A 57,671-nucleotide genomic window follows, 5' to 3' on the forward strand; every position below is an offset into this window, starting at 1 on the left:
GCGCACGTGAAATCCCGTACTTCCTGATTCCGATTTTTGCACCGATTGTCGGTGCCTGCCTCGGCGCTGCCGGGTATCGCGGGCTGATTGCCCGTCACCTGACCGGCGCCACACCTGCTACAAAGGATGCAGAACCGGCCATTGACGGCAAACCAAGAACTTCTTGAAACAGTCGGCGCGGGCTCCTGCCCTCATAGAGCCCGCGCCACGGCCCACTCTCCCTTATTTCGTCCAAGGCAATCGACATGACCGACATTCAGAACAAGAACTACATCATTGCCCTCGATCAGGGTACGACCAGCTCCCGCGCGATCATTTTCGACCGCGACGCGAACGTGGTCTGCACCGCACAACGCGAATTCGCCCAGCATTACCCGCAAGCCGGCTGGGTCGAACACGACCCGATGGAAATCTTCGCCACCCAGAGCGCGGTGATGGTCGAAGCCCTGGCCCAGGCCGGTCTGCACCATGACCAGGTCGCCGCCATCGGCATCACCAACCAGCGTGAAACCACCGTGGTCTGGGACAAGACCACCGGCCGCCCGGTGTACAACGCGATCGTCTGGCAATGCCGCCGTAGCACCGAGATCTGCCAGCAGCTCAAGCGCGACGGTCATGAAGATTACATCCGCGATACCACTGGCCTGGTCACCGACCCGTACTTCTCCGGCACCAAGCTGAAGTGGATCCTCGACAACGTCGAAGGCAGCCGCGAGCGCGCGCGCAACGGCGAATTGCTGTTCGGCACTGTCGACAGCTGGCTGATCTGGAAATTTACCGGCGGCAAGGTCCACGTCACCGACTACACCAACGCCTCGCGCACCATGCTCTTCAACATCCACACGCTGGAGTGGGACGCGAAGATGCTGGAAATCCTCGACATCCCGCGCGAGATGCTGCCGGAAGTCAAAGCGTCGTCGGAAATCTACGGCCGCACCAAAAGCGGTATCGCCATTGGCGGTATTGCCGGCGACCAGCAGGCTGCGCTGTTCGGCCAGATGTGCGTCGAGCCGGGCCAGGCGAAAAACACCTACGGCACCGGTTGCTTCCTGCTGATGAACACCGGCGACAAAGCCGTGAAATCCCGGCACGGCATGCTCACCACCATCGCTTGCGGCCCGCGCGGCGAAGTGGCTTACGCCCTGGAAGGCGCGGTGTTCAACGGCGGTTCGACCGTACAGTGGCTGCGCGATGAACTGAAAATCGTCAACGACGCCCTCGACACCGAATACTTCGCCAATAAAGTGAAGGACAGCAACGGCGTCTATCTGGTGCCGGCCTTCACCGGCCTCGGCGCTCCCTATTGGGACCCGTATGCCCGTGGCGCCCTGTTCGGCCTGACCCGTGGCGTACGTGTGGATCACATCATCCGCGCCGCACTGGAGTCGATCGCCTACCAGACCCGCGACGTTCTCGACGCCATGCAACAGGACTCCGGCGAACGCCTCAAGGCCCTGCGCGTGGATGGCGGTGCAGTGGCGAACAACTTCCTCATGCAGTTCCAGGCCGACATCCTCGGCACTCAGGTCGAGCGTCCGAAAATGCGCGAAACCACGGCGCTGGGCGCAGCTTATCTGGCCGGTCTGGCGTGCGGTTTCTGGGGCAGCCTGGAAGAACTGCGCGGCAAGGCAGTGATCGAGCGCGAGTTCGAACCAAGCCTGGACGAAGCGGCAAAAGAGAAGCTGTACAAAGGCTGGAAAAAAGCCGTCAGCCGTACCCGCGACTGGGAACGTGAGGACGCTGAATAAGCCAGTCTGAGGACTGGTAACGGCATGTAACTGGTCGGGAGCGGATTCCTGCGGCATCATGGGCAAATTTTGCACGGCAGCCCAAAGGAAGCCCCATGAATCTGCCTCCCCGTCAGCAGCAAATCCTCGAACTGGTCCGCGAACGCGGCTATGTGAGCATCGAGGAAATGGCCACGCTGTTCGTTGTTACCCCGCAAACCATCCGCCGCGATATCAATCAACTGGCGGAAGCCAATCTGCTGCGCCGCTACCATGGCGGCGCCGCCTATGATTCCAGCGTCGAAAACACCGCCTATGCGATGCGCGCCGATCAGATGCGCGATGAAAAGCAACGCATCGGTGAAGCCATCGCCGCGCAAATTCCCGATCACGCCTCGCTGTTCATCAACATCGGCACCACCACCGAATCCATCGCCCGCGCCCTGCTCAATCACAGTCATCTGAAAATCATCACCAACAACCTGCACGTCGCTTCGATGCTCAGCGCCAAGGATGATTTCGATGTGCTGCTGACTGGCGGCAATGTCCGTCGCGATGGCGGCGTGGTCGGTCAGGCGAGTGTGGATTTCATCAATCAGTTCAAGGTCGACTTTGCGCTGGTGGGCATCAGCGGTATCGATGAGGACGGCAGCCTGCTCGACTTCGATTACCAGGAAGTGCGGGTGTCCCAGGCGATCATCGCCAATGCCCGACAGGTGATCCTGGCGGCGGACTCCAGCAAGTTCGGCCGTAACGCGATGATCCGCCTCGGCCCGATCAGCCTGATCGATTGCCTGGTCACCGATCAGCAACCGGTGCCGGCCCTGGCGCAACTGCTGAGTCAGCACAAGATTCGTCTGGAAGTCGTTTAACCCCCCTTTGTTTCTCGTTCCCACGCTCTGCGTGGGAACGCAGCCCGGGACGCTCCGCGTCCCATTCAGAAGATGACGCAGAGCGTCAATGTATGCGTTCCCACGCGGACGGTTCGACGCCTCGACATGGGAACGATCACTCCTGCTCCGGCGCCTTACGCGCATCTAATGTTCGAAAATTTTCTTTTAACCGTCCTTCGATGAGTTTTTTCAATCGAAGTCGACTGGCTGCGCGCGTCTTTATGGGCTACCATTTTCGCAAATGAACATTTATGTTCGATTTCCAAGACAGAAAATCAAAAGAGCCCGAGGCCAGCCGATGTCCACCTCTACCTTGCGTACGCCCCCCATCTCCGAGATCTACGACCTCGCCGTCATCGGCGGCGGGATCAATGGCGTGGGGATCGCAGCGGATGCCGCCGGTCGCGGTCTTTCGGTGTTCCTTTGCGAAAAGGACGATCTGGCCAGCCACACCTCGTCGGCCAGCAGCAAGCTGATCCACGGTGGACTGCGCTATCTCGAACATTATGAATTCCGTCTGGTGCGCGAAGCCCTGGCCGAACGCGAAGTGCTGCTGGCCAAGGCCCCGCACATCGTCAAGCCAATGCGTTTCGTCCTGCCGCACCGCCCGCATCTGCGTCCGGCGTGGATGATCCGCGCAGGTCTGTTCCTGTATGACCACCTCGGCAAGCGCGAAAAACTCGCAGGCTCCAAAAGCCTGAAGTTCGGTGCCGACAGCGCGCTGAAAAGCGAAATCAGCAAAGGCTTCGAATACTCCGACTGCTGGGTCGACGACGCCCGCCTCGTGGTTCTGAACGCGATGGCCGCCCGTGAAAAAGGTGCGCACATTCACACCCAGACCCGTTGCGTCAGCGCTCGTCGCGCCAAGGGCCTGTGGCACCTGAACCTGGAACGCGCCGACGGCAGCCTGTTTTCGATCACTGCCAGAGCGCTGGTGAACGCCGCCGGCCCATGGGTCGCCAAGTTCATCCGTGACGACCTGAAGATGGAATCGCCGTACGGCATCCGTCTGATCCAGGGCAGCCACATCATCGTGCCGAAGCTGTACGAAGGCGATCACGCGCACATCCTGCAAAACGAAGATCAGCGCATCGTTTTCACCATTCCGTACCTGAACAACCTGACCCTGATCGGCACCACCGACCGCGAGTACACCGGGGATCCGGCCAAAGTGGCAATCACCGACGGCGAAACCGATTACCTGCTCAAAGTGGTCAACGCCCACTTCAAGAAGCAGATCAGCCGTGACGACATCCTGCACACCTACTCGGGCGTGCGTCCGTTGTGCAACGACGAATCTGACAACCCGTCCGCCGTGACCCGCGACTACACCCTCGCGCTGTCCGGCAGCACCGAAGAAGCGCCGCTGCTGTCGGTGTTTGGCGGCAAGCTGACCACCTATCGCAAACTCGCCGAGTCGGCGATGGCGCAGTTGATGCCGTACTTCACCCAGATGCGCCCGAGCTGGACGGCCACCGCCACCCTGCCGGGTGGTGAAGACATGACCACGCCACAGGCCCTGAGCGCGCTGATCCGCGACAGGTTCGACTGGGTTCCGACCGAAATCGCCCGCCGCTGGGCCACCACCTACGGCAGCCGTACCTGGCGCATGCTCGAAGGCGTGGACAGCCTGGCCGACATGGGCGAACACATCGGCGGCGGTCTCTACACCCGTGAAGTCGATTATCTGTGCGCCGAAGAGTGGGCCACCACCGCTCACGACATTCTGTGGCGCCGCAGCAAGCTGGGCCTGTTCACCACCCCGGCCGAACAGGAAAAACTGGCGGCCTACCTGAACCAGGTCGAGCAGAACCGCAACAAGATCGAAGCAGCCTGATCTTCAAGCCGCTCAAACGAAAGCCCCTGAATCGCGAGATTCAGGGGCTTTCGCGTTACTGCGCCAGATGCAGCAGGAGGAAATCGATGAACGCCCGGGATTTGTGCGGCAGATGCGCGGTGTTGGGGAAGACGACGTTGATCGACTGCGATGGCAACGCATAGGCCGGCAACAGGCGAATCAGTCGTCCGCTGGCGATATCATCCTCGACCACCCAGCCCGGCAGCACCGAGACACCGAGCGACGACAAGGTCATCGAACGAATCGCCGTCGAGGAATTGGATTCGAAATGGCTGATGCCATTGACCTCCACCGCCCGCCCCTGATCATCGCGCAAAACCCATTGCGTAGGCGCCTGCAGATTGCTGTTGGCAATCCATGGCACACCGTTCAGATCCTGCGGCAATGCCACCGGATGACGTTCGAGAAATGCCGGAGTCGCCACCAGCACGATCTGATAATCCGCCAGCTTGCGACTCTTGAAGGCCGAATCCGCCAGATTGCCAAGACGCACTACCAGATCCAGTTTTTCCGCCACCAGATCATTCAACGACGAGTTGAAGTTGTAGCTCAGGCGGATTTCCGGATAACGCTCGTTGAACAATGGAATCAACGGAAGAATGAACTTCTCGCCGTACTCGCTGGTTGAACTAATTCGTAACTTTCCGGAAACCCGGTTATTACCCTTGAGCACATTATCAAAGGCATTATCGATATCCGCGACAATGCCCTTGAACTCCTCATAGAAGTCCTGACCTATTTCAGTCAGCGATATGTTTCGGGTATTGCGGATCAGCAGTGTCGCCGAAAGAACTTCTTCCAGCGCCTTGACATGCAGGCTGGCCATGGCTTTGCTGATACTCAGATAGTTCGCGGCCTTGGTGTAAGAGCCAAAGTCGACCACGGCGAGAAATGTCTGAACCCGATTCAGATGAGCATGCATGGCGGTAGCGTTCACTGTTTAATTCCTTCAAACATTGTTTCAAGGATAGTCGTATCGACACTCCAAGTCCATCGCCCCTATGCTTTGCGACAAAGAGGAAACAACAATGAACTATCGCTACAAGATCGCGCTGATCTTTCTGATCGGCTTTTTTATTGACTGCATAAACATATTCATGTCTGCCGTGGCATTGCCAAGTATCTCGGCAACATTGCAAGTAAGCAGTTCTTCGGTGGCCTGGGTGGCCAATGCCTACATTCTCGGTCTGACGCTGATCATTCCTGTCAGCACCTGGCTGGCCGGGCGCTTCGGCAGCCGCGAGATTCTCACCGCCTCGATGCTGGTGTTTACCGGGGCCGTGTGGATGTGCGGCCTGGCCGACAGCTTCCATGAGCTGGTGATCTGGCGATTCGTCCAGGGCATCGGCGGCGGTTTGCTGATTCCGGTGGGCCAGGCGTTGACCTTCAACCTGTTCCAGGGTGAGCAACGGGCGAAAATCTCCACGCTGGTGATGGCCGTGGCCCTGATCGCCCCGGCGATTTCGCCGACCGTCGGTGGCATCATCGTCGACAACAGTTCGTGGCGCTGGGTGTTTTACAGCAACATTCCGTTTTCGCTGATTGCCGCAGGACTATCGTGGTTCTGGATCCGCGAAGCCCGCCCCACCAGCCTGCCACGCCCGGACATCCTCGGTCTGCTATTGGTCAGCGCCGCCCTGGGCAGCCTGCTGATGGGCATGTCGCTGTACGGCGGCGACTATCCTGCCATCGAAGCCATCGCCTGTGTCGCGGCAGGCCTGATGTTCGTGGCGCTGTACCTGCTGCACTACCGTCGCAAAGGCGACGCGATCATTGACCTGAGTCTGCTCAAGAGCAAAAAACTCAGCACCTCGATCTTCATCTATTACGCGATTCCCGGCGTGTTCACCGGGGTCAACCTGATGAGCATCTTCTTTCTACAGAACACCCTGCACTTCAGCGCACGCCTGACCGGCATGTTCATGATCCTCTACGCCATCGGCGCATTCATCGCGATGCTGATCTGCGGCCGGGTCTACAACAGAATCGGCGCCCGACGCCTGTTCACCCTCGGCATGCTGCTGCACAGCGCCGGCATCGCCACCCTGATGCTGGTGGATGCACCGACCGATATCGGGGTGATCGTGATCGCCTACAGCCTGATGGGCATCGGCGGCGGAATCGGCGCCAACACCGCGCAAACCACCTCGCTAATGGACTTCAAGGGCGGCGAGACCCACAAGGCCAGCGTGATCTGGAACATCAACCGACAGATGTCGTTCAGCGTCGGCGCGGCCCTGTTTCTGATGATCTACAACCTGCTGCTCAAACAATTCGACTCGACCCCGGCCTATCACGCCACGTTCGCGATTGCCGCGCTGGTCGGACTGTTCCCGCTGTTTCAAATGAGTCAACTGAACCCTCCAAAGGAATGCCATGAACAACAACCCGGTTGAACAAGCACGCCACAGCATCCACCACGTGCATGAGCTGATTCATCGTGTTTTCACCAATGCCGACGGTGCCGGCGAATCCGCCATCGCGCCGCTGATGGATGTCTTCAGCGAAGACTTCAGCATGGTCACCACCTCGGCCGCCGTCGTCGGCCGAGCGCAGGTCGAGCAACTGTTCAAAGGTGCGGTCGGTGCCCGACCCGGCCTTGAGATCGACATCAGCGACCTGCACACGATCTGGCACGAAGGCCCGACCGTCGCCCTGCGCTACAAGGAAACCCATCGCCAGAACCAGCGCGAGAGCTCGCGCATTTCCGTCGCGATCCTGCGCGTGCATCAGCACAGCACCCGCTGGCTGTACCTGCACGAAACGCCGCTGCCCCAGGAAAACCCGGCATGAATTACACCGTTACCCATTGCCGGATGCTGTCGGCATCGATCAAGGAAATCACCGTCAGCGGCGCACCCGCCGCCACGGAGTCGGCCCACGCCGGGGCGCACTTCAAATGGCTGATAGCGCCTTCGGGCGAATGGCGCCATTACTCAACCGTAGAGCTGGGCGACAGCGCCGAAGGCCAATTCACCTTCGCCATCCGTCTCAGTGACGAATCCGCCAGCAGCCACTACCTGCGCTCATTGGTGGCCGGTGATCGGGTGCAGCTCGAAGGCCCGTTCAACACCTTCAACTACCCGCTCGACACCCGGACCGGCCGCGACATCGCCATCGCAGGCGGCATCGGCATCACTCCGTTGACCGGCATCCTGCGCCATCTGACAGCGCTGAAGCGTTCGGCACACCTGCATTACTTTGCCCGCAGCGCTGACGATGCGGCTTATGCCGAAGAGCTGCGCGCACTGCTGCAGGAACGGATGAGCCTGCACCTGTCCGGTCAACGCCCGGCGATTCATCAGGTGCTCGCCGACCTTAGCCCCGCAGACCGGCTCTACGTCTGCGGCCCGGCAGCGATGCTCAACGACATCCTGAGCCATGCCGAATCCGCCGGACTGGCCCGTGATCGCATCCATCTGGAGGTGTTCAACGTTGCCAGGGACGAAGGTGCCCAGGGCTTCACGGTCGAGGCGGCGGATTCCGGCGTGAGCATCGAGGTCGGCCCCGACCAGAGCTTGCTCGAAGCCCTGGAAGCCGCCGGCCTCGACCCGATCTCCGACTGTCGTCGCGGCGAGTGCGGTGTCTGCGCGCTGGACGTGCTGGAAGGCGACGTCGAGCACCGGGATTTCATCATGAGCGAACAAGAAGCGGCCTGCAGCGCACGGATCTATCCCTGCGTTTCCCGGGCGAAAAGCCAGCGCCTGAAGCTGGCGATCTGAAGAGGACTCCCCCGTTGGACAACTATTTCAATGGCAGAGAAGTGCACAAATCTCTGTTCCTTGATCAACAACTGTTCGAACAGGAGCAGCAGCGTGTCTTTGCCGCCAGCTGGTGCTATCTGGGCCACGACAGCCTGATCCCCGAGACCGGCGACTATTTCACCGCGACCCTCGCCGGCCGACCGCTGGCAATGGTGCGTCAGAAGAACGGTGACATCGTGGTGCTGCACAACCGCTGCCCGCACAAAGGTGTGAAAGTGCTGGCCGAAGCGCGTGGCAATGTGGGTCGCTTCATGCGTTGCCCCTATCACGCCTGGACGTTCAAGACCGACGGCGAGCTGCTGAGCATCCCGGTGAAAAAGGAATACGACGACTGCGACCTGAGCAGTTGCTCGGCCCACAAGGGTATGCACCCCGTCGCGGCGGTGCACAACTATCGCGGCTTCGTGTTCGTGCGCCTGAGTGAAACCGGTATGGGTTTCGACGAGTTTTTCGGCGAGTCGCTGTCGACACTGGACAACATGGTCATGCGTTCTCCGCAAGGTCAGCTGCGTGTGGTCGGTCAACCGCTGCTGCACAGGCATCGCTGCAACTGGAAGATGGTGGTCGACAACCAGACCGACACCTGCCACCCGATGATTGCCCACGAATCCTCGGCGGGCGAAGCCATCCGCCTGTGGAAGGAAACCGACGACCAGAGCCGGCCTGCACCGATGGCCGTGGAGTTGTTCTCGCCGTTCATGGGCTCGTACGAATTCTTCGCCGGCATGGGCATCCGCGTCTGGCCTAACGGCCACGGACACACCGGGGTCAGCAACTCGATCCACAAGGCCTACACGAGCATTCCCGGTTATTGGGAACTGATGGTGGAAAGCTACGGCGAAGACCAGGCCCGGGCCATTCTCGACGACACCCGTCACAACACCGTGTATTTCCCCAACCTGATGGTCAAGGGCCCGATCCAGACCCTGCGAGTGATCCGCCCGGTGAGTGCACAGGAAACCATCGTCGAATCGTGGATCTTCGAACTGCAAGGCGCCCCGGTGCAGTTGCTGGAGCGGACCGTGCAGTACAACAACCTGATCAACTCGCCGTGCTCGATGGTCGCCCATGACGACGTGGAGATGTACGAGCGGGCCACGGAAGGTCTGCACAGCGACGCCAACGAATGGGTCAACGTCGCCCGCCTGTTCGAACCGGGCGAAACCCACGACCAGACGCGCGTGGTGTCCGGCACCAGTGAACTGGCGATGCGCAACTTCTACGACACCTGGCAAAACCTGATGCGGAACGACCATGCACCACGATCAAACTGAACGGGCCATCGAGCGTTTGCTCGAGACCGAAATGCACCTGCTCGACCAACAGGATTTTGAAGCCTGGCAACAATTGCTGAGCGACGACTACACCTACTGGATTCCGATGACCCGCGAACAGCGCAGCCCGCTGCACGAATCCTCGCTGGTGTATGAAGACCGCTTCCTGACCACCCTGCGCATCAACCGTCTGGCCAATGCCCGCAACTTTTCCCAGCAGCCGAAAAGCCGCTGCCTGCACATTGCCCAGCGACCACGGATCACGATTGAAGAGCCAACGTACAGCGCCGTCGCCAGCAGCAACCTGCTGTATTGCGAAGCCCGTGGCGACCGCGAATGGCATTACCCGGCCACCGTCGAACATCGTCTGATCAACCTCGACGGCGAGTGGAAAATCCAGGGCAAGAAAATTCTCTTGCTCAATCCCGACCGCGCGCTCGAAAGCCTGCAGCTCATCATCTGACCGACCGAGAATTACCCCTGTGAACTCCATGAACAATCCTGCCAGCCAGGCTACCGCGTGCCTGTCTTTCCCCTATGTCGACCTGCTTTACGATTACGGTCAGTTCCTGCGCAACGCCGACCAGGCCATCGGCTGCCTGCCGGCGCACACTGCGCAAAAACACATCGGCATCGTCGGCGCCGGTCTGACCGGACTGGTGGCGGCCTATGAACTGTTGCGTGCCGGTGCCCGTCGCGTGACGCTGTTCGAGGCTGAAGAAAGCCATATTGGCGGTCGCTTGCTGACCCAGTGCTTCGATGCAGAACAACCGCAGTTCATCGCGGAAATGGGCGCCATGCGCTTTCCGCCGAGCGAGGTCGGACTGTTCCACTACCTCGACAAATTCGGCATCCAGACCACCGAAGCCTTTCCCGATCCGGGGGTGGTCGATACCGAACTGCATTACCGTGGCGAGACCCACCACTGGCCGGCGATGCAGCCGCCGCCGGCGTTGTTCAGTACCGTGCACCAGGGCTGGAATGCCTTTCTGCGCGAAGGCGCCGAGCTGGACGACGGCACCCGCCTTGCCCCGCCGCTGCTGCTGACCGACTTGCTCAAGCAACACAACTTCAGTGAAGTTCAGCCGGAGTGGCAACGCTATCTGGATTGCTTCGGCGACAGCTCGTTCTACTCGGCCATGGTGCGCATCTTCACCAGCCAGAAACCGCCGGGCGGCAAGGTCTGGCGCAAACCGGAAGACTTCCACCTGTTCGGCTCGCTGGGCATCGGTTCCGGGGGTTTCCAGTCAGTCTATCGCGCCTCGTTCACCGAAATCCTGCGGCTGGTGGTCAATGCGCTGGAGGTCAATCAGCGACTGGTGCCGAACGGTATTTCTTCGCTGGCAGAACTGATCGCCGACACCCGCTTCAACGGCATGCAACTGCGCGACATGATTTGCCGCACGCGCATCGAATCGATCAACAAGGGCACCGACGGGCAAATCCTGCTGGCCGGCAGCAACGGCGAAACCTATGCCTGCGACCGGGTGATCACCACCACTACGACCCGCGCCTTGCAAGTCAATCTCAAGCTGACGCAGAACCAGGCATTCGTGAACCGTGACGTGGCCCGTGCGATCAACGAAACCCACATGGTCGGCTCGTCCAAGCTGTTCATCCTGACCAAAGACAAGTTCTGGCTCAAACACGGCCTGGCGCAGAACATCCAGACCGACACCCTGGTCAAGGGCGTGTACTGCCTGGATTACGCCCCGCAGGATCCAGACTCCTGGGGCGTGGTGCTGATCAGTTACACCTGGGAAGACGACTCGCACAAGATGGTCTCCATGACCGACAAAGTGCAGCGCTGCCTGCGGCTGGTGGATGAGCTGGCGATGAGCGCGCCGGAATTCGCCCGCCACCTGGTTCCGCTCGACGGCGATTATCAGCGCTACGTGCTCGAATACGACTGGCTGACCGACAAGCACGCCCTCGGCGCCTTCAAACTGAACTTCCCCGGCGATGACATCTATTCCGAGCGGCTGTTCTATCAGTTCCGCACCGCCCTCGACCCGCACCAGGACACCGGTCTTTATCTGGCGGGCTGCGGCGCATCGTTCACCGGCGGCTGGGCCGAAGGCTCGATCCAGACGGCCCTGAACGCAGCGTGTTCGGTCATCAGCAGCCTGGGTGGCGACCTGATCGACGGCAATCCGCTCGACGGTCTGGTCCCGCAATACCGCTACTGCTGATGGCGCCCTCCTCTTTTCGCCGAGACCTTCCATGTACAGTCAGTTTTCCATCGAACAGCTCGTCAACGGATTGCGCCGTGGCGAGCTTTGCCTCGACACCTGGCAGCAAGCCCTGCGCGAGCGCCACAAAAAAGCGCAGCATCTGAACAGTTTCATCACCTTCGATCCGACGGCGCCGGGCTCTGCCCCGGATGCCGATCGCCTGGCGCCGCTGTACGGGCTGCCGGTGTCCTTCAAGGACAACATCAATGTGCGCGGCATGCCGACCACCGCCGGCACGCCTGGCCTGGCCGATTACCGGCCGCAGAACGATGCCGGCATCGTGGCGCGCTTCAAGCAATTGGGCGCGCGCGTGGTGGGCAAGAACAACATGCACGAACTGTCGTTCGGCGTGACCTCGGCCAACCACAGCCACGGCAGGGTCATCAACCCGGCGAACGAACGTCACAGCGCCGGGGGCAGCAGCGGTGGCTGTGCCGCCGCCGTCGCCGCCGGGCTGGTGCCGTGCGCGGTGGGCACCGACACCGGCGGTTCGGTGCGCATTCCGGCGGCCTTCTGTGGGATCGTCGGCCTGCGCCCGACCACCGGCGAGTATCCGGCCGACGGCATTGTCCCGGTCTCGCAGACCAAGGATACCCCGGGCCTGCTGACACGCACGGTGGAAGACTGTCGGTTCGTCCACGGCCACCTCAGCGGCCAGCACATCGCGCCGCTGCCCGAGGATCGTCCGCTGCGCATCGGCCTGCCCGAACGCTTTCTCTGGGCCGATCTGGACGACAACGTCAGCCGTGACTGCCGCGTCGCCATCGATGCACTCGCCAGCAACGGTGTGGAGATCGTACCGATCGACGACGCAGTGATCGGTGAGATCAACGAATACATCCAGTTCCCGCTGCCGATCTATGAATTCTTCATTGATTTCCCACGCTTCCTGATGAAAGAAGGCCGTGGCGGGGATTTTCTCGACGTCCTGGCGCAAATCGCAGACCCCGGCATCAAGAAAATCCTCACCACACAACTGGAAAGCCCGGCAATTTCCTACACCGATTATGTGCAGGCATTGATGAGCAAAGTCCGGCTGGAGCAGGAGTACCGGCAACTGTTCGAGCATCACCAACTGGACTTGACGGCCTACCCGACGGTCAGTTGTAGCGCGCCACTGCTGACTGATTGCGCGGATGAAAGCCATTTCGAGCGGTTCGTGCGCAATACCGACCCGGCCAGCAACCTGGCAGCGCCGAGCATCACCGTACCGGTAGCGGCCTCGGGTGCTCTGCCGGTGGGCCTGTCGTTCGATGCACTGCCGGGACAGGACCGTTTCCTGTTGCAGGCCGTGAGCCGGCTGTCAGCACTGTTGAACATCCGATGAGCGCCGCTCGCTCCGAGAGGGGCGAGCTGGATCGAATCCTTCATAACAATATCTATGCAGGCCCTGCCATGCGTGCCACCTCACTCGATTCACCCGCTTCATCCTCCGTCCTCGAACGGCCGCCCTCGATCCTGGGCGGCGCCATGATCATCGGCGGCACCATCGTCGGCGCGGGAATGTTTTCCCTGCCGGTCATCATGTCCGGGCTGTGGTTCTACGGTTCGGTCGCGGTGCTGGTGTTTGCCTGGTTCTGCACCCTGCATTCGGGCCTGATGATTCTCGAGGCCAACCTCAACTACCACGAAGGGGCGAGTTTCTCGACCATCACCCGTGATCTGCTGGGGCATGCCTGGAGCCGGATCAACGGTCTGAGTATCGTCTTCGTGCTCTATACCCTGACCTACGCCTACATTTCCGCCAGTGGTTCAGTGATCCATCACACCGTGCAATCCATGGGCATCTCGCTGTCGCCGCGCCTCGGCGGGCTGGGATTCACCGTACTGGTGGCGTTCATCGTCTGGCTCAGCACCTCGGCGGTGAGCCGGATGACCACTGTGGTGTTTGGCGCGAAGATTCTGGCGTTTTTCCTGACCTTCGGCGGTCTGCTCGGCCATGTACAACCGGCCACGCTGCTCGACCTCAACGGTGGCGACAGCCGTTACTGGCCCTACCTGCTGGTGACCCTGCCCTTCTGCCTGACCTCGTTCGGTTTCCACGGCAATGTGCCGAGCCTGATGAAGCATTTCGGCAAGGACCCTCGGCGAATCCGCGCCTGCCTGCTGGGCGGGACGCTGATCGCGCTGGGCCTGTATCTGGTGTGGATGCTGTGCAGCATGGGCAATATTCCCCGCGAAGCCTTCAAGGACATCGCCCGGCGCGGCGGCAACATTGATGTGCTGATCAGCGCTCTCGGTTCGCGCCTGGACAGCGCCCATGTCGACCTGTTGCTGACCTTCTTCTCCAACTTCGCCGTGGCCTGCTCGTTTCTCGGCGTGACCCTGGGCCTGTTCGATTATCTGGCCGACGTACTCGGCTTCGACGATCAGCCCATGGGCCGCCTGCGAACGGCTGCCGCCACCTTTCTGCCACCGATGATCTGCGGGTTCCTCTGGCCGGAAGGCTTCATTCATGCCATCGGGTTTGCCGGGCTGGCCGCCACGCTCTGGGCCGTGATCACCCCGGCGTTGCTGGCGCGGGCCTCGCGCACTCGCTTTGGCAGCCCGCATTACCGGGTCTGGGGCGGCACGCCCATGATCGCACTGGTGCTGTTTTTCGGGGTGATCTGCGCGCTCTCGCACCTGCTGTTCACCCTGGACCTGCTGCCCGTCTGGCGCTGAACCATTGGCATTCGGTTTTCCGAACGCGACCTGTCGGTCGGTTCGGATTACCGGATCAGAAAGGATGAAAAACGCCATCACAAAACTTTAATCACCAGCAAAATCAACCAGTTAACCTGTCGCAACTGGTCTGGCACGACTCATGCTCTACACTCCTTCGACGAATGCCTGTTGCGCCAACACAACAGGAGCCGTCAGGCATTCGAAGTACAAAGGGCCCGCTCAACCGGCTCCATAAAAAAAACAATGTCGAGGAAAATTTGATGCGCATCGTTCCCCATATCCTGGGCGCAGCCATTGCTGCCGCTCTGATCAGCACACCAGTTTTCGCTGCCGAGCTCACCGGCACCCTTAAGAAAATCAACGACTCGGGCACCATCACCCTCGGGCATCGTGACAGCTCCATTCCCTTCTCCTACATCGCCGATGCTTCGGGTAAACCCGTGGGCTACTCCCACGACATTCAGGTCGCTATCGTCGAAGCCCTGAAAAAAGACCTGAACAAGCCTGACCTGAACACCAAGTACAACCTGGTCACCTCGCAAACCCGTATTCCTCTGGTGCAGAACGGCACCGTGGACATCGAGTGCGGCTCCACCACCAACAACGCCGAACGCGCCCAGCAAGTCGACTTCACCGTCAACATCTTCGAAATCGGCACCCGCCTGCTGGTCAAGAAAGACAAGGAAGGCAAGCCGTCCTACGCTGACTTCGCCGACCTGAAAGGCAAGAACGTCGTGACCACCGCCGGCACCACGTCCGAGCGCATCATCAAGGCGATGAACGCCGACAAGCAGATGGGCATGAACGTCATCTCCGCCAAGGACCACGGCGAATCCTTCCAGATGCTGGAGAGCGGCCGCGCCGTCGCCTTCATGATGGACGACGCCCTGCTGGCCGGCGAAGAAGCCAAGGCCAAGAAGCCGGACGATTGGGTCATCACCGGTACTCCACAGTCCTTTGAAGCCTACGCGTGCATGGTTCGCAAAGACGATCCGGCCTTCAAGAAGGCTGTAGACGACGCCATCGTCGCGCTCTACAAGTCCGGCGAGATCAACAAGATCTACAGCAAATGGTTCGAAAGCCCGATCCCGCCGAAGGGTCTGAACCTGAACTTCCCGATGAGCGAAAAGGTTAAAGAGCTGATCGCCAACCCGAGCGACAAGCCTGCACCAGACGTAAAAATCTGACGCTGATCTAACCTTGTCACCTGAGGGAGCCCATCCTTCCTCGGGTGACAGTTAATACCTGCTGGTTTCAACTGGAACACTCGACCTGGTGGTTTTCGAGCCGATCGCGTGTGCCTGACGTTCAACGTCAGACGGGAAAGGATCTTCCCCAGGCGGGCACTTGTACATCGATCGAATCGAGGGGAGACCCTAATGAATTACAACTGGGACTGGGGCGTGTTCTTCAAGTCCACCGGCGTGGGCAGCGAGACCTATCTCGACTGGTTCATCTCCGGCCTGGGCTGGACCATCGCCATCGCCATCGTGGCCTGGATCATTGCCCTGTTGCTGGGCTCGCTGCTGGGCATCATGCGCACCGTGCCGAACCGCATCGTGGCGGGCATCGCGACCTGCTACGTCGAACTGTTCCGTAACGTGCCGCTGCTGGTTCAGCTGTTCATCTGGTACTTCCTGGTGCCCGACATGCTGCCGCAGAACCTGCAGGACTGGTACAAGCAGGACCTGAACCCGACCACCTCGGCCTACCTGAGCGTTGTCGTCTGCCTGGGCCTGTTCACCGCCGCCCGGGTCTGCGAACAGGTTCGCACCGGTATCCAGGCGCTGCCGCGTGGCCAGGAATCCGCCGCCCGCGCGATGGGTTTCAAACTGCCGCAGATCTACTGGAACGTGCTGCTGCCCCAGGCCTACCGGATCATCATTCCGCCGCTCACCTCGGAATTCCTGAACGTGTTCAAGAACTCCTCCGTGGCCTCGCTGATCGGTCTGATGGAGCTTCTGGCGCAAACCAAACAGACCGCCGAGTTCTCGGCCAACCTGTTTGAAGCCTTCACCCTGGCGACCCTGATCTACTTCACCCTGAACATGAGCCTGATGCTGCTGATGCGCATGGTCGAGAAGAAAGTCGCCGTGCCCGGCCTGATCTCCGTGGGGGGTAAATAATGGAATTCGATTTCAGTGGCATCGTTCCGGCCATCCCCGGCCTGTGGAACGGCATGCTGATGACCCTCAAGCTGATGGCGCTGGGCGTGATCGGCGGGATCATCCTCGGCACCCTCCTCGCGCTGATGCGTCTGTCCCACAGCAAACTGCTGTCGAGCATCGCCGGCGCCTACGTCAACTATTTCCGCTCGATCCCGCTGCTGCTGGTGATCACCTGGTTCTACCTGGCAGTGCCGTTCGTGCTGCGCTGGATCACCGGCGAAGACACCCCGATCGGCGCGTTCACCTCGTGCATCGTGGCGTTCATGATGTTCGAAGCGGCGTATTTCTGCGAAATCGTCCGGGCCGGCGTGCAGTCGATTCCCAAGGGCCAGATGGGTGCCGCCCAGGCACTGGGCATGACCTACGGCCAGATGATGCGCCTGATCATCCTGCCCCAGGCGTTCCGCAAGATGACCCCGCTGCTGCTGCAGCAGAGCATCATCCTGTTCCAGGACACCTCGCTGGTCTACACCGTGGGCCTGGTGGACTTCCTCAACGCCTCGCGCGCCAGTGGCGACATCATTGGCCGCTCGAATGAGTTCCTGATCTTCGCAGGTCTCGTGTACTTCACCATCAGCTTTGCCGCCTCGCAGCTGGTCAAGCGTCTGCAAAAAAGGTTCGCCGTATGATCTCTATCAAGAACATCAACAAGTGGTATGGGGACTTCCAGGTGCTGACCGATTGCAGCACCGAGGTCAAAAAGGGTGAAGTGATCGTGGTTTGCGGCCCGTCCGGTTCGGGCAAGTCGACCCTGATCAAGTGCGTCAACGCGCTGGAGCCGTTCCAGAAAGGCGACATCGTGGTCGACGGCACGTCGATTGCCGATCCGAAGACCAACCTGCCGAAACTGCGCTCGCGCGTCGGCATGGTGTTCCAGCATTTCGAACTGTTCCCGCACCTGACCATCACCGAAAACCTGACCATCGCGCAGATCAAGGTGCTGGGCCGCAGCAAGGAAGAAGCGACCAAGAAAGGCCTGCAACTGCTTGAGCGCGTCGGCCTGTCGGCTCACGCCCACAAGCACCCCGGCCAACTGTCCGGCGGTCAGCAACAGCGTGTGGCGATCGCCCGTGCACTGGCGATGGACCCGATCGTCATGCTGTTCGACGAGCCGACCTCGGCGCTGGACCCGGAAATGGTCAACGAAGTGCTCGACGTGATGGTGCAACTGGCCCACGAAGGCATGACCATGATGTGCGTGACCCACGAAATGGGCTTCGCCCGCAAAGTGGCCGACCGCGTGATCTTCATGGACGCCGGCAAGATAATCGAAGACTGCCCGAAAGAGGAATTCTTCGGCGACATCAATGCCCGCTCCGAACGCGCGCAGCATTTCCTCGAGAAAATCCTGCAGCACTAAAAAACTGCCGGATTCCCCGACAGCAACTGTCGGGGAATCCGGGTGGTTGACCCAAGGCATCTGTGATGAAATGCGACCCCACTCTCTATCGCGCCACGCCGCCATCACTTGCCGTGAAACCCCGTCTGATCCGCCACCTGTTCCTGCCGCCGCTGGTCATCGCCCTGATGATCGGACTGGGCTACATCGGCTTCTGGACCAGTGAACACTTCGGCATTCGCAGCCTCGGCGAAAACGGCCAGCGCCAGCTGGAACTGCACGCCCGCGCGGTCGAAAGCGAGATCAGCAAATACACCTACCTGCCCAGCCTGCTGGAACTCGAATCGAGCGTTTCGCAGTTGCTCGGCGACCCGACCCCGGAACACCGGCAAACGGTCAACGATTACCTTGAAGGCCTGAACCGGCGCAGCCGCAGTCGGGCCATCTACGTCATGGACACCACCGGTCGCGTCATGGCCACCAGCAACTGGCGCGACGTCGACAGCTACCTCGGTGAAGACCTGTCGTTCCGCGCCTACTTCCAGAATGCCATCCGCGGCCAGCCCGGACGTTTCTACGGGATCGGCAGCACCAACGGCGAACCCGGCTATTACCTGGCCCACGGCCTCGAAGAACACGGCAAGATCATCGGCGTCGCGGTGGTCAAGGTGCGCCTGGAAGCCATGGAAGAACGCTGGCAGCGAGCGCGCCTGGAAGCATTCGTCAGCGATGAAAACGGCATCATCATTCTGTCCAGCGACCCGGCGCGGCGCTTGAAATCGGTGATTGCGCTGAGCGACGAGACCAAGGAAAAACTCGCCCGCAGCCTGCAGTACTACTGGTTCCCGCTGAACGAGCTGCAACCGCTGGCCCGGGAAACCCTGTCCGAAGGCGTGGAAAAACTCACCTTCCCGGCCAACAGCGAAGTGCCGAGCCAACAGGACCGCCATGAAGAAAACATCAGCTATCTGGCGCAAACCCGGCCGCTGAGCGACACCCCGTGGAATTTCACTCTGCTCACCCCGTTGCAGGACCTGCGGCGCGAGGCGATCAATCAAGGGATTCTGGTGGCCGTGGCATTTGCCTTGGTGGCGTTCCTGCTGATCGCCTGGAACGAACGGCGCAAGGTCATCGCCACCCGCCTCGCCGCCCGTGAAGCCTTGCAGGAAGCCAACAATCAGCTGGAGCGTCGGATTACCGAACGCACCGCCGACCTGCGCGCCAGCAACGACCGGCTCAAGAGTCAGATCCGCGAACGGCGTCAGGCCGAAGAAACCTTGCGCCGCGCCCAGGACGAACTGGTGCAGGCCGGCAAACTCGCGGCCATCGGCCAGATGTCGACCAGCATCGCCCACGAACTGAACCAGCCGCTGGCGGCGATGCGCACGCTGTCGGGCAACACCATTCGCTTCCTTGAGCGCGGCCAGCTGGATGTCGCGAGCACCAACCTTAAGACCATCAACGACCTGATCGACCGCATGGGCCGGATCACCGCCAGCCTGCGCTCCTTCGCCCGACGCGGCGACGACAAGGGCCGCGCCAGCCTCGGCAAAGCGGTGGATGCCGCGCTGCAAGTGCTCGGCGCCCGTGTCGAAAAAGCCGCCCTGCAACAGCATCGCCAGTTCGACGATGTGCAGTTGCAGATCGACCAGACACGACTTGAACAGATTCTGGTCAACCTGATCGGCAACGCCCTTGACGCCATGCAGGCGCAACCGCTGCCGGAACTGTGGCTGGAAGGCGAAGAATTCAACGGCAAATATCGCCTGCGGGTACGCGACAACGGTCACGGCATCGACGCCGAAGCGCGCAAGCATCTGTTCGAACCGTTCTTCACCACCAAACCCGGCGAACAGGGTCTGGGCCTCGGCCTGACCCTGTCGGCCAGCCTCGCCGCCGCCACCGGCGGGCATCTGGGTGTCGAACACCCGGCCAGCGGTGGCACCACCTTCGTCCTCAGTTTACCGTTGGTAAGCCCTACTCCTGCCGAGCCAATATGAACAACGACCTTAGTGTGCTGATCGTCGAAGACGATCCCCATGTGCTGCTCGGCTGCCAGCAGGCGCTGACCCTCGAAGACATTCCCTGCATCGGCGTGGGCAGTGCCGAAGAGGCGCTGGAGCAGGTCGGCGACAACTTCGCCGGCATCGTCATCAGCGACATTCGCCTGCCGGGCATCGACGGCCTGGAACTGCTGACCCGCCTCAAGCAACGTGATCGCAGCCTGCCGGTGGTGCTGATCACCGGGCATGGCGACATCTCCATGGCCGTCGGTGCGATGCAGAAAGGCGCCTACGATTTCATGGAAAAACCGTTCTCCCCCGAGCGTCTGGTCGATGTGGCCCGTCGCGCGCTGGAGCAACGCAGCCTGAATCGCGAAGTCTCGTCCCTGCGCCGGCAACTGGCCGAACGCGATTCCCTTGAAGGTCGGATCATCGGCCGTTCGCCGGCCATGCAGAACCTGCGGGAGCTGATCGCCAATGTCGCCGACACCTCGGCCAACGTGCTGATCGAAGGGGAAACCGGTACCGGCAAGGAACTGGTCGCCCGTTGCCTGCACGACTTCAGCCGCCGCCACACCAAACAGTTCGTGGCGCTGAACTGCGGCGGTCTGCCGGAAAACCTGTTCGAAAGCGAAATATTCGGCCACGAAGCCAACGCCTTCACCGGCGCCGGCAAGCGGCGGATCGGCAAGATCGAACACGCCGATGGCGGCACGCTATTCCTCGATGAAGTCGAAAGCATGCCACTGCCGTTGCAGATCAAACTGCTGCGGGTGTTACAGGAGCGCACCCTTGAACGCCTCGGCTCGAACCAGAGTGTGGCGGTGGATTGCCGGGTAATTGCGGCCACCAAGTCCGACCTCGACGAATCGAGCAAGGTCGGTGAATTCCGCAGCGACTTGTACTACCGCCTCAACGTGGTGACGCTGGAACTGCCGCCTCTGCGCGAACGCCGCGAAGACATCCTGCAACTGTTCGAACACTTCACCCAGCAATCGGCCCTGCGCTTCGACCGCGCACTGCCGGAGCTGGACAACCAGACGCTGTCGAGCCTGATGAGCCACGACTGGCCGGGCAACGTGCGCGAACTGCGCAACGTCGCCGAGCGTTTTGCCCTCGGTCTGCCGGCGTTCAAGAAAACCGGCGCGGGCAGTACAGGCCAAGGCCTGGCGTTCGCCGAAGCGGTGGAAGCGTTCGAACGCAACCTGCTCAGTGACGCCCTGCAACGCAGCGGCGGCAACCTGACCCAGGCCAGCCTGGAACTGGGGATGGCCAAGACCACGCTGTTCGACAAAGTGAAAAAGTACGGCCTGAGCCATTAAGCGAGAACGACGTGGATCTGATTTTCAAGGCAACGCTCGGCGCGGCAGTGGTGGTGATCCTCGCCATGCTGGCCAAGACCAAAAACTACTACATCGCCGGGCTGGTGCCGCTGTTCCCGACCTTCGCCCTGATCGCCCACTACATCGTCGGCAAGGGCCGTTCGATCGACGACCTGAAGACCACCATCGTCTTCGGTATGTGGTCGATCATCCCGTACTTCGTGTATCTGGCGACGCTGTACGTGATGGTCGACCGCATGCGCCTCGAAGCTTCGCTGGCGGTCGCGGCGGTGGCGTGGCTGATGGCGGCGACGGTGCTGGTGTCGGTGTGGGTACGGCTTCACGCCTGAGTCAAAGCAGGTTGTGCTCTGCCACCGGTTCGATCTGCGCCCAGTGCGACGTGTCTTCGCGATGCTCGCGCAGATACGGCAACACCGCCGCCAGCAACGGCTCCTTGAACGCTTCCTGAAAGCGGTGCGCCAGCCCCGGAATCAAGCGCAACTGACTGCCGCGAATGTGCGCCGCCAGATGCACGCCGTGCATCACCGGCAGCAGCGGATCCGCCGTGCCATGCACCACCAGCGTCGGGACCCGCAGTTGATTGAGCAACGCCACCCGGCTCGGTTCGGCGAGGATCGCCATGATCTGGCGCTTCACGCCTTCAGGGTTGAACGCCCGGTCATAGGACAGCGCCGCCTGATGCAGCAACGCCTGGCGATCATCACTGACTGAAGGGCTGCCCAGCGCCGCCAGCAGATCCGCCTGTTGCTCCAGTGCGATCTGGCGATTGGGAGCACCACGTCGAGCCAGCAATTGCACCAGTGCCGCGCTCGGCGCCGGCAGCCCTTCGGCACCGGAGCTGGTCATGATCAGCGTCAGGCTCTCGACCCGTTGCGGTGCCATCGCCGCCATGTGCTGGGCGATCATCCCGCCCATGCTCGCGCCGAGCACATGGAATTGCTCGACGTGCAACGCGTCCATCAGCCCCAGCGCATCGTCGGCCATGTCGGTCAGGCTGTAAGGCGCCGCCACCGGCAACCCGAGTTTGTAGCGCAGCACTTCAAAGGTCAGGTTGGCGTCGGCCGGCGCCTGGCGCCAGGTCGAAAGACCAACATCGCGGTTGTCATAACGGATCACCCGAAAGCCCTGCTGACACAGCGCAACCACCACTTCATCCGGCCAGTGGATCAACTGCCCGCCCAGCCCCATCACCAGCAGCAGCGCCGGATCCGACCCACGGCCGATGCTCTGGTACGCCAGACTCACCTGCTCCAGATCGACCCGCTCGGTCGGTACATTGACGTTGCAACGCGACGCCGCAGAAGACGCCGGAACGAAAAAAACCGCGGCCAACAACGCCGCGATTGCAAAAATTCCCTTGAACATGAAAAACACCGAAACGCAGAACCCCAGTAGAGCGCGAGTCTGATGAAGTTTGTTCAAGCGCGCTGCCACAGTTCGATGACAGTTTGATGAAGAGTGCCGAGCGGTCGCCACTCTTCAGTCGGTGTTGCGTTACGCCAACTGACTGCGCAACTGTCGCGCCGCCGCGACCATGTTGACCAGCGCCGCCTCGGTCTCAGGCCAGGCGCGGGTCTTCAGCCCGCAATCGGGGTTGACCCACAACCGCGCTGCCGGAATCCGTTTCACGGCCTTGCTCATCAGCTTGACCATTTCCGCTGTGTCCGGCACTCGCGGCGAGTGGATGTCATAGACGCCCGGGCCGATGTCGTTCGGGTAGTCGAACGCTTCAAAGGCCTCAAGCAATTCCATGTCCGAGCGCGAGGTTTCGATGGTGATCACGTCGGCGTCCATGTCGGCAATCGCCTTGATCACGTCGTTGAATTCGCTGTAGCACATGTGGGTGTGAATCTGGGTTTCGTCCTTCACGCCCGAGGCGGTCAGACGGAACGCTTCCACCGCCCAGTCGAGGTATTCCTGCCACTGTGCGCGGCGCAGCGGCAAGCCCTCGCGGAACGCGGCTTCGTCGATCTGCACGATCCTGATCCCGGCGTTTTCCAGATCCACCACCTCGTCACGCAGGGCCAGCGCCAGTTGTTGCGCCTGGACCTTGCGCGACACATCTTCGCGGGGGAACGACCACATCAGCATGGTCACAGGGCCGGTCAGCATGCCTTTCATGACCTTGTCGGTCAGGCTCTGGGCGTAGGTGATCCAGTCCACGGTCATGGGGTTCGGACGGGACAGATCGCCATAAATCACCGCTGGTTTGACGCAACGGGAGCCGTAGCTCTGGACCCAGCCGAAACGGGTGATCAGATAGCCGTCCAGTTGCTCGGCAAAGTACTCGACCATGTCATTGCGCTCGGCCTCACCGTGCACCAGCACATCGAGGCCCAGACGTTCCTGCACCTGCACCGCGTGGCGGATTTCGCTGCGCATCGCATCGTGGTAATCGTTGGCCGACAGTTTGCCCTGCTTGAACGCCTGACGGGCCAGACGAATCGACCCGGTCTGCGGGAACGAACCGATGGTGGTGGTCGGGAACGCCGGCAATTTCAGACGCGCCTGTTGCGCGGCGATGCGTTTGGCGAACGGCGAATGACGCTGGCTGTCGCTGGCGATGATCGCTTCGATCCGCGCCTGCACGGCGGGTTTATGAATACGCGGCGAGCGGGCGCGACGCTCTTGAATCGCGCGGCTTTCGGCCAGCGCGCTTTGCACTTTCGGCGCTTGCGGATCGTTCAGCGCATCACGTAACACAGAGATTTCGCTGCACTTCTGCACGGCGAATGCCAGCCAGCTTTTCAGTTCCGGGTCGAGCTTGTCTTCGCGCTCGACATCCACCGGGCTGTGCAGCAACGAACAGGAACTGCTGACCCACAGGTTGTCGCCAAAGCGCTCCTGCGCCGGTTGCAACTGCGCCAGTGCCTGCTCCAGTTCGCAGCGCCAGACGTTGCGGCCGTTGACCAGGCCTACCGAAAGAATCTTGTAGGTCGGCAGGCGATCCAGCACCTGACCGAGCTGATCCGGCGCCCGCACGGCGTCGATGTGCAAGCCCTGCACCGGCAAGCCGACGGCCAGGCCGAGGTTGTCTTGCAGGCCACTGAAATAGGTCGCCACCAGTTTCTTCAGCGGCGAGTACTGAAGGATGTGATAGGCGCGTTCGAAGGCACTTTTCCAGGCTTGCGGCAGGTCGAGGGTGAGGATCGGTTCGTCGATCTGCACCCACTCCACGCCCTGTGTGGCGAGACGGCCGAGGATGTCGTTGTACACCGGCAGCAGGCGCTCAAGCAGGTCGAGCTTGTCGAAGTCATTGCCTTTGACCTTGCCCAGCCACAGATAAGTCAGCGGGCCGATGATCACCGGTTTGACGTTGTGACCGAGGGCCTTGGCTTCTTCGACTTCATCAAACAGCTGTTCCCAGCTCAGCTTGAACTGCTGGTCTGCGCTGAACTCCGGGACCAGGTAGTGGTAGTTGGTGTCGAACCACTTGGTCAGTTCTTGTGCGTATTGGGTCTTGCCGTGCTCAGCACCGCAACAGGACGCCGTGGCGCCACGGGCCATGGCGAACAGCGTGTCGAGTGTCGGCAGGCCACGCTCGTCGCGCACCCCGTCGAAGCGCTCGGGGATCACACCGAAGGTCAGCGAGTGGGTCAGCACCTGGTCGTACCAGGCGAAGTCGCCGACCGGCAGCAAGTCGATGCCGGCGTCCTTCTGCAATTGCCAGTGTCTGGCGCGCAGCTCGCGGCCGACCTGATTCAGAGCGGCCTGATCGAGATCGCCTTTCCAGTAGGCTTCGAGTGCTTTTTTCAGTTCGCGGTCGGCGCCAATGCGCGGGAAACCCAGAGTGTGAGCCACGGCCATGTCGAATGTTCTCCATTGCGTAAAAGATGGCGCCATTGTCGACAGCCAGGGCAACATGAGACAAACTCAACCTTTTCGTGTTGATCACAAATTTTCCTCATGGAGCCTGCGGTGCTTGAGATCCGTCACCTGAAAACCCTGCACGCCCTGCGCGAAGCCGACAGCCTGGTGGATGCGGCCGACCGCCTGCACCTGACCCAGTCGGCGCTGTCCCACCAGTTCAAGGAACTGGAAGAGCGCATGGGCATGCCGCTGTTCGTGCGCAAGACCAAACCCGTACGCTTCACCAGCGCCGGCCTGCGCCTGCTGCAACTGGCCGACGCGACCCTGCCGCTGCTGCGCGCCGCCGAACGCGACATCGGGCGTCTGGCCGGGGGCACCGCCGGGCGTCTGCACATGGCCATCGAATGTCACAGCTGCTTCCAGTGGCTGATGCCGACCATCGATCAGTTCCGCGATGCCTGGCCGGAAGTCGAACTCGACCTCGCTTCGGGTTTCTCCTTTGCCCCGCTGCCGGCGCTGGCTCGTGGCGATCTGGATCTGGTGGTGACGTCCGACCCGCTGGAAATCGCCGGCATCACCTACGTGCCGCTGTTCACCTACGAAGCCATGCTCGCAGTCGCCAACCAGCACGCATTGGCGAGCAAACCGTACATCGTCCCCGAAGATCTGCTGAGCGAAACCCTGATCACTTATCCGGTGGAACGGGATCGTCTCGATATCTTCACTCGCTTCCTCGAACCGGCCGACATCGAACCGGCGCAGGTGCGCACTTCAGAGCTGACGGTGATGATGATGCAACTGGTGGCCAGCGGCCGTGGTGTGTGCGGCATGCCGCACTGGGCACTGCATGAATACAGCTCGCGGGGCTACGTGAAGGGTAAGCGGCTGGGCGAGAAAGGCTTGTTTGCAACGCTGTACGCGGCGATCCGCGCCGACATGCTGGACGCGCCGTATATGCGCGATTTCCTGCTGACGGCCAAGGACACCTCGTTCTCGACGCTGGATGGGGTCAGCGCGGTTCGTTGAGGCTGGCGGTTGGCACGAAAAGCGCGCACCACATATGGATCTTGTCGAAGTAGTCCTCACCGACCCGAACCGCCGATTTATGTCCTACGTCAGCAGACGTTGCGCAAGCCTTGACCACTCGTCTGGACTATCAAAGTTGACAGGTGCGCAACTTTCTACCGACGGCGCTCAATGGTGCATGCCTGCTGCCATTCCGGTAAGGGGCTGAGCCTGCAAAGGAGCGCTACCAATGAATACCAATGAAGTACTGAGTGAAGACTTTGGAAATGAAAGAGTCTTATTTCAACCCGATATTACATATACGATCCCCAGCGGAGAAATAACACTTTTGCCTCACAGTTTACCCCTGAATAGCGGAATTCTAAGTGCAACTTGGGCTCACTCTCCCGGAAAAAACGAAGAGAGCTCATTATGCGTAGAAAATGGAGGAGTGAAATATACATTTAACTCTACTTACTCTTACGTGAGTTTTTGGTTCGCGATAAGCAGGGGAGGCACTGGTCGCCCGTATGATTCTTATTCGATAAGATTTTATGATGCACAGGAAACGCTGCTCCACACTACCATTGCGCAGGCACAGGAGTCGATTTCCTATCATCCGATATCATTTTCCGGGAAGGGAATAAAAAGCGTGCAAATTCAACTTGGAGATGAGGATGTCGGTGGATATCAAATAACTACCGCAGCTGATTTTTTTCAATTCAGAGTTTAGGAGATGCAGGACGCGGGAACGCGTTAATTAACCAGCTCCGGCAGGAAAAAGGGACCGTCAAGGTTAACCCCCCCACAGCCCGCAGCAATGCGGGTGAAATAAGTGGGGGGCATTAATTACCTGCCAGGTCATCAAAGCCAGGCAACTCATCAGGGCGGTTGAGTACCTGTCGAAAGTTCTCCATGGCTTGGTGGGGGGGGGGCGAGTATTGGCAGGCCATGCAGTTCGCGTTGGGAAATTCCGATTCCTCTACAGGAAAACGTGAACATGTGGTCTTCCGTCAGACCGTGACTATGCGCAATAAAGGCCGCTTCGCAGCCCCGCAGGAGCAAGTTCCCTCGCCACGAAAGTCCGACCAGGACTTCAGCGAGATTCACACCACATATGGATCTTGTCGAAATATTCCTCACCGACCCGAACCGCCAGGGGTTCCAGACCAAACTGGATGAAGCCGCAGCGCTGGTACAGCTTGAATGCGGCTTCATTGCCGGCGGTGACAGTCAGTTGAATGACTTTCAGTGCCGGATGCTGCTGCGCTTCCTCCAGCACGGCCTCCATCAATTTCAGTCCCAGGCCTCGTTGACGAAACCCGGCCGACACATACATGCCGAACACCGTTGCCTTGTGCCGGGCCTTCTCCCGAGGCTCGAACGCCAGGCCGACAATGCCCGCCAGCCGACTGCCTTCAAACGCGCCAAACACCGCGTCGAGCTTGCTGGTCAGCCGTGATTCCCACCAGCTCAGCGGCATCACTGCGCGCTCGCGCACACTGGAAGTGAACGCTTGCGGATGGCGGTCATAGGCTTCCAGCATCAATTCGCGATAGGCCAACGCATGACTGGCGTCGAGCCGTTCGATCCACATGTTCAGGCGGCCTTGCGTTGTTCAAGCATCAGCCGCACGGCCAGTGCGCCCAGCACAAAGCCCATGAAATAACGCTGCACCGCCAGCCAGGTCGGGTTGTTGACGAACCACGACGCGATACCGGCCGCCGACAGGGCGATCAACAGGTTGACGCTGAAACTGACGCTGATCTGGGTCAGGCCGAGAATGATGCTCTGGCTGAACACCGAGCCGTGCTCCGGCGTGATGAACTGCGGAAACACCGAGAGGTAGAACACCGCGATTTTCGGGTTCAGCGCGCTGGTGAGAAACCCCATGGTGATGAGCTTGCGCGACGAGTCCGCCGGCAATGCCTGCACCTCGAATGGCGAGCGGGCGCCGGGTTTCACTGCCTGCCAGGCCAGCAACAACAGGTACAGCGCGCCGGCCCACTTCAACACCTCATAAGCCATCGGGACCGCGAGAAACACAGCCGTCAAACCGGCTGCCGCCGCGAACATATGCACGAAGAACCCGGCCACCACGCCCACCAGCGACGTGACCCCGGCCTTGCGGCCCTGACAGATCGAACGGGAGATCAGGTAGATCATGTTCGGCCCCGGCGTCAGTACCATCAGCAGCGCGGCGGCGGCAAAAATCAGCAGGTCTTGAAGCGGGATCATGACGAAGTCCTTTGCACGAATGATCAGGCGATCGCGGTCAGCGAGGCTCGATAAAACGGCAGGATCAGGTCACGTGTCAATGGGGCGAGAACGACATTGCCGTCGGTGGCCGGGTCGATCCAGATCACCTCTTCGATCTCGGCGGCCGGAGACACCCTGGCGTCGATGGTCAGCTGAAAGATCTCGGCCTGCACGACGAATCCCGGCTCGTTGGCGGCGGGTGCCGAGAACTGGCCGAGAAAACTCGCCTGCGCCGGATCGATCAGCAGTCCCAGTTCTTCTTCCAGCTCACGGGCCAGCGCATGCACCGGCAGCTCATGGGCTTCGATTTTGCCGCCGGGCTGCATGAACGCCGTGGTGTCGCGCTTGCGCACCAGCAGGGTCTGGCCGTCGGGGTTGAGCAGCAGCGCGGCAGCGATGCGGATCGTGGAATTATTTGCGGTTGACATGAACGAAAAGCCTATGACTCAAAAACGGCAAGGATCACACGCTTGCCGCTCGTGAGGCAAAGGCTCGACCGCACGTCAGGCCGCTTCCTGGAAATCCATTTCCGGCGGCTGACGACGGAACCCGCCGGTCAGCACCGCCAGATACACCACACCAATCGCCAGCCAGCTCAGGCCCAGATACAGCGCCAGGTGATCGAGGCTGACCATAAGCCACAAGTCCGCCGCCAGGCCGATGAACGGGAAGACCAGAAACAGCATCAGCTCGCGCAGGCCTTTTTTCTCGCCGCCGATCCAGTAGTGAAAAATCACCGACAGATTGACCAGGCTGAACGCCAGGAACGCGCCGAAGTTGATGAACGAAGTCGAGGTGGTCACGTCGAGCTTCAGCGCCAGCAAAGCCACCACCGCACACAGCAGGATGCTGTTGACCGGCGTACCGAAGCGCTCGTGCAAGGTGCCGAAAAACGACTTGGGCAGCACACCGTCACGGCCCATCGCAAACAACAATCGCGAACCGCTGGCCTGCGCCGACAGGCCCGAGGCGAACTGACCGACGATCAGGCCGATCAGGAAGATCGACACGAACAGGTCGCCACCGATATTGCGCGCAATTTCGTAGGCCGCCGAGTCGACGCTGTCGAACTGAAACGATGGATGGGCGACCTGCACGAAGTACGACACGCCGACGAAAATCAGCCCGCCGATCAGGGTGATCAACATGATTGCCCGAGGAATGGTGCGGCGTGGATCACGGGTTTCTTCGGTGAGGGTGCTGACCGCGTCGAAACCGAGAAACGAGTAGCAGGCGATGGCGGCCCCGCTCATGATCAGCGGCATCTGCATGTCGCCATTGAAGAACGGTTTGATCGACCACAGCGGCGTGCTGGCATCGCCACCGACGTAGTGCACGCACAGCGCGACAAAGGCGATCAGCACCAGGAACTGCACCAGCATCAGCAAGGCGTTGATGCCGTTGGCCAGTTTCAGGCCGATGATGTTGATTGCGCTGGTGATGCCGATGAACGCCAGCACCCAGATCCACTGCGGGATCGACGGGAAGGCCGACGCGAGGTATGCGGCGCCGATCAGCCAGATCGCCATCGGCAGAAACAGATAATCGAGCAGCACCGCCCACCCGGCGATGAAGCCGAGTTTCGGGCTGATGGCCTTGCGCACGTAGCTGTAGGCCGAGCCCGCCACCGGGAACGCGGCGGCCATGCGGCCATAACTCATGGCGGTGAAAAACATCGCCACCAGCGCCGCCAGATACGCGGCGGGCACCATGCCGGCGGTGGACTGGGCGAGGATGCCGAACGTACCGAGGACAATGATCGGCGTCATGTAGGCGATGCCGAACAGCACCACCGACCCCAGCGAAAGGGTGCGTTGCAAACGAGCCATGGGCGACTTACTCCGGATTTTATTGGATTTATGGCAGAGGCCGAGTTCGGCGAATGTTTCGGGTGTTGCTGATCGTTCCCACGCTCCGCGTGGGAATGCAGCCCGGGACGCTCTGCGTCCCAAGAGCGGACGCAGAGCGTCCATGGAGGCATTCCTACGCAGAGCGTGGGAACGATCGGGTACAACGGGTCAAGGGATCAGCAGCTCTCGTACTCCCGACGCGTGCTCGACCACCTCCCCCGGCAACTTCAATCGCTGATCATCCAGATAGCGATAATCCTTGCGCGCCAGCGCCAACTGGTCGAAATCCAGCTCAACGCTGAACCGCCCCTCCTCACGCCCGGCCTCGAACAGCACCGTTCCCAGCGGATCCACCAGCGCACTGCCGCCGGCAAACATCAACCCGTCATCCCCGGCTTCCACGCGGTTGACCATCAACGCAAACGCCTGGTTTTCCTGAGCCCGGGCCATGATCGCAGTGCGGTGGGTCGGGCCGTACGGGTCCATGTTGCCGTTGGTCACGATCAACATCTGCGCCCCCAGTTGCGCCAGGGCGCGGGCCGATTCCGGGAACTCGATGTCGTAACAGATCAGCAGACCGACCCGCACACCGTTCCACAAACACGTTGCATATCGATCACCCGCTTCGAACACACCACGATCCGACGCCCAGAGGTGGGTCTTGCGGTATTTCAGGGCGATACCTTCGGGGGTGATCAGCAGCGTGGTGTTGTAGAAGCGGCCGTCATCGTTCTCGGCCATGCCGATCACCACCGCCAGGTTGCGTTCACGGGCGGCGGCCTGCACGGCGCTGACGGTCGGGCCGTCGACCGGTTCGGCGACCTGCGCCACGGTGTCAGCGGTCGGGAAGCCCATCAGGTGGGTCTCGGGGAACACGATCAATTGCGTGTCGGTGGCGCAGGCCGCAATCGCGGCGAGGGCGCGTTCGAGGTTGTACGCCGTGTCTTTGTCACGGCCCGCCAGTTGGGCGAGTTCGACTTTCATGGGGAGTCCTTGTGATGAGCGCCGGGGGCGGAAAGATTGCCCGGCGGCTGTCTGTGGGCCAGTATGCTTCGCATTCGACCGGCCAGGGAATTACGCGGCCGGGGTAACCCGATAGGGGTAGAGGCATGACTGTTTCGTTTGACGACATCACCTGGCACCGCGCCGTCGGGCAGTTGATCGACGCCCTCGACAAGCCGAATTTCTGGGCGCAGCTGGTACGCCTGCTCGACCAGTACGTCACGTTCGATAGCTGGGTGGCGCTGCTGTTCAGCGCCGACCGTCACCCGCAGGTGTTCGCCGAATGCCCCGGTGCCGACGGCAGTCCCGACCAGCTGTTTCAGGATTATCTGCGCGGGTTGTACCTGCTCGATCCGTTCTACATCGCCTGCCGCGAGCAATCGCGTACCGGGTTGTATCGCCTGTCGGAGGTCGCGCCGGAGCACTTCGAACTGACCGAGTATTACCAGCGATACTTTCGTCTGAATGTGGTGGCCGACGAAATCCAGTTCAATTGCCAGCTCGAAGGCGACCGCACGCTGTGTCTGTCACTGGGCAGCCAGCAGCGCTTCACCGGCGAGCAGATTGCCCTGCTGTCGCTGATCCAGCCGTGGGTGCTCGGCCTGTTGCGCCAGCGCCTGCCTTATGAAATCAACGAAACCGTGGCCCTCGCCCCGGCGCCTGCGCAACCGGACTGGCGGGTGCAGCTCGAAGCGTCGGTGCAGCAACTCAAGGGCGCGCAGCTGACCGCCCGGGAGCTGGACGTCGGGCGCCTGATGCTCAGCGGTTGCTCCAGTAAAGAAATCGCCCGTAAGCTGGAAATCTCTGTTGAAACCGTGAAAGTCCATAAGAAACACATGTACAGCAAGCTGGGGATCAAATCCCAGTCGGAGCTGTTTTCGATCTTTCTGCAGGCGCAGAACGCCTGATACAGCGCTGTGAGCTTTTCTGTGGGAGCGAGCTTGCTCGCGAAAGGGCCGCCATAACCGACTTATGCGTTGACTGGCCCACCGCTATCGCGAGCAAGCTCGCTCCCACAGGGATCTGCGGCGCTGAACAATCCAAGTCCGAACCAAGGAAACCGTATGAGCCTGTCACTCCTGAGCCGCTACGCCTTCTTTGCCGTCTGCGTGATTTTCACCCTCGCCAGCCTGCCCTTTCTCGAACACGACTGGCTGTGGCCGATCACCGCCGTCACCGGCGTATTGAGCCTGATCGGTCTGTTCGACCTGATGCAGAGCCCGCACGCGGTGCGCCGCAATTACCCGATCCTGGGCAACATCCGTTATCTGGTCGAGGGGATTCGCCCGGAAATCCGCCAGTACCTGCTGGAATCCGACAGCGACGCCCTGCCCTTCTCTCGCGCCCAGCGTTCGCTGGTGTATTCGCGAGCGAAGAATGAAACCGCCGACAAGCCGTTCGGCACCCTGATCGACGTCTACCAATCCGGCTTCGAATTCATCGGTCATTCGATGCGCCCGGCACCGTTGAGCGACCCGAGCAGCTTTCGCGTCACCGTCGGTGGCCCGCAGTGCACCCAGCCTTACTCGGCATCGGTGTTCAACATCTCGGCCATGAGTTTTGGCTCCCTCAGCGCCAACGCGATCCGCGCGCTGAACCAAGGCGCCAAACTCGGCAACTTCGCTCACGACACCGGCGAAGGCAGCATCAGCCCCTATCACCGCGAACACGGCGGCGACCTGACCTGGGAACTGGGCAGCGGCTATTTCGGCTGCCGCACCAGCGACGGCCGTTTCGACCCGGAACGTTTCGCCGCCCAGGCGCAGACCCCGCAGGTGCGGATGATCGAAATCAAGATGAGCCAGGGCGCCAAACCCGGTCACGGCGGCATTCTGCCCAAGCACAAGGTGACCCAGGAAATCGCCGACACCCGCGGCATCCTGATGGGCGAAGACTGCATCTCGCCGTCGCGCCACAGCGCGTTTTCCACGCCGATCGAGATGATGAATTTCATCCAGCAGCTGCGTGAACTGTCCGGCGGCAAACCGGTGGGCTTCAAGTTCTGCCTCGGCCATCCGTGGGAGTTCATGGGCATCGCCAAGGCCATGCTGGAGACCGGCATCCTGCCGGACTTCATCGTGGTCGACGGCAAGGAAGGCGGCACCGGCGCCGCCCCGGTGGAGTTCACCGACCACATCGGCGTGCCGATGCGCGAAGGCCTGCTGTTTGTCCACAACACCCTGGTGGGGCTGAATCTGCGCGACAAGATCAAGCTCGGCGCCAGCGGCAAGATCGTCAGCGCCTTCGACATCGCCAGCGTGCTCGCCATCGGCGCCGACTGGGCCAACTCGGCGCGCGGCTTCATGTTCGCCATCGGCTGCATCCAGTCGCAAAGCTGCCACACCAACAAATGTCCGACCGGCGTCGCCACCCAGGACACCCTGCGCCAGCGTGCGCTGGTGGTGCCGGACAAGGCCCAGCGGGTCTACAACTTTCACCGCAATACGCTCAAGGCGCTGGCGGAAATGCTCGCCGCCGCCGGCCTCGACCATCCGTCGCAACTCTCGGCCAAGCATTTGGTACGGCGCATGTCGGCGACCGAGATCAAACTGTTTTCACAGCTGCACGTGTTCCTGAAACCGGGGGAGTTGCTCACCGGGGAAGTGAACGGCGAGTTCTATTCGCGGATGTGGCAGATGGCGCGGGCGGACAGTTTTGAACCGCAGGAAGTCGTAGCTGCTTGAATGATTCAGGGCCTGTCCACGCCGGCAGGCCCTCACTTGTGAACAAACAAGCGGGCTTCGATATCACCTCCGTCAAGGCTCCGAATCTTGATCCATTGGTTCGAGAACAAAGAGAGATCTTTGGCATTCGATTTGTGCGCGACCCACCACACTCGTTTTGCATCCAGCGCCCTTATCGAATCATCATCAATCAGCATTGATTGTTGCGGTGCCGGGATCAGCGCCCATCCCGAACGATCCGGATATCCGGAAAGCCGTACACTTGTCATCCCTACAAAAATCTTTGGTGATATGCCCGTTTTGTTGTAGTTCGCGAACGGCAAATACCAATACAGATTGTCAAACACGATCTCGTCGCCTGAACGGCTCTGGGCATTCAAGGCAATCGCCAGTGCCTCCATCCCTGCACTGTTGTTTCGACGCCTGGAGAGGTCTGCCACTCCCTGGAGTTCGCCCAGTAGAAACGCTGCCATGAGCAGCAAGGCAAGTATCCGTCGACGATGCCACCACTTATCAATAGCCACCGCAACGATCAATGGAAGCGCGATAGCTGCAAAGTAAAAGTAGCGGAGGATAAACGCTGGTTTCACCAGGGAAATCGCTAGCAAAAACAGCAATGGAATAAAGAAATATCCCACCAAAAGCCAGGCATACCGTCGTGAGTCACGATGTTGCATCAGTACGGTAAACGCGCAGGCGATGATAAAAACAGACGGCCAGACTCGCCACCATGTCGCCCAGCTTACTGACTCGCTCGTACCGGTTATTTGCCATATGAGGGTAAATACCGATTGCCAGGTGAGCGGCGCTATCCAGCCGAAATCCGGTCGGCTGAGCAGTTGATCAGTCAGTACAGGCAGCCAGGGCACATACAGTAGAACGATCATGCCGTTAGCCAGAATCCAGGCACGCCCCCCAATTGCCTTGTCTTGGAGTTCGGAGCACGTTTTCCACCAGAAAAGCCAATGAATGGCCACGCACAGGAACGCAAAGTAATGCGTATAGAACGCAGCAACCATCAATAAAACATAGGAAATCGCAAACCGTTTTTTTTCGGGTGCCCGTGTCCAACACACCAGAGCCATCGTTGCGCCAATCAGCCAAAACCCCAGCAGGGTGTACATTCGGGCCTCCTGACTGTAGCCGGCGGATAACGGCAGCAACGCCAGCAGCAACGCAGCAATCCAGGTGGCCCGGCGCGTGGAAATCAGGCTCATCAACCTGACACACAACAACAGCGTTCCCACATCCGCCAGCGCACTCATCGCCCGGGCCGGCAGTGCTCCCTCCCCCCACAACATCACCCAGTAATGCAGCAGCACGTAATACAGTGGAGGATGAACATCCAGCGCAGTCAGTGCCAAAATGCGCGCTGGCGTTTCGCGTGCGAGCAACAGACTGTAGGCCTCGTCATACCAGATACTCGGCACATCGATGGCGTAAAACCGCACGATCAGGGCGAGGAATACAACCGCCAGAAGGGCCAGTCTGTCGATCCTCAAGGAAGTGAACCCCGCGGAGGCCGCAACGCTCGCAAGGCTTTTCATGTCTGACGCCGCCGAAACAGCACAAACCGGAAAAAGCAGTACCCCAGCAACAGATTCAACAGCGAAAACACGGACACCGTCGCCAGTCCCGGCAAATTCCGCGCATCACCGAACTCACCTGTGCCATAACTCAAAACGCCCATCACGCTCATGAAGCCCAGATAGGCCAACACTGACGTTCCAGTCTCGAATGTGTAGAGCGCGTTCATGTAAAACGAGAAGGCGGCGGCGATACAAAACGCGGCGAAGTTACTTGCCGACTGAGTCGCCTGAACGGCGCTGGTCAACACGAAAAAAATCTGCCAGTGAATCAACATGCCGCCGAAGCCGATGGCCGTTTGTGCGGAAAACCCTTTCCACAAGATTCTCATCGCCAATCCTTGCTGTCGCGGCAACCGTCGAGTGCTTCAAGCTAGGGCAGAGCGTGAGCAGGGTCTACTGTCAGAAATTACAGGAGGGGGGTGGTTTCAGACCGACGGTCACCATTGCAGCAAGCGGCCATGGGGCGGCTCCTTCATGACGATGAAACCGTAATCACCGATCAGATAGATGCGGTAATAGAGTCGATCAACCAAGGCTGGAAACCCCTGATAGCCGACGCGGGTGGCGTTGCGCCGCTCGCGCTCGGCAACCACGTTGGTGATGCCGGTCGACGGCAGGTTTTCCGCGAGCATGAAGTAGTCGATATTCAGCAGATAGCGCAGTACCGGTAACTGTTTGAACGTGCCCGTCGCACTTGCCAGCCAGCGATCGGAGTAAGTGACCGACATATAAATCCGTTTGGCGTCGCGCAGTTCGCGATGGGAAGAAATGTCGTGACTGAGGCTGTAGAGAGCACTGTTGGCGAAGGTCTTTTCCATCGTCAGTACTCGCCCGTAAGCGAAGGACAGCGACAACGTGGCCAAAAGCGGAATCGCCAACAACAGGGGCAGCCGCGAGTGCAGCGACGTCAATCCGGTACAGGCCAGATAGAACAGCAACATCAGCAGCACGCCGAACCCCATCAGGGTACGCGCACCTTCATTGAAGTCGCGAAACAGCAGCGTCATCCCCGGTATCAGCAGCACAACCAGCGGCAAAGTCAGCAGACAGCCACAGCTCAGGAGCAGGCCCTTTGCGGGTGGTTCCTGGCGCAGGCAAATTTGCCGTCCCATCCGTACACCACCGAACAATGCGCACAGAAGTAATACGACGAACACTGCTGTGTAGCCACTGTGAAACAGCAGCGCCACCTTCTCCATGACCCGGCCAACATTGATGCTGATCTGCAGCAGTGGATCAGCACTGAGGTTGAGCAATTCGGTGCGTGTGGAATCCGTGAACGGATAGGCCGTGACCGCGTAGATCGACACGCCCAGCAACAGCTGCGCCAGCCGCCAGCCTGACCGGCACCAGAGTTCACCCCACGGCACTCGCCGATGAACATTGCGCAGCAATTCCACGCAGCACAACCCGAGAAACACATTCAGGCTGATCTGATACAACCCGATCGCCAGCGCCAGCAACACCGACGGCACCAGCCAGCGCTGAATGCGTGAAGCGCCGCCAAACGTGATCGCGTAGATCACCGCGACCAGACTCAGCGCCATGCCGGCCCCGTCGTATTGATAGGACAGGTTCTGCAACAGGAACGGGTTGTACCAGAGCGGCAACGGCACCAGACAACAGGCCAGCGTCGGTTCGGGGAAATAGTGGAAGGTCAGCCGGGTCAGCGCGAACGACATGGCCACCGTGGCGAGCAACAGCGGCAACGGGAAAATGTTCGGCGCAGCGCCAGTGAAAGTCAGCGCTTGATAAAACCAGTCCATGAACAACCGCCCCTGCCGCGCCCAGGCGTTGCCAGCAGCGAGGGTGCGCCAGTTGTCGTCGATGTAGGGAAAGTCGACGAGGATCAGCGGCAGGATGTACAGCATTGTGGCGAGCAGAAAGAACTGCACGACCTGACGGCGGCCGAGTTCTCGTACGAGAAAATCGCTGATCCTCATACCTGCGCCTCTGTTCACGGCTGCGCTGGAAACGACGTAGATAAACCTTCGAACATGACTCTGAATCAGAAGTCGTTTTTTGCGGCGCTTTCAGACCAGCGGCATCACTTCGCCCCATGAAAAAGCCCCGGACTTTCGACCGGGGCTTTCAGGTTTCAGCGACAACGAATTACGAAGCCGAACGCATCGCGCCCTGTACCGAATCCTTTGGTTGCAACTTGAACACGTAGAACAGAACGGTCAGCAGGACCAGGAACGCCGGGCCTACATACAGCGCCACGCGAGTGTCCGGGAAATACGCCATCAGGCCGACCACCAGCACCAGGAACGCCAGCGCCAGATACGAGCTGACCGGGAACAGCCACATCTTGTACTTGAGACCTGCACGTTCGCTGGCGCTCAGGCCTTTGCGGAATTTCAACTGGGCCAGCAGGATCATCACCCAGGTCCAGATCGCGCCGAAGGTAGCAATCGAAGTCACCCAGACGAAGACCTTTTCCGGCACCAGATAATTCAGCAGCACGCCCAGCAGCAGGGCGAAGATCGACAGCAGCAATGCCCGACGCGGTACGCCGTTGCCCGAGGTGCGAGCGAAGCCGGCCGGCGCCTGGCCGTTCTGCGCCAGGCTGTAGAGCATGCGCCCGGTACTGAAGATGCCGCCGTTGCAAGACGACAGCGCGGCGGTGATCACCACGAAGTTGATGATGCCGGCGGCAGTCTTGATGCCCAGACGTTCAAAGGTCATCACGAACGGACTGCCCTGGGTGCCGATTTCGTTCCACGGATAGATCGACAGAATCACGAACAGTGCGCCGACGTAGAACAGCAGGATGCGCCAGAACACCGAGCCGATCGCATTCGGGATGGTCTTGTGCGGGTTCTTCGCTTCGCCGGCGGTCAGGCCGATCATTTCCACACCGAGGTAGGCGAACATCACCATTTGCAGGGACATCAACACGCCCGTCACGCCGTTGGGCATGAAGCCGCCGTGGGCCCACAGATTGGAAATCCCCAGCGCCACACCGTCGTTGCCGAAGCCGAAAGCGATGATGCCGATGCCGCCGAGCACCATGGCGATGATGGTGACGATCTTGATCAGGGCGAACCAGAACTCGAATTCACCGAAGGCCTTCACCGCGATCAGGTTGATCGAACCCATGCTGACCAGTGCCGCCAGCGCCCAGATCCAGCGCGGCACATCGGGGAACCAGATGCCCATGTACACCGCCACCGCCGTGATTTCGGCGACGCAGGTCACCAGCCACAGGAACCAGTAGTTCCAGCCGGTCAGAAAGCCCGCCAGCGGACCGAGATAATCCTGTGCATAACGGCTGAAAGAACCGGCGACCGGGTTGTGCACGGCCATTTCACCGAGGGCGCGCATGATCACCAGGATCGCCAGACCGCCGATGATGTAAGACAGCATGATCGCCGGGCCGGCCATTTCGATGGCCTTGGCCGAACCGAGAAACAGGCCGACACCGATGCAGGCGCCGAGCGCCATCAGGCGAATATGCCGTTCACCGAGTTCGCGTTTGAGCGGGCCGCCTTGAGCGGTTTCGCCATGGGGCGGGGGATTGCCGACTGGCATGGGGGACTTCCTCGTCTTGTTATTGGATGTGACCACCGAGTGTTCAAACGTCGGCCGATAAGCCTGCGCCTGGGTCAAAACCGGCCCTGCTTCGTGGGCAGGACCGTCCCGCAGAAGCAACCTGCGGGATCAGCGGGGCGTGCAGTATAAAAAGCTTGCGACAGGTTTTTTCACTCTATAAGGCATCTGATTCAGACGTAAACCTCGTCAAATACGCGGCTTACGAGACAAATCGTCCTGCATTTTGAGGATTATTCACCGCGCAAATGGGCGCCGAGTATTGCACAGCAATGGTGCAGCGTCATGCCGCGACCAAAGTCGCATCGACCTCAAGACCTCTCTGTTCCGGCCCTTTCAGGCTTGCAATCACTTGCCGGAGGGTGGCAGCCGGATTTGCAGATTTGTTCAGGGTGCCCTCTTCACAATTTTTTCACCCACGCCAACCACCGACTAAGCTTCAGACAAGTCCGATCAATCTGCGTGAATGGATCAATCGACTATGGGCGCTTTGTGGCAAACCGATTCGAGTGAAAAAGTGGTTCCGACTGAACGTGTGGATGAAGCGCCTGTCCCTGAAAAACCCCGTCGTAACCGGCATGGGTGGAAGGCTTTCTGGCTCCTGTTGGTGATCATCGCGATTGTCGTGGGTCTGGCTGCGATGAAGGAAATGCGCACCTCGCGATTTCAGTCCCGCGAGCTCAGCCAGTACGCCGCCAAACTCAAGTACGAATTGCAACCGGGGCCCAGCGACGCCATCCGCTATCCGGGCAACGGGCCGTTCGACCTGCGTCTGGGCTACAGCTCGCTGGACGAGTTCCTGCCACGGCTGATCAAGCGCAACTACGTGATCACCGAACAGACGCGTTTCTCCCCGGCCCTGCTCAACTACACCGACAAGGGCCTGTTCGTGCCCTATTCCGAAAAGATCCAGGCCGGGTTGTCGATCACCGATTGCCGCGCCGCGCCGCTGTATCAGTACAACTACCCCCAGCAGCTGTATTCGAGTTTCGACACAATCCCGCCGGTGGTAGTCAACAGCCTGTTGTTCATCGAAAACCGCTTTCTGCTCGACCCAAAGCAACCCTTGGCCAACCCGGCGGTGGACTGGCCGCGCTTCGGCATGGCCGCGTGGTCGCAGGTCGCCAAGTTGCTGCACTTGCCGGGGCAGTCGGCCGGTGGCAGTACCCTGGCGACGCAACTTGAGAAATATCGTCATTCGCCCGATGGCCTGACGGTGTCCGGCGCGGAGAAGATCCGCCAGATGATTTCCGCCAGCGTGCGCGCCTACCAGGGCGGCCCGGACACCTTGCAGGCGCGGCAGAACATCATTCGTGATTACCTCAACAGCGTGCCGCTGTCGGCGGTGCCGGGGCATGGCGAAGTACACGGCATGGCCGAGGGCCTGCGGGTCTGGTATGGCGCCGATTTCAACGAGGCCAACCGCAAACTCTCGAGCACTGAAACAGATCCGAAGAGCATGGCGGACAAGGGCCTGGCCCTGCGCGAAATGCTGTCGCTGATGATCGCCCAGCGCCGTCCTTCGCATTACCTGACCAAGGGCCGCGAAGAGCTGGTCGAACTGACCAACAGCCACTTGCGCGTGCTCAAGCAGAACGGTGTGATCGACGCCACTCTCGCCGATGCGGCGCTGGCCAGCACCATCAGCTACCGTGACTGGCAGACCCAGCCGACCATTCAGCCGATCGAAACCAACAAAGGCATCAGCGTCGCCCGCAGCCGGTTGGCGTCGATGCTCAACCGTCCGCTGTACGACCTCGACCGTCTAGACCTGTCCGCTACCAGCACCTTGCAAGGCGAGCTGCAGACCCAGGCCACCGCCTACCTGAAACGACTGGCCGACCCGGCCTACGCCACCGAAGTCGGTCTGATGGGTGAACGCCTGCTGACGCCCACCAGCACCACACAGGTGCGTTACAGCTTCACCCTGTTCGAGCTGACCCCGGACGGCTCGCGCGTGCGGGTGCAGACCGACAGCACCGATCAGCCGTTCGACATCAACGAGGGCAGCAAGCTGGAACTGGGCTCCACCGCCAAGATGCGCGTGCTGACAACCTACCTGCAAATCATCGCGGAGCTGCATGACAAATACGGCGCCATGACCGGGCCGGAACTGAAAAAAATCGACGTGCCGGATCAGGATCGCCTGAGCCGGTGGGTGATCGACTACCTGATCCAGAACAAGGATCACGATCTGTCGAAGCTGCTCGGCGCCGCCCTCGACCGCAAATACTCGGCCAGCCCCGGTGAAGCGTTTTTCACCGGTGGCGGGCTGCATGTGTTCCATAACTTTCGCAAGGAAGACAACGGCCGCATGCCGACCTTGCGCGATGCCCTGCGCGAGTCGATCAACCTGCCGTTCATTCGCCTGATGCGCGATCTGGTGCGCTACACCACCTACTCCGGCCCCAACAACAGCGCCGAACTGCTCAAGGACGACCGCGACCCGCGCCGTCAGGAATACCTCGCCTCGTTCGCCGACCGTGAAGGCACCTCGTTCCTGCTCAAGTTCTGGAAGAAGTACAAGAACAAGGACACCCAGGCCCGCCTCGACACCTTCCTCGACAGCATGCGCCCGACGCCGATCCGCATGGCCGCCGTGCACCGTTACCTGCTCCCCGAAGCCAGCCAGGAAGACTTCAATACTTTTGTGCGCTCGCACCTCAAGGGCGTCAAAATCACCGAAAAACTCACCGACGAACGCCTCGAACGGCTTTATCTGGCCTACGGTCCCGGTACCTATGACCTGCCGGACCAGGGCTTCATCGCCAAGGTCCACCCGCTGGACCTGTGGCTGATCGGCTACCTGCTCAACCACCCGGACGCGACCTGGAGCCAGATCGTCAAGGCCAGTCAGTTCGAGCGTCAGGAAGTCTACAGCTGGCTGTTCAAGAGCAAGCACAAAGGCGCCCGCGACAGTCGGATCCGCACCATGCTGGAAATCGAGGCGTTCCTCGAGATCCATCAGCGCTGGCAGAAAGTCGGCTATCCGTTCGATCACCTGGTGCCGTCACTGGCCACCGCCATCGGCAGCTCCGGCGACCGCCCCGCTGCGCTGGCCGAGCTGATCGGCACCATCCTCAATGACGGCGTGCGCATGCCGACCCTGCGCATCGACAGCCTGCACTTTGCCGCCGGCACGCCTTACGAAACGAAACTGGTCAACGACCCTCATGTCGGTAAACGGGTGATGCCGTCCGAAGTCGCCACGGCAATGCGTGAAGCGTTGTCGCAAGTGGTGGACTCGGGAACGGCCAAACGTGTTTCCGGCAGTTTCAAACTGAACGATGGAACACCGCTGACCATGGGCGGAAAAACCGGTACAGGCGACAACCGAATCGAGGCCATCGGTTCCGGCGGGCGCATTCTGAGTTCCAAGTCGATCAACCGCACCGCGACCTTCGTGTTCTACATCGGCGATCACCATTTCGGCACGCTCACGGCGTTCGTTCCAGGGCGGTCGGCGGAGAGCTTCAAATTCACCTCGGCCCTGCCGGTGCAGGTGCTCAAGGGCATGGCGCCGATCCTGATGCCGTATCTGCAACCCGGCAGCGACTCGCAATGTCGGCCGTCGCCCGTTTCTCAGGTAGCACTGGCGAACCTGCCATCGCTTAACACCGAATGAAGTTGCGGGGGCAATAACTATTTGTTTTATGCATTCCAATATTCAATCGTTCCCCTGTCTGGCTCGCACTCGAGAAACAAACTTTTGAACTAATCCTCCGCATACTTGAACGTTAGGCTCAACATTCCTGACTTATTCAAGGCTGCACCCATGACTGCAAAAACCGAATACAAAGGGCAACATTACGAATTAATCAAATCGCGGATCGATCCGGTTTTTACCGATATGAAACCGCATCACGGCGAAGTATTGAAAAATATAAAACCGCGTCGTGAATACTGGATGCAGCCGCGACTGGCCAGCGTCCATCGCAGTGCCTGGGCAGCCCGCAACGCTGCCGACAAGGCACTGGCCCGACTGAAAGATATTCACGCGTTTGCCGAACCGTTATTGAGGACACGCTTGCGGGAGAAAACCGGCATCGACGTCGATATCAGGAATACATTTCTGATTCTGTATCGCGAAAGCAGATCGCCTTGGTACGTCAGAAATATTTTGAGTGGTTCAACCTCAAGAAAAATTTCATTGCTCGAAGCTGCCCTGAACAACTTCGCCTATAACGAAACTTACGCATCGAATTCCGCGTTCGTCCTCAAAATGCAACTTGTAAACGATCAGTACGACATTTCCCCACTGGATCGACTGATGACCGTGGCCCAATTCCAGACGCTGTGTCGCGAACTGGATATCGGCAGGCTTTATCAGGCACATCTTCAGGAAATGCTGTTGAACGACGACCCGGTAGCGCGCAGTTACGTAAAGACGCAGGTCGTGCAAAGCCAGAAGGCCGCGCTGCGGGTGGCCGCACGCGTGGCGCTGGCAAAGAAAGACATCGACCGTGAAGGTGTGCAGCTGATCCGTGCCCTGCTCGACGGTCGGGTGGCACTCAGGCTCGGCCAGCAGCGGATGCAGGCTTGCGAGCTGACCATCATGGATCTGAAGATGACCGGCATCCTGATTCTGCGCCCCGACCCCGGGTATCCGCTGTCCTCGTCGCGGATCATCGCCTACGTTCCGCACGACCCGGAACATCCGTTGAAAGAATACGCCACCCACCTCGACTTTCTGACCGAGCTGACTCGCCAGTTGCAGAAGAACGACACACTGCCCTCCACCGGAGGCAGCTACTGGCAGTTCTTCAGCCAATTCGTCGATCACAAGGACCGCGGGTATTTCTTTGCCGATCTCAAGCAGCGTCTGCTGCATGTGAAATGGTATCCACACAAACGTGGAGACTCACGTCCTTCCTGGCGCGAAACACCGGTCAGCCATCCCAACCTGCAATACGGTGCGATACCGTTCAGCGGTGCCTTGTGGGAATCGCTCTATCAGCGCCAGCTCGACAAAATCCTCAACGATGCGCGCAACATCGCCGTGCCTACCGCCGATGCGGACAAGAATGCTCGCGCAGACTGGTGGGCGAACGCTTTCGCAATTGTCCAGGACATCCTGAACGTGGCGGTGATGGTGGCTGCACCCTTTGTGCCTGTCGTCGGTCTGGCAATGCTCGGCTACACCGCCTGGCAATTGACCAATGAAGTCATCGAGGGGGCGGTGGATCTGGCACTGGGTCATTGGGAAGAGGCTGCGGAACATGTGGTGGGAGTGGTCAACGACGTCCTGCAACTGGCGGCTTTCGCCAGTGGTGCGGTGGTCGCCAGGCCGTTTCTGCTGAAGTTTTCGCCGCTGATTGAAAACATGAAAGCCGTACGCTCGTTCGATGGCAGCACGCGCTTGTGGCACCCGGACCTCCAACCGTACGAGCTGTCGCAACCGGCCTTGCCGGAGGGCGCCAGACCGGATGCCCTGGGTCTGCACCAACATGCCGGCAAGACCATTCTGCCGCTGGAGGGCAAGCACTATTCAGTCAGGTTCGACCGCGAAAGCGGCCAATACCGTGTCGAGCACCCTTCCCGACCGCAGGCTTACTCCCCGCGGCTGCAGCACAACGGAGCGGGGGCCTGGACTCACGAAGCAGAGACCCCGCATGACTGGGATGGCCCGCAACTGATGCGACGTCTGGGGCACTCGGTCGACGTTTACAGTGATGTCGAACTAGAAAGGATACGTCGCATCAGTGGCACGCCGATCGACGCGTTGCGCCGGATGCATGTGGAAAACAGCCCGCCACCGCCACTGCTCGAGGACACGCTGAACCGCACCCGTATCCGCGAGGAAACAAAAGGGCTCGGCGAGCGCATTCGCAGCGCAGAGCCCCTTCCCCCGGATTCGCACTGGTTTGACCGAATGATCACCGACATGCCTGGCTGGCCAGCCGACAAGGCCGTCAAAGTCTGGCAAAACAATGATCTGACCGGCGCTTACCGGCAATACGGCAACCCCCTTGCGTTTGATCATCAGACGCTGTCCATCGGACTTGACGACGTATTGGACAACCGCTTGCCCGAGCGAGTGGTGGAGTTCCTCGATGACGCCGACATGCAGTCACTGCTGGGCGGGGACTATCCCAAAGCCCGGCGGGCACAGGTCTTGCGCAATCGATTGGCCGACGCCGTGCAAACCCGCGAAAGCGAAATTTTCGACTACCAGTACCGCTTGAGAAACCAGGCCACCGATGCCGGGGCCCAGTTGATCCAGCGCCATTTCCCTCCCTTGTCGGCACGAATCGCCGAATCGCTGGCAAACGAGGCGACAGCCGCCGAGCACAACATCATGAGCGAGCAGCAACACATCCCTTTGCGCCTGAAAAGTCAGGCCCGGGAAACCGCGTTCGAGGTACTCGCCACCCGGGCCAACGAGGGATTGCATGATCCGGCATGGCTGGTGCCGGATACCGAACGTCTCACGCTCGGCGCGCTGAGGATCTACACCGACACGTTCTCAGACTTGCGCATAGAGGTTCGCGAAGGCACGCATGACGGCCGGTTGCGAAGCAGCGCCGGCCCGGACGATGCCACAACAGTGCGCAGATTGATCCGGGATGAACACGGTCGTTATGAGGTACGCGACGGTGAGAACAACAAACTGCACGACGCTGCTGACTTCTATGATTCCATACTGGCCGCCCTGCCCGAAGGCAAACGCCGTGCACTGGGCTATCGCACGGGCCAGGGGCAATCGTTCAGACAATGGGTGATGCTCTGCACCGAAACGCCAGCCGAACGCAGGACAATCCTGGCACGCTCCCCGATCCGTCCTGTTATCCCACTGGAAACCGAGCTGCTGTTGCGCGGACCGAGGCTGTCCAAGGCGCCGCTGACCGTGGAAGAAAAAGTCGGAAATCTCTATCCGCACTTCAGCGAAACAGAAGTGGCGACGTTCGCCCGGTCATTGCAGGCCACCGGCGATGCCCACTGGAAAATCGCGCGGCTTGAAAGTGAACTCACGACGCTGAAGCAAACACTCGACTCTTGGGCATTCAGGTTCCGGAGCCAGGGTGCCCCCGTGGACTTCGAGAACATGGGCGTCCCGCAAACCTGGTGGGAGTATCAACACAAAGGCGGACGCTTCCTTGCAGAGCGTCTGGTGGAGTGCTTCGAACGCAGGTCCGAGGTGTTCCAGGAACGCAGCATCAGCCTTGAGAGCGGCTACGCGCTGGACTTGTCGAAAGAGATGCTGCCCCATGACCTCCAGCAATGGTGGGGGCAATTACCGGACGGCCTCAAACCCTGGCTCGATCAGATCACGACACTGAATCTGGACGGCCAGAGTTTTTCTTTAACGGCCGACGGCCTGCTGAAGGATTTCCCTCAACTGCGTCAATTGAGTGCCAGACACTGCAACCTCAGGACCCTGCCCGCCGGCATCGACCGGATGCAGCGTCTGGAAACCCTGCGTCTGAACAACAACCTGTTGCAGCTGACGCCTGCCAATACTCAGCTTTTGAACACGCTGACGCGCCTGGAAACCCTGAGACTGGACAACAACCCAATCAGCATGCCCCTGTCGGTCGGGCGCATGCCGAGATTGCGGATCCTGAGTCTGATCAATACACAGATCGACAGCTGGCCGCTGGGCCTGTTCGATGTTCCCCGCCCCGAGGGTTCTTTCTTGATCTGGGCAACAACCCGCTCAGGTACATTCCCGAAGTGCGGCCCGGCTCCGATGAGGCTTACCTGATCGCCCGCACGCGTGTTCGTCTGGAACAAATGGCCAGCCAGGCACGCTCCACTTACGAAAGCTATCGCAGGTCCGTGGGTCTGCGTCCGTCACACACTTACGCCACCGTTGCTGAAGACTTGCTGGAGCAATGGCCGATTTCCATGGACACCGAAGTGTCTGATGAAACGCCCGGCATCGGGGCGCTTCGTCCGGAAGCGTGGCATGACCTGGCGAGTGAACCCGGCTCCGACGGCTTCTTCCAGGTGCTGCAGGGTTTGACTCGTTCTGCCGATTACGAACTGGGTGGAGAGGCACTGAATCAGTTGACCGAGCGTGTCTGGCGAATGATCGACGCCATGAACATCGATACCCGGCTGCGCGAAGAACTGTTCCTGATGTCGACTGACCCCGAAGGTTGCGAAGACGCCGGCGCCCAGTTGTTCAACAGCATGGGAATACGCGTGCTGGAATCGGAAGCACGCACTTATTCCAGTTCTCCCGATGAGCTTGAACGGCGACTGGTGACACTGGCCAAAGGTGCTGCGCGCCTCAGGCAAGTCAACGAGATTGCCCGGGCCGATATCGCGGCCCGCCAGGGCACAGCTGACGATGTGGAAGTCCACCTGGCCTATGAAACCGGTCTGGCCAGACGCCTTGAACTGCCCTGGCAATCCGAGGCCATGAAATTCCGTGCGATCGCCGGGGTCACCGACGAAACCATCGATGCGGCCGGCGACAGGATTCTCGATGCCGAGGCCGATGGCGGTCTGGTCGACCAGATGCTCGACCAATTTTTCTGGGATCGTTATTTGCGTGAAACCTGGTCGGGAGAAATCGAAGCCAACGCGCGCGTGTACCAGGAACAGGTCGACCTGCTGATCGATTTGCAGGAAGCCCAAGAACGCTGGAGCGAAGGAAAGGATCGCTCCCCCGAGCTCAGACGCACCCTCAGTGAATTGGCTCAGCGCCTGTCGATCCCGGAGGATCTGCTCTTCACAGAGGAAAAAACCAGTCAGATGATCTTTGACGATTGGCTTGAAAGCATCGGTCGGCAGGAAAAGGCACTGAAACAAAGGCTGACCCGCGAGGCCATGGCTCGCGCGGGGATCTGAGCCGCTGCCCAGCCCCGAAGGCAACCGGTCAGGTTGCCTGCAGGGCTGGGCTCAGACTTCCGAATCCCAGATCACTGTGACATTGCCGGCGTAACGCCGGGCCTGACCGGGCTGCAGCATCTGCTCGACATAGTCCTTGGGTATTTCGAAATGCAGCGTGCCCGGCGCCCGGTCCAGAAACCGGCCCGGCTGAAATCCCGGGACACTCGGACTTGCCGACAACGGCCGATGCCGCACCGGCTGGCCCGCACTGTCAGTGATGCTGTCGGGCAGGCTGACGCTGACGAACACCTGCGCCTGCGTGCTGCCTCCCGCCGAGTCCTGCAACCCGCAAGACTGCGCGCCGCCGTGCTGGCACTCAAGGAACATCTTGAAGCGCGAGGAGGACGAAATGTTGAACGTCTGGTCGCGAAACAACCGTGCCGGTTTTCGCCCCTGTTGCAACCAGGCCTGCCAGCCCCCTTCGGGCACCAGCACGACCTTGTTGCCGCCGGGAGGAATATCGACTTTCAGAACGTGCTGGACATCCAGCACGAACCGGAAAGTCACGGCCGACGCATCCGGCAGCAGATTGTCACCGGTGTCGATGTCCATGCCTGGCCCGACACCGTAGGCCAACTGACCGGTGTACAGGCCGGCAGACATCGTCAACGGATCCGGCATGTGCAATTCGTAGCCCACGTCCAGATAGCCATAGGACATCCAGGGAATCATGAACGCGGCCCGTTTGGCGCAGATACCTTCGGCCGGCGTCTTCCAGAAGAACTGGAAAAAATCCGGGCCGTGAGACGGCATCGCCCCGGGCCGGCAAGGCAGCGGCGCGACACCCCAACTGGTGCCCCACAGCTTGTAGTGCGCCTGCTGATCATCGGTCTCGCCCGTCAGGTTGGCCGCCGTGTCGCTGAGCACATACTGCGAACCGAACCCGCCGATGCGCATGTCCACTGTCGCGGTCTCGCCGGTAAAGACATTGGTGACCATCAGGCTGCGCCACTGCGCCGGCATGTTGAACATCGCGCCGTTGCGCTCGGACAAGCCTGGCTCCAGCGCCTGCACTGAAGCGAATCGCAACGGCAGCCGGACGCCCGATAACGGTTTGCAATCGTTGGGATAGGTGGCGCAGTAACCACTCTGCGGCGTCTGGTTGATGAAGCTGTTGGTCTGCGGATTGGCGGGATCCGGTACATAGACCGCCCTGATTTCCTGGGTCACCGCGTGCGCTGATGAGCAGATCAACCAGCCGTAGAGACCCGCCTGCCACTTTGCCTTGCCAAATCTGTTGAATGTTCGCAACCCTGAAACCATTACCAGCTCCTTGCTCAGCAAACGGTCTTTTGTTGGTTCAACGATCAACCCGTCGGGGCTGCCACATTGAAGATGATGTTGACGGTGCCGTAGTAATCACCCGGCGTATAACCGTTGGCAGGCCCCCGCGGCTCGATCTCCAGCTGCACCCTCTTGCCCGCGACGGCCTCCTCGCGCGACACGACCTGAACCGGAACCGGGTGATGGCTCAACTCCGTACCGTTGAAGTTGATGCGCAGACTGATGTCATCCCGTGAATCCAGGCCGCTGGAGAGAAAGGGAAAGCTTTCGAGGCGGGCTTCGATGGCACTGCTGTCAGTGCGCACATCGAAGTTCTTGCGCAAGCCGCCAAGGGTCGAAGTGGCGATGTCCCAGGGCAGCGTCTGTTGATGGTGTATCCAGTCCGTTTCGCTCGGTATCACATAAAATTCCAGGTTTGGAATATCCACCGAGACTTCAAAAATGTGCTTTTCCTGTGCTGCGAAGGCTTCACCGGCCATCGGCGTCGAAACGCCCACGCACACGGCGATCACCAATTGCTTGATCATGTCGCTTTCCTTTGCATCGATAGAAAATCCGCCTCCCTGGCGGCTGCCCAGCCCGGCATGATCGCGATCTTTCCTTTATCCGTCCGCAAACGGATACCGATCAGCGACTGCCGCTTGTTACTCTCCCGGGGCCCTCGCGTTGAACACGACCAGTACGTTGCCGAAATAATCTCCCGCCTTGTAACCACCGGCCGGCATGATCGGATCGATCTCCAGCGGCACTCGCTTGCCTATCGCGGCCTCCTCCTTTGACAGCACCTGACGGTACGCCGGAGCGGCACTCAGTTCCACGTTGTTGAAGCGCACCCGCAGATCGATATTCTCGCCGGGCCTGCCCGTCGACAGGTACGGCGCGCTTTCCAGCCGAGCCTCGATGGCGCTGGTGTCATGCCGCACATCGAAGTTCCTGCTGAACCCACCGAGGGTCGAATCCGGGTAGTTCCAGGCCAGAATCTGCGGTCGGTGGATCCAGTCCGGTTCCGACGGCAGGATGTAAAACGGTCGGCTGGGGATGGTCAGCGTCACTTCGAAATGCAGCGTTTCCCGAGCCGCCGAGACAGCGGTTGCGGTCAACGTGCTGATTGCCGCCAGTACGGCGGCCACACAATACTTGTTCATGTCATTTCCTGCGGGTCAGCGGCTGACGACCTTGAGATCCTGCTTGCGCTCGCCTTCAACGAGCTTGAAGCGATACTCGCGGCCCTTTTCCTTGTCGAAAGCGAACGTGCGGCCGGCCATCACGTGGTGTTTGACGGTCGCGCCGCAGTCGGTTTCCTTTACCAGTGAACAGCTCTTGAACTCGTCGACCACAACCACCGTGTTGCCGTTGTTGCGCACTTCATACCGACTGCCGGTGTCGTTGAGAACCGTGTCGTAGCGAGTGTCTTTCGGCCGTACGAAAAACACCGTGCCGAAACCGGTCATCACGTTGACGCCCGCCGAAAGGGTCTTCTTGTAGTCTTCGCGCTCTTCGCTGGACACCACAAAATCGTCCTCCTTCTCCGGCACCACCGGCACGAAGCGCACACGGAAATAGCGCTCGCGGTCGCGCTCCCCCATATACAGCAGACGCGTGCCCTGCATGCCCTGGGCCGGAATGATCAGGCGTGCCGGGCTGGCCATCAGGCCGTTGCGCGACGCGCCATCAGCGGCGCTCGCAACCGGAACCTCCTGGGGCTGGCCCTGGCCGTCGTAGACGATCTCCAGCACGTTGACCTTGACGAATGCCGTGCTGTCGCCGCTGTTGAACACCCGTTTCAGGTAGGTGCTTTTGTCGCCGTCCAGGTAGTCGTACACCGTGCCCACATTGATTTGCGGTCCGGCCTGGGCCGTGGTCCAGAACACCGCGCACAGCAACAGCAAAAACAGATGTCTCATCCTTTCAACCTCATGAAAATCACAATGCCCCGTTGGCAGATGCTCATACTTCCGAATCGAAAATGATCGTGGCGTTGCCCCACAGCGTGCCGTTCATGCCGGGCTTCAAAAAATCCAGAAACCTGGGAGAGATGAAGAAGCGCAACATGCCTTGTTTGCGATCGACATAACGGCTGGGCTCGAACGGTCCAAGCCAGGTGTTGTAAGTCAGCGTGCCGGACCAGCCATCGGTATTCCCGGGGCCGACAATGCCGGGTGGCATCGTCAGCCGGACCTGGAACTTGGAGAAGCCCACCTGGTTATTGCCTATGTTGCAGTCGGACCCTCCCAGAGAACTGCACTGCAACATCACCTTGAAACGCGATGAAGCGGACAGGAAAAACGGCTGATTACGGAAGATGTCGGTCGGCCTGCGGCCGCTGTTGATCCACTGTTGCCAGCCGCCTGCCGGCTCCAGCGCAATTTTGTTTCCGCCAGGAGGCAGCTCGACTTTCAGCGTGTGCTGTACGTCCAACACGAAATCCAGAGTCAGATCGCTATCTTCCGGCACCATCGTCGTGCCCATCTGAAAATCACCATCGGGGCCCATGGTGTAGGACAACGACCCGGTGTAGAGCCCTGATGACATACCCAACGGATTGGGCGTTCTCAATTCATAGGCAAAATCGAGGTTGACGAATGACATCGACGGAATCGTGTACGCGGCGACCTTGGTACAGGCAGCCTCTTCCGGTGCCTTCCAGAAAAACCTGTAGGTTGCCGATGTATATAACCCTACACCGCTGTATTGACACGGAGCCGGAACATAGACCCAACTTCTACTGGTCCAGAGTTGCTGATGTCCCTCCAGGGGGGTCGCCGCGCCTGTCAGTTCGGCCGCCGGATGGCTCAGGACATAGGTGGACCCGATGCCGATGATTCGCACTTCAACGGTTTCGGTTTCCTGCGTATCCCGATTGGTGACGGTCAACCGCCGCCAATTGGCCGGAACCCTCACTCCCAGACTGTCGCCAGGGGCGAAGGGCCGCGTGGACGTGAACCGCACCGGCGTTTGAATACTGAACATATTGTGCGCCGAGCACTGACCCGGATAACTCGCGCAATAGCCACTGTTGGGCGTCTTGTTGACAAAAACATTCTTGTTTGGCTGCGAGGGGTCTGGCTGGAACAACGCTTTTATTTCATGAGTGGCTGCCTCGGCCGAAAGGCTCAACGCCGTTAGTAAACCCAGCCAGTACTTTGTCGCTTTCATGGCATCAACCCGCCTTCTGTTCGATGGATGCGAGATCGGCGAGAGTGTCGGGCGTGCAGCGCAGGTCACCGATCATCAACACATTGTTTTCGCTGCGGTGATCCCTCTCGTTGAGACGGAACTGGCACAGCAGGTTGTTATCCCGGCGCACTTCCAGCGTCGGGGAGCCAGCATTCATTTCCATCGAGAAGAACCCGTCGACTTCGGTCACTCCGCGACTGGCGTGGTTGATCACGTGATGGCCCCTGAGCGGACGCCCCTGCGCATCCACCAGACGACCGAGGACAGTGAGGGTTTTCATCACCCGGATCTGCCGGTAATCCACGCCGCCCTTGTTCAGGTGATAGCGGGTCCGGGCCGGAGCGATGGTCGCGGCGGGCACATGGTTGCCCTCGAAGTCGAAGCTCACGGAGCTGTTCTGGTACGCCGTCAGCGGAATGAAATTGCGCCCCGGCTTCAATGAAGCACCGCCGCCGCTGAGGTCGTCGGCCCGCAGGACAATCCCGTCAATGTCCGATTCCACATCGACGATCATGCCGGCGCCGCGCATCTCGTATTCGCTGGTCATCAGCATTTTCTGCCCGCCCACCACCAGCGTGCTGTCGAGGTTCAGGCCGCCGGTGAACTTGTTGTTATAGGACGAACGCTGAACGAAACCGTCGCCATTGACCGTGTCGGTGCGGAAGTTGGCCAGGCTCGACAGGCCCATGCCGTAGGTATCGCTCAGCGCGGTAACCGATACGTTCTGCAGCACGTGATCCTTGAAGTCCTTGCGCCAGCCCAGAGAGGCGTTGTTGTCGCGACCGCCATCACGGTCGGTGCGTGAACCGATGCTGCCGGTCAACTGCTGGCCCGGCGCGCCGATGGCGAGGTTCAGGCTGAGATCGACACCCCGGCTGCGATCATTGCCGCTGCTGAAACTGCCGGGACGATCGAACAGCGACAGGCGCCAATTGGCATCGTTGCCGAACAGCACGGCACGGCGGTTCCAGCCCAGATCCACGCCGAAGCCTTCGACGTTGCCTTCACTGTGCGAAACCCGGGCGTTGAGGGAGTTGCGCTGATCGACGCGATGATTGATCGCCAGCGAAGAATTGCTGGTCTGGCCGACGAACACGTTGCGTTGGCGCACACGGGTGCCATCGGGCAGGGTTTCGTAAAGATCGGTGGTGTCCAGCCAACTGCGGGTGTGGCTGAAGATCAGGCTGCCGGAGCCATAGTTGTACAGGCTCTGCAGGTCCAGTCCGGTGCCGTAGTCCCGGGTCTGGTAGACGTTGGCATACAGGCTGAGATGGTTGGCCAGCGTCCAGTCGATGGACGTGCCGTACTGCAGTGTTTCCCGGATCTGGCGTGCCGACAGCCCGAGAATCACCCGCGGGTGCGCCAGGTAGTTGATCGAAGCGCCGGCCGTGGGACTGCCGCTGGCCTGTTGATCCCAGTTGCTGAGCAGCTTGCTCTCTTCGCCGGCGAACAGGTTGTAGCGCCAGCGCTCGTCGAGGTTGCGCCAGTTGTTCGGCTTGTAGACCAGCTCCTGAGTGGTGGAGGTGATCTGACCGTCTTCGATCAGCCGCACTTCCACTTCATAGATGCCGCCCGGGAGCGGTCGGGTATCGAGGGTCTGCAATCCGGCCGGCACCGACTGCGTGTTGATCAACAGGCCGTCGCGGTAAATCTCCACCGAGCCCTGACGGTTGGCGGTGACATAAATCGGATAAACGCTGGGCATCGCGTTGTTGATGGCCAGACTGTCGGAGCTGCCGTACATCACACCGACCGCCGTGTCGGGGCTGGTGCCGAATGTACGCGGCTGACGGGTCAGGCCTTCGGAATTGGGGGTGAAATAACCCAGGCGAAAGAAGCTGCCTTGCAGCTCGCGTTGGGTGTAAAGCTCGTGCACGGCGTGGTACAGCTTGTCGTCGGGACCGCCCATGCGCGCCAATTGCATGTTGAAGGTCTGGCTCCAGTTACCCAGGCTGCCACTGGCCTCCAGACCATAGCGCCCACCCAGGTCCTGATCCTGGCCACCATTGAGGTTGAGCTGATTGCGCACCATCAGGCCGCTGCTGCCTTCGAGGGGTTGATCGTGAAAACGCTTGGCCTCGAGATCGCGCTCGGCATTGCGGGTGAGGATCGAGACCAGGGAACTTTCGAGGTTGTAATGCACGGCCAGCACATCATTCGGGCACGCACCGGAGCAATCGCCCAATGGCACGCCGGGCTTGAGATAGGCTGCCCACTTTTCCCGTTCAGCCGGGCCGTAGCGGTTTTCGCTGGTATCGGTGAATTCGAGCAAGGTGATGCGGTCATCGCGTGACAGCACGACCAGAGCTTCTCCCAAAGGCTGCTGGTCAAGCTCGACCCGCACGGCCAGGGGCACGTCAAAGAAATGCTCCTCGAAATCCGCTGGCAAACCTTTGGCTTGCGCCAGCAGACTGCGGGGTGTCGAACCCGCGGAAACAGGTGCCGCCGTCGCACCGGCACAAAACAACAGTGCAAGCGCGACCGCGATGGGTGTCATCGGGAACATGAACTCTTACTCTGATTTCGAACAAGTTGAAGTCCGGCGGGACATTGGGGAATGGGTGTCCCGCCGGGAAACGCTACCGAGCGGTCAGCGCAGCTGCCCGATCAGAGCGCAGCGATCGGCGGTACAGCGTCGAAGGTCAGCGCGACAACACCGGTGTAATCACCCGAGGGGAAAGAGCTGCCTGTGGCGCGGATTTTGATCGGTGCGCGATAGTTCACGTCGGACTCGGACTCACCCACGACCATTTGTGGAGTCAGGGTCAGTACTTTGTTGTTGAACGAAACTTCCAGCGGGATGGTTTCGCTTCCATAGATCAATTGCGGAACACTTTCCAGGCTGGCGTGAACCGAACCGTTGTTGTTGCGCACATCGAAGAAACCATTGATCTCACGCATTTTGCCGGTGCTTGGCTGATAGCTCATGTCCTGGTCTTTGTTGACCAGATCCGTATCAGTTGGCACCACGTAGAAACCATTGGTCGGCACATGGGCGATGAGGCTGATGGAGTGGCGCGCTTCACCGGCAGCAAAGGTCACGGAAGAGCTGAGGGCGAGGGCAGCGAGAGAAGCGGTGATTGCGATTTTCTTGAACATCGATCAGTACCTGTTTTCTTTTTAAGGAATCGAAACATTGAAGTTCAGCTCACAACGGCCGATAAGGCCCGAGACACTGAAGTTCAACTCCGCGGCATGATCAACGCTTGTAGATTAAATGTAAGCAGGCAACTTCCTACGCACTTGTAGTTCAACACCCTTACAACTCGAAAGAAAAAACATTCAAAATCACAAATTCAATAAAGTGACTGTAAGCAATTCCCTACCTACAGTTTCAAGTCAAAAACATTACAGCACTTTCAGCACGCTCCAGTAGTACTTTCCTCAAGTTTTAGAATATAAGCTCAACGATTAATAGAGTCATAGCTTTAACTTCATGGTTATTTCTGCGTGACCGGTCTTTTTGGCAAAAAAAACATTTGAAACCCTGCTCACGCGCTTCGACCGCTCGTCAGCGACCATTCCCTTTCGAAGAAAAAGGCCTTGCCCGGCCTGAAAGATATATCTTAAGTTGTATCTAAATACGACGAGAGAGGACTGAAATGAGAGACCATCATTCCCCCACCGCGACCACGGCGACAGCCGTGACGGCTTCGAAAAACGCCACGGCCGCGAGCGCGGCGGTCGCGGCCCGCGGGTTTTCGCTCCCGGTGATCTGAAATTGCTGCTACTGGCACTGATCGCCGAACAGCCGTGCCACGGCTACGACCTGATCCGCCAGATCGAAACCATGTTCGACGGCGCCTACAGCCCCAGCCCCGGCGTGATCTACCCGACCCTGACATTCCTTGAAGAGAGCGAAATGATCACCGGCGACGCCGAGGGCGGCAAAAAGCGCTACGCCGTGACCGATGCCGGCCGGCAATCCCTCAGCGAACAAGCGGTGGCGCTGGACGGCGTGCGCATGCGCATCGACGTCAGCAAGCGCTCGCTACGCGGTCACGACCGGCCGCCGGAAATCCATGAAGCGGTACACAACCTGCGTCATGCCTTGCAGATGCACCACGGGCGCTGGAGCCCGGAAGAAATCCTGCGGGTGCGCGACCTGCTCAACGACACCGCCAAAGCCATCGTCGACGGCCCTGCCGTTCAATCTGCCCCGGAGAAAGCCGAATGACTGAAGTCCAGACCCAAGGCATCCACCGTGTGATGCATGAAATCAAACGCCGCCGGCTCGAGGTTCTGCGGGTGGTCGACCTGACCCCGCGCATGCGCCGCATCACCCTCGGCGGGCCGGAACTGGCCGGGTTCATCAGCCTGGGCACCGACGATCACGTCAAACTGTTGTTCCCGCAGAACGCCGAACAGGCCGCCGCGCTGGAAACCCTGGTGCTCGGCGCCGGCAAGAGCGACGTGCCGATGCCACCGATGCGCGACTACACCCCGCGTCGTTACGACCTCGACAAGCTAGAGCTGGACATCGATTTCGTCCTGCACGGCGACGGCCCTGCCTCGACCTGGGCCGAACAGGCCAAACCGGGACAGTTCCTGCACATTGGCGGCCCGCGTGGCTCGATGATCGTGCCGGACATCTTCGACAGCTACCTGCTGATCGGCGACGAAACCGCCCTGCCCGCCATCGCCCGCCGCCTCGAAGGCCTGGCGGCCAATCGCAAGGCGCTGGTGGTGATCGAAGTGGAGAACGGCAAGGAGCAGCAAACCCTGGAAAGCGCGGCGCAGGTCAATGTGATCTGGGTGTTGCGTGAGGGCGGCAAAGACAATCTGCTGGCCACCATCAAACAATTGCAGGTGCCCAAGGGCAATCTGTATGCGTGGGTGGCGACGGAAACAAAAGTCTCGCGGCAGATCCGCCGGGTACTGCTCGATGAGCACGGGCTGGATGAGCAGTTCGTCAAAGCCGTCGGCTACTGGCGTGCCGAAGGCTCGGAAGAAGAGTGAATACGCGCGGCGGCGCTGTTAAAGGCGCCGCCCTTGCCAGCGATCAATCCCGATCACCAGCAACGCCATCAGCACAAAGCCCAGCAGAATCCCCCGGCATTGACGAACACCTGTGGATAACCCAGCAGCGCCACGTCAATGAACGGATAGGCGTAAGCCCCCAGCAAATGCCCGCGCAACAGCGCATAGGCGAAGTACACCAGCGGATAGATCAGCCACAGCGGCAGGTGCTTCAGACGCAGGGTGCCCTTCGGCACACACAACCACCAATAAGCCAGAAACAGCAGCGGCATCACGTCGTGCAGCAATTCGTCAGCGATAAACTGCCAGCCCTGCGGATGCCACAGATGTCTCAGCAGAATGCTGTAGGCCAGGCCCACCACCGCAAT

At 60.2% G+C, this 57,671-nt stretch carries 46 protein-coding genes and 2 pseudogenes (2 of these 48 cut by a window edge); 28 read left to right on the plus strand and 20 right to left on the minus strand.

Annotated elements, in window-relative coordinates; all coding sequences use genetic code 11:
- The 4 genes from I5961_RS22530 to glpD form a co-directional block, all read left to right on the plus strand.
- Nucleotides 1-167, plus strand: the end of a protein-coding gene (locus I5961_RS22530) for an MIP/aquaporin family protein (protein WP_007953183.1). The gene continues 685 nt to the left of window position 1, outside the view; 167 of the gene's 852 nt are visible here — the last part of the coding sequence; the start codon falls outside the window, past its left edge; it ends in the stop codon at nt 165-167.
- A gap of 78 nt (nt 168-245) precedes the next feature.
- Nucleotides 246-1,748 carry a glycerol kinase GlpK gene (gene glpK, locus I5961_RS22535; RefSeq protein WP_085699692.1) on the plus strand — a complete coding sequence of 501 codons (1,503 nt, stop codon included), beginning with the start codon at nt 246-248 and terminating at the stop codon, nt 1,746-1,748.
- 95 nt (nt 1,749-1,843) lie between these two features.
- Nucleotides 1,844-2,599: a DeoR/GlpR family transcriptional regulator gene (locus tag I5961_RS22540; protein WP_007953179.1), complete on the plus strand. Its 756-nt coding sequence runs from the start codon at nt 1,844-1,846 to the stop codon at nt 2,597-2,599.
- A gap of 319 nt (nt 2,600-2,918) precedes the next feature.
- A complete protein-coding gene (glpD, locus tag I5961_RS22545; RefSeq protein ID WP_085699694.1) occupies nt 2,919-4,457 on the plus strand; it encodes a glycerol-3-phosphate dehydrogenase in 1,539 nt (512 codons plus the stop codon).
- Between the two features lie 55 nt (nt 4,458-4,512).
- On the opposite strand, the gene I5961_RS22550 is transcribed toward glpD, so the two are convergent.
- Nucleotides 4,513-5,400: a LysR family transcriptional regulator gene (locus I5961_RS22550; RefSeq protein WP_085699898.1), complete on the minus strand. Its 888-nt coding sequence runs from the start codon at nt 5,398-5,400 to the stop codon at nt 4,513-4,515.
- Nucleotides 5,401-5,506: 106 nt separating this feature from the next.
- Here I5961_RS22550 and I5961_RS22555 point away from each other — a divergent pair, with 106 nt between their 5' ends.
- From I5961_RS22555 to I5961_RS22625, 15 genes are all read left to right on the plus strand, one after another.
- Complete coding sequence (locus I5961_RS22555; RefSeq protein WP_227233409.1) at nt 5,507-6,874, plus strand: MFS transporter; 1,368 nt, start codon at nt 5,507-5,509, stop codon at nt 6,872-6,874.
- Entirely contained in the window at nt 6,855-7,271 is a 417-nt protein-coding gene (locus I5961_RS22560; protein WP_085701715.1) for a DUF4440 domain-containing protein, read from the plus strand. Before I5961_RS22555 ends, I5961_RS22560 begins: the two co-directional genes overlap by 20 nt.
- Complete coding sequence (locus tag I5961_RS22565) at nt 7,268-8,200, plus strand: PDR/VanB family oxidoreductase (protein WP_227233410.1); 933 nt, start codon at nt 7,268-7,270, stop codon at nt 8,198-8,200. The genes I5961_RS22560 and I5961_RS22565 overlap by 4 nt, the downstream gene beginning before the upstream one ends.
- Before the next feature lie 41 nt (nt 8,201-8,241).
- Nucleotides 8,242-9,516, plus strand: coding sequence for an aromatic ring-hydroxylating dioxygenase subunit alpha (locus I5961_RS22570; RefSeq protein WP_227233411.1), 1,275 nt, complete (start codon nt 8,242-8,244; stop codon nt 9,514-9,516).
- Nucleotides 9,497-9,979: an aromatic-ring-hydroxylating dioxygenase subunit beta gene (locus I5961_RS22575; RefSeq protein ID WP_085699704.1), complete on the plus strand. Its 483-nt coding sequence runs from the start codon at nt 9,497-9,499 to the stop codon at nt 9,977-9,979. The genes I5961_RS22570 and I5961_RS22575 overlap by 20 nt, the downstream gene beginning before the upstream one ends.
- 28 nt (nt 9,980-10,007) lie before the next feature.
- Nucleotides 10,008-11,708 carry an NAD(P)/FAD-dependent oxidoreductase gene (locus tag I5961_RS22580; RefSeq protein ID WP_227233413.1) on the plus strand — a complete coding sequence of 567 codons (1,701 nt, stop codon included), beginning with the start codon at nt 10,008-10,010 and terminating at the stop codon, nt 11,706-11,708.
- Between the two features lie 31 nt (nt 11,709-11,739).
- Nucleotides 11,740-13,077, plus strand: a complete 1,338-nt coding sequence (locus tag I5961_RS22585; protein ID WP_227233415.1) for an amidase family protein — start codon at nt 11,740-11,742, stop codon at nt 13,075-13,077.
- A gap of 68 nt (nt 13,078-13,145) precedes the next feature.
- Nucleotides 13,146-14,414: a tryptophan permease gene (gene mtr / locus I5961_RS22590; RefSeq protein WP_085701720.1), complete on the plus strand. Its 1,269-nt coding sequence runs from the start codon at nt 13,146-13,148 to the stop codon at nt 14,412-14,414.
- Nucleotides 14,415-14,677: 263 nt separating this feature from the next.
- Entirely contained in the window at nt 14,678-15,604 is a 927-nt protein-coding gene (locus I5961_RS22595) for a glutamate/aspartate ABC transporter substrate-binding protein (RefSeq protein ID WP_085699710.1), read from the plus strand.
- Between the two features lie 192 nt (nt 15,605-15,796).
- Nucleotides 15,797-16,543 carry an amino acid ABC transporter permease gene (locus tag I5961_RS22600; protein WP_085684522.1) on the plus strand — a complete coding sequence of 249 codons (747 nt, stop codon included), beginning with the start codon at nt 15,797-15,799 and terminating at the stop codon, nt 16,541-16,543.
- Complete coding sequence (locus I5961_RS22605) at nt 16,543-17,214, plus strand: amino acid ABC transporter permease (RefSeq protein ID WP_085699712.1); 672 nt, start codon at nt 16,543-16,545, stop codon at nt 17,212-17,214. Before I5961_RS22600 ends, I5961_RS22605 begins: the two co-directional genes overlap by 1 nt.
- Nucleotides 17,211-17,945, plus strand: a complete 735-nt coding sequence (locus I5961_RS22610; protein WP_007927141.1) for an amino acid ABC transporter ATP-binding protein — start codon at nt 17,211-17,213, stop codon at nt 17,943-17,945. Before I5961_RS22605 ends, I5961_RS22610 begins: the two co-directional genes overlap by 4 nt.
- A 65-nt stretch (nt 17,946-18,010) precedes the next feature.
- Nucleotides 18,011-19,924 (plus strand): sensor histidine kinase, encoded by a 1,914-nt coding sequence (locus I5961_RS22615; RefSeq protein WP_085701721.1) that lies wholly within the window; start codon nt 18,011-18,013, stop codon nt 19,922-19,924.
- The gene (locus tag I5961_RS22620) at nt 19,921-21,249 is read left to right on the plus strand and encodes a sigma-54-dependent transcriptional regulator (protein ID WP_085699718.1); all 1,329 of its coding nucleotides are present in this window, start codon (nt 19,921-19,923) and stop codon (nt 21,247-21,249) included. The genes I5961_RS22615 and I5961_RS22620 overlap by 4 nt, the downstream gene beginning before the upstream one ends.
- Nucleotides 21,250-21,269: 20 nt before the next feature.
- A complete protein-coding gene (locus tag I5961_RS22625) occupies nt 21,270-21,599 on the plus strand; it encodes a GlpM family protein (RefSeq protein WP_227235632.1) in 330 nt (109 codons plus the stop codon).
- A gap of 1 nt (nt 21,600) precedes the next feature.
- Here I5961_RS22625 and I5961_RS22630 read toward each other — a convergent pair whose 3' ends face one another.
- Nucleotides 21,601-22,635: an alpha/beta fold hydrolase gene (locus I5961_RS22630; protein ID WP_227233416.1), complete on the minus strand. Its 1,035-nt coding sequence runs from the start codon at nt 22,633-22,635 to the stop codon at nt 21,601-21,603.
- A gap of 129 nt (nt 22,636-22,764) precedes the next feature.
- Entirely contained in the window at nt 22,765-25,077 is a 2,313-nt protein-coding gene (gene metE / locus I5961_RS22635; protein WP_227233417.1) for a 5-methyltetrahydropteroyltriglutamate--homocysteine S-methyltransferase, read from the minus strand.
- Between the two features lie 111 nt (nt 25,078-25,188).
- On the opposite strand from metE, the gene metR reads away from it, so the two are divergent.
- Entirely contained in the window at nt 25,189-26,106 is a 918-nt protein-coding gene (gene metR, locus I5961_RS22640) for a transcriptional regulator MetR (protein ID WP_085699725.1), read from the plus strand.
- A gap of 229 nt (nt 26,107-26,335) precedes the next feature.
- Entirely contained in the window at nt 26,336-26,818 is a 483-nt protein-coding gene (locus I5961_RS22645; RefSeq protein ID WP_139832616.1) for a hypothetical protein, read from the plus strand.
- Nucleotides 26,819-27,181: 363 nt separating this feature from the next.
- On the opposite strand, the gene I5961_RS22650 is transcribed toward I5961_RS22645, so the two are convergent.
- The 5 genes from I5961_RS22650 to I5961_RS22670 all read right to left on the minus strand — a co-directional run bounded on the left by I5961_RS22650 (nt 27,182) and on the right by I5961_RS22670 (nt 31,178).
- A complete protein-coding gene (locus I5961_RS22650; RefSeq protein WP_227233419.1) occupies nt 27,182-27,682 on the minus strand; it encodes a GNAT family N-acetyltransferase in 501 nt (166 codons plus the stop codon).
- A 2-nt stretch (nt 27,683-27,684) separates the two neighbouring features.
- A complete protein-coding gene (locus I5961_RS22655) occupies nt 27,685-28,323 on the minus strand; it encodes a LysE family translocator (protein WP_227233421.1) in 639 nt (212 codons plus the stop codon).
- Between the two features lie 23 nt (nt 28,324-28,346).
- Nucleotides 28,347-28,772, minus strand: a complete 426-nt coding sequence (locus I5961_RS22660; protein WP_085701726.1) for an NUDIX hydrolase — start codon at nt 28,770-28,772, stop codon at nt 28,347-28,349.
- A gap of 75 nt (nt 28,773-28,847) precedes the next feature.
- Nucleotides 28,848-30,173: an APC family permease gene (locus tag I5961_RS22665; protein WP_227233422.1), complete on the minus strand. Its 1,326-nt coding sequence runs from the start codon at nt 30,171-30,173 to the stop codon at nt 28,848-28,850.
- A gap of 189 nt (nt 30,174-30,362) precedes the next feature.
- A complete protein-coding gene (locus tag I5961_RS22670) occupies nt 30,363-31,178 on the minus strand; it encodes a carbon-nitrogen hydrolase family protein (RefSeq protein WP_085699737.1) in 816 nt (271 codons plus the stop codon).
- A 125-nt stretch (nt 31,179-31,303) separates the two neighbouring features.
- Between I5961_RS22670 and I5961_RS22675 the strand changes: the two genes are divergently transcribed.
- Together I5961_RS22675 and I5961_RS22680 are read left to right on the plus strand one after the other, a co-directional pair.
- Nucleotides 31,304-32,104, plus strand: a complete 801-nt coding sequence (locus I5961_RS22675; protein WP_085701729.1) for a helix-turn-helix transcriptional regulator — start codon at nt 31,304-31,306, stop codon at nt 32,102-32,104.
- Nucleotides 32,105-32,260: 156 nt separating this feature from the next.
- Complete coding sequence (locus I5961_RS22680; RefSeq protein WP_227233424.1) at nt 32,261-33,880, plus strand: FMN-binding glutamate synthase family protein; 1,620 nt, start codon at nt 32,261-32,263, stop codon at nt 33,878-33,880.
- A gap of 32 nt (nt 33,881-33,912) precedes the next feature.
- Here the strand turns inward: I5961_RS22680 and I5961_RS22685 are convergent, their stop codons facing one another.
- The 4 genes from I5961_RS22685 to I5961_RS22700 form a co-directional block, all read right to left on the minus strand.
- The gene (locus I5961_RS22685) at nt 33,913-35,427 is read right to left on the minus strand and encodes a glycosyltransferase family 39 protein (RefSeq protein ID WP_227233426.1); all 1,515 of its coding nucleotides are present in this window, start codon (nt 35,425-35,427) and stop codon (nt 33,913-33,915) included.
- On the minus strand, nt 35,424-35,798 hold the full coding sequence (locus I5961_RS22690; RefSeq protein ID WP_227235633.1) for a GtrA family protein: 375 nt from the start codon (nt 35,796-35,798) through the stop codon (nt 35,424-35,426). Before I5961_RS22690 ends, I5961_RS22685 begins: the two co-directional genes overlap by 4 nt.
- A gap of 108 nt (nt 35,799-35,906) precedes the next feature.
- A complete protein-coding gene (locus I5961_RS22695) occupies nt 35,907-37,412 on the minus strand; it encodes a glucosyltransferase domain-containing protein (protein ID WP_227233428.1) in 1,506 nt (501 codons plus the stop codon).
- A 169-nt stretch (nt 37,413-37,581) separates the two neighbouring features.
- The gene (locus I5961_RS22700; protein WP_085699751.1) at nt 37,582-39,003 is read right to left on the minus strand and encodes an amino acid permease; all 1,422 of its coding nucleotides are present in this window, start codon (nt 39,001-39,003) and stop codon (nt 37,582-37,584) included.
- A 499-nt stretch (nt 39,004-39,502) separates the two neighbouring features.
- On the opposite strand from I5961_RS22700, the gene I5961_RS22705 reads away from it, so the two are divergent.
- The 3 genes from I5961_RS22705 (at nt 39,503) to I5961_RS22715 (ending at nt 47,820) form a co-directional block, all read left to right on the plus strand.
- Complete coding sequence (locus I5961_RS22705; RefSeq protein WP_227233429.1) at nt 39,503-42,646, plus strand: transglycosylase domain-containing protein; 3,144 nt, start codon at nt 39,503-39,505, stop codon at nt 42,644-42,646.
- Nucleotides 42,647-43,048: 402 nt separating this feature from the next.
- Nucleotides 43,049-46,726 (plus strand): dermonecrotic toxin domain-containing protein, encoded by a 3,678-nt coding sequence (locus tag I5961_RS22710; protein WP_227233431.1) that lies wholly within the window; start codon nt 43,049-43,051, stop codon nt 46,724-46,726.
- Nucleotides 46,696-47,820 (plus strand): NEL domain-containing protein, encoded by a 1,125-nt coding sequence (locus I5961_RS22715; protein ID WP_227233433.1) that lies wholly within the window; start codon nt 46,696-46,698, stop codon nt 47,818-47,820. The genes I5961_RS22710 and I5961_RS22715 overlap by 31 nt, the downstream gene beginning before the upstream one ends.
- A 51-nt stretch (nt 47,821-47,871) precedes the next feature.
- On the opposite strand, the gene I5961_RS22720 is transcribed toward I5961_RS22715, so the two are convergent.
- The 7 genes from I5961_RS22720 to I5961_RS22750 form a co-directional block, all read right to left on the minus strand.
- Nucleotides 47,872-49,125 carry a hypothetical protein gene (locus tag I5961_RS22720; protein ID WP_227233434.1) on the minus strand — a complete coding sequence of 418 codons (1,254 nt, stop codon included), beginning with the start codon at nt 49,123-49,125 and terminating at the stop codon, nt 47,872-47,874.
- 44 nt (nt 49,126-49,169) lie between these two features.
- Nucleotides 49,170-49,673: a CS1 type fimbrial major subunit gene (locus I5961_RS22725; RefSeq protein WP_227233436.1), complete on the minus strand. Its 504-nt coding sequence runs from the start codon at nt 49,671-49,673 to the stop codon at nt 49,170-49,172.
- A 117-nt stretch (nt 49,674-49,790) separates the two neighbouring features.
- Complete coding sequence (locus tag I5961_RS22730) at nt 49,791-50,291, minus strand: fimbrial assembly protein (RefSeq protein ID WP_227233437.1); 501 nt, start codon at nt 50,289-50,291, stop codon at nt 49,791-49,793.
- A gap of 15 nt (nt 50,292-50,306) precedes the next feature.
- Nucleotides 50,307-51,050 carry a pilus assembly protein gene (locus tag I5961_RS22735; protein WP_085701739.1) on the minus strand — a complete coding sequence of 248 codons (744 nt, stop codon included), beginning with the start codon at nt 51,048-51,050 and terminating at the stop codon, nt 50,307-50,309.
- A 43-nt stretch (nt 51,051-51,093) separates the two neighbouring features.
- Entirely contained in the window at nt 51,094-52,302 is a 1,209-nt protein-coding gene (locus I5961_RS22740) for a hypothetical protein (RefSeq protein WP_227233439.1), read from the minus strand.
- Between the two features lie 4 nt (nt 52,303-52,306).
- Nucleotides 52,307-54,829, minus strand: a complete 2,523-nt coding sequence (locus I5961_RS22745; RefSeq protein WP_227233440.1) for a TcfC E-set like domain-containing protein — start codon at nt 54,827-54,829, stop codon at nt 52,307-52,309.
- A gap of 101 nt (nt 54,830-54,930) precedes the next feature.
- Entirely contained in the window at nt 54,931-55,422 is a 492-nt protein-coding gene (locus I5961_RS22750; RefSeq protein ID WP_227233442.1) for a CS1 type fimbrial major subunit, read from the minus strand.
- 503 nt (nt 55,423-55,925) lie between these two features.
- Here I5961_RS22750 and I5961_RS22755 point away from each other — a divergent pair.
- Together I5961_RS22755 and I5961_RS22760 are read left to right on the plus strand one after the other, a co-directional pair.
- Nucleotides 55,926-56,500, plus strand: a pseudogene (locus I5961_RS22755) (PadR family transcriptional regulator).
- A complete protein-coding gene (locus I5961_RS22760) occupies nt 56,497-57,282 on the plus strand; it encodes a siderophore-interacting protein (protein ID WP_085699773.1) in 786 nt (261 codons plus the stop codon). The pseudogene I5961_RS22755 and the gene I5961_RS22760 overlap by 4 nt, the downstream one beginning before the upstream one ends.
- Nucleotides 57,283-57,300: 18 nt before the next feature.
- Here the strand turns inward: I5961_RS22760 and I5961_RS22765 are convergent.
- Nucleotides 57,301-57,671: pseudogene (locus I5961_RS22765) on the minus strand (Pr6Pr family membrane protein) (it continues 267 nt past the right edge of the window).

The sequence above is a fragment of the Pseudomonas sp. IAC-BECa141 genome (assembly GCF_020544405.1).
Lineage (GTDB): Bacteria > Pseudomonadota > Gammaproteobacteria > Pseudomonadales > Pseudomonadaceae > Aquipseudomonas.

Excerpts from the sequence above, each read along its gene's own strand:
- I5961_RS22670 (WP_085699737.1), bottom strand. The coding sequence starts at position 31,178 with ATGAAAGTCGAACTCGCCCAACTGGCGGGCCGTGACAAAGACACGGCG.
- I5961_RS22585 (WP_227233415.1), top strand. The coding sequence starts at position 11,740 with ATGTACAGTCAGTTTTCCATCGAACAGCTCGTCAACGGATTGCGCCGT.
- I5961_RS22620 (WP_085699718.1), top strand. The coding sequence starts at position 19,921 with ATGAACAACGACCTTAGTGTGCTGATCGTCGAAGACGATCCCCATGTG.
- I5961_RS22695 (WP_227233428.1), bottom strand. The coding sequence starts at position 37,412 with ATGAGGATCAGCGATTTTCTCGTACGAGAACTCGGCCGCCGTCAGGTC.
- I5961_RS22645 (WP_139832616.1), top strand. The coding sequence starts at position 26,336 with ATGAATACCAATGAAGTACTGAGTGAAGACTTTGGAAATGAAAGAGTC.
- I5961_RS22730 (WP_227233437.1), bottom strand. The coding sequence starts at position 50,291 with ATGAACAAGTATTGTGTGGCCGCCGTACTGGCGGCAATCAGCACGTTG.
- I5961_RS22735 (WP_085701739.1), bottom strand. The coding sequence starts at position 51,050 with ATGAGACATCTGTTTTTGCTGTTGCTGTGCGCGGTGTTCTGGACCACG.
- I5961_RS22750 (WP_227233442.1), bottom strand. The coding sequence starts at position 55,422 with ATGTTCAAGAAAATCGCAATCACCGCTTCTCTCGCTGCCCTCGCCCTC.
- I5961_RS22665 (WP_227233422.1), bottom strand. The coding sequence starts at position 30,173 with ATGGCTCGTTTGCAACGCACCCTTTCGCTGGGGTCGGTGGTGCTGTTC.
- I5961_RS22760 (WP_085699773.1), top strand. The coding sequence starts at position 56,497 with ATGACTGAAGTCCAGACCCAAGGCATCCACCGTGTGATGCATGAAATC.
- I5961_RS22575 (WP_085699704.1), top strand. The coding sequence starts at position 9,497 with ATGCACCACGATCAAACTGAACGGGCCATCGAGCGTTTGCTCGAGACC.
- I5961_RS22615 (WP_085701721.1), top strand. The coding sequence starts at position 18,011 with ATGAAATGCGACCCCACTCTCTATCGCGCCACGCCGCCATCACTTGCC.
- I5961_RS22610 (WP_007927141.1), top strand. The coding sequence starts at position 17,211 with ATGATCTCTATCAAGAACATCAACAAGTGGTATGGGGACTTCCAGGTG.
- I5961_RS22580 (WP_227233413.1), top strand. The coding sequence starts at position 10,008 with ATGAACAATCCTGCCAGCCAGGCTACCGCGTGCCTGTCTTTCCCCTAT.
- I5961_RS22540 (WP_007953179.1), top strand. The coding sequence starts at position 1,844 with ATGAATCTGCCTCCCCGTCAGCAGCAAATCCTCGAACTGGTCCGCGAA.
- I5961_RS22660 (WP_085701726.1), bottom strand. The coding sequence starts at position 28,772 with ATGTCAACCGCAAATAATTCCACGATCCGCATCGCTGCCGCGCTGCTG.
- glpK (WP_085699692.1), top strand. The coding sequence starts at position 246 with ATGACCGACATTCAGAACAAGAACTACATCATTGCCCTCGATCAGGGT.
- I5961_RS22725 (WP_227233436.1), bottom strand. The coding sequence starts at position 49,673 with ATGATCAAGCAATTGGTGATCGCCGTGTGCGTGGGCGTTTCGACGCCG.
- I5961_RS22555 (WP_227233409.1), top strand. The coding sequence starts at position 5,507 with ATGAACTATCGCTACAAGATCGCGCTGATCTTTCTGATCGGCTTTTTT.
- I5961_RS22680 (WP_227233424.1), top strand. The coding sequence starts at position 32,261 with ATGAGCCTGTCACTCCTGAGCCGCTACGCCTTCTTTGCCGTCTGCGTG.
- I5961_RS22630 (WP_227233416.1), bottom strand. The coding sequence starts at position 22,635 with ATGTTCAAGGGAATTTTTGCAATCGCGGCGTTGTTGGCCGCGGTTTTT.
- I5961_RS22745 (WP_227233440.1), bottom strand. The coding sequence starts at position 54,829 with ATGTTCCCGATGACACCCATCGCGGTCGCGCTTGCACTGTTGTTTTGT.
- glpD (WP_085699694.1), top strand. The coding sequence starts at position 2,919 with ATGTCCACCTCTACCTTGCGTACGCCCCCCATCTCCGAGATCTACGAC.
- I5961_RS22565 (WP_227233410.1), top strand. The coding sequence starts at position 7,268 with ATGAATTACACCGTTACCCATTGCCGGATGCTGTCGGCATCGATCAAG.
- I5961_RS22595 (WP_085699710.1), top strand. The coding sequence starts at position 14,678 with ATGCGCATCGTTCCCCATATCCTGGGCGCAGCCATTGCTGCCGCTCTG.
- I5961_RS22740 (WP_227233439.1), bottom strand. The coding sequence starts at position 52,302 with ATGAAAGCGACAAAGTACTGGCTGGGTTTACTAACGGCGTTGAGCCTT.
- I5961_RS22685 (WP_227233426.1), bottom strand. The coding sequence starts at position 35,427 with ATGAAAAGCCTTGCGAGCGTTGCGGCCTCCGCGGGGTTCACTTCCTTG.
- I5961_RS22675 (WP_085701729.1), top strand. The coding sequence starts at position 31,304 with ATGACTGTTTCGTTTGACGACATCACCTGGCACCGCGCCGTCGGGCAG.
- I5961_RS22700 (WP_085699751.1), bottom strand. The coding sequence starts at position 39,003 with ATGCCAGTCGGCAATCCCCCGCCCCATGGCGAAACCGCTCAAGGCGGC.
- I5961_RS22690 (WP_227235633.1), bottom strand. The coding sequence starts at position 35,798 with ATGAGAATCTTGTGGAAAGGGTTTTCCGCACAAACGGCCATCGGCTTC.
- metE (WP_227233417.1), bottom strand. The coding sequence starts at position 25,077 with ATGGCCGTGGCTCACACTCTGGGTTTCCCGCGCATTGGCGCCGACCGC.
- I5961_RS22550 (WP_085699898.1), bottom strand. The coding sequence starts at position 5,400 with ATGCATGCTCATCTGAATCGGGTTCAGACATTTCTCGCCGTGGTCGAC.
- I5961_RS22720 (WP_227233434.1), bottom strand. The coding sequence starts at position 49,125 with ATGGTTTCAGGGTTGCGAACATTCAACAGATTTGGCAAGGCAAAGTGG.
- I5961_RS22605 (WP_085699712.1), top strand. The coding sequence starts at position 16,543 with ATGGAATTCGATTTCAGTGGCATCGTTCCGGCCATCCCCGGCCTGTGG.
- mtr (WP_085701720.1), top strand. The coding sequence starts at position 13,146 with ATGCGTGCCACCTCACTCGATTCACCCGCTTCATCCTCCGTCCTCGAA.
- I5961_RS22600 (WP_085684522.1), top strand. The coding sequence starts at position 15,797 with ATGAATTACAACTGGGACTGGGGCGTGTTCTTCAAGTCCACCGGCGTG.
- I5961_RS22650 (WP_227233419.1), bottom strand. The coding sequence starts at position 27,682 with ATGTGGATCGAACGGCTCGACGCCAGTCATGCGTTGGCCTATCGCGAA.
- I5961_RS22655 (WP_227233421.1), bottom strand. The coding sequence starts at position 28,323 with ATGATCCCGCTTCAAGACCTGCTGATTTTTGCCGCCGCCGCGCTGCTG.
- I5961_RS22705 (WP_227233429.1), top strand. The coding sequence starts at position 39,503 with ATGGGCGCTTTGTGGCAAACCGATTCGAGTGAAAAAGTGGTTCCGACT.
- I5961_RS22560 (WP_085701715.1), top strand. The coding sequence starts at position 6,855 with ATGAACAACAACCCGGTTGAACAAGCACGCCACAGCATCCACCACGTG.